Here is a 55487-nt window from a genome sequence, read left to right as displayed (position 1 = left end):
CGAACTGGCCCGGCGCATGGGCCAGGACGGGTACGCGATGCGCCGCCGGCTCCTGAAGGACCCGCGCGCCCGCGCCGTCCTCGACAAGGTCGCCGAGGTGGGGGAGTGGGGCCGCACCATGCCCGCCGGTACCGCCCAGGGCATCGCGGTCCACACCGAGTACCACTCCGTCGTCGCCATGCTCGTCGAGATCGACTGCCGTCCCGGGACCACCGGGCGGAAGATCCCCGGCGCGGTCACCGGGCCCCGGGTGACCAAGGTGGTCTGCGCCGTCGACGTGGGTCTCGCCGTCAACCCGCGCGGCCTGGAGGCCCAGATGATGGGCGGCATCTCGGACGGCATCGCCATCACCCTGACCTCCGGCCTCCACCTGCGCGACGGGCACTTCCTCGAAGGCAGCTGGGACCAGTACTTCTACACCCGGCAGTGGAACACCCCGCCCGAGCTGGAGATCATCGTGATGCCCTCGACCGGCGACAAGCCGGGCGGCGCGGGCGAACTCGCGGTCGCCGGCGCCATGGCCGCCGTCGCCTGCGCCTACGGACGGGCCACCGGCACCATGCCGACGGTCTTCCCCGTCAACCACGCGGATCCGCTCGCGTTCACCCCCCTGCCGACCGTCCCGCCCGTCCCCGCCTCGCCGACCGACGGCCGCGACCGCGCCCTCTGAGACCTGGAGCAGCATCCGTGCCGCAGCACACCTTCATCCTGAACGGCAAGGCCGTCACCGCCGACGTCGAGGGCGACGTCCGGCTGCTCTGGGTCCTCCGGGACGTCCTGGGCGTCACCGGACCCAAGTACGGCTGCGGGGTCGGCGTCTGCCGGGCCTGTACGAGCCACCTCAACGGCAAGGCGTTCACACCGTGCGCCGTGCCCGTCGAGGACCTCGCCCCGGACGACGAGGTCACCACCATCGAGGGACTCCCCGACACCGTCGGAAGCGACCTCCACCCCATGCAGGAGGCATGGCTCGACCTCGACGTCGCCCAGTGCGGCTACTGCCAGCCGGGCCAGATCATGACCGCGGTCGCGGAGGTGCGCCGGGCCCGGGAGGCCGGCCGCGAGATCACCGAGGCGGACCTGGACACGATCCGCAACATCTGCCGGTGCGGGACCTACCACCGCATCCGGCAGGCCGTCCTCGACGGCGCGCGCCGGATGACCTGACCTCCGGTCAGGCGGACGGCTCCAGCTTCTCCCGTACCGCGTCCAGGTACTCCGCCACCGCGTCCCGGTTCCGGGTGAGGCAGCGGATCCGCTCGGTCATCCGGTCCCGCTCGTCCTCCAGGGTCGCCAGCATCTCCGGGGTGGCGTCCGGGAAATGGATGATCCGCGGCTTGTTCAGGCAGGGCAGGATCTGCTTGATGATCCGGGTCGGCAGACCGGCGTCCAGGAGGCCCCGGATCTGCATGACCCGGTCCAGGTTCGACTCGTCGTAGACCCGGTAGCCGTTCGGCAGCCGGTCCGCGACGATGAGACCCTGCTCCTCGTAGTAGCGCAGCAGCCGGCGCGGTGTTCCGGTGCGCTCCGACAGTTCCCCGATCCGCATGGACGCCCCCTCCAGGGACTCGCTTGACCCTCACATCAATGTGAGGGTTCGAGCATAGTTCCATGGCCAACGACACGACAGCGGCGGCCCGTTCCGCCGCGCCCGCCACCCCTGAGAACCCTTCCACCCCTGAGGCTCGTGCGACCCCCGAGCCCCCCGCGCCCTCCGGCCGGCTGCCGCTCCTCGCGCTGCTCGCGCTCGCCACCGCCGTCTTCGTCACCAGCCTCACCGAGACCCTCCCCGCCGGTGTCCTGCCCGGCATGAGCGCCGACCTCGGCGTCGGCGAGGCCGCCATGGGCCAGGCGGTCACCGTCTACGCCCTCGGCACCGCCCTCACCGCCGTCCCCCTGGCCGCCCGCACCGCCGCGTGGCGCCGCAAGCGGCTGCTGCTCACCTCGGTCGCCGGATTCGCCGCCGCCAACACCGTGACGGCCGTGTCCTCCTCGTACGCCCTCACCATGGGCGCCCGGTTCCTCGCCGGGGTCGCCGCGGGCGTCGCCTGGGCCCTGCTCGCCGGATACGCCCGGCGCATCGCCCCGCCCCACCTCCAGGGCCGGGCCGTCGCCGTCGCCATGACCGGCATCCCCCTGGCGCTCTCCCTCGGCGTGCCGGCCGGCACCTTCCTCGGCGAGGCCGTGGGCTGGCGGGCCGCCTTCACCGCCATGACCGTGATCGCCGTCGCGCTCCTCGGCTGGATCGCCCTCGCCGTCCCCGACCTGCCGGGCGAGGCGCACGGCGGGCGCGCCCCGGTCGCCCGGACCCTGAAGGTGCCCGGCGTCCTCCCGGTCCTGGCCGTCACGTTCACCCTCGTCCTTGCCCACACCGTCCTCTACACCTACGTCGCCGCCTACCTCGGCCATCTCGGCCTGGCCGGCTCCACCGGCCTCGTCCTGCTGGTCTTCGGTGCCGCCTCGCTCGCCGGGATCTGGTTCACCGGACGGCACATCGACCGCAGGCTCCGGATCCTGACCCTCGCCGGCACGATCCTCGTCGCCGTGGCCGCCGCCGTGCTCGCCGTCCCGGCCGGCGGCGCCGGGCTCGTCCTGACGGCCGCCGCGCTCTGGGGGTTCGGCTGGGGCGGCGCGCCCACCCTCCTCCAGACGGCCGTCGCCGACGCGGGCGGCGAGCACGCCGACACCGCCCAGACGCTGCTGGTCAGCCTCTGGAACGCCGCCATGGCGGCGGGCGGCATCGCCGGCGGTGTCCTGCTCGACGTCCTCGGCGCGGGCGCCCTGTCGTGGAGCGTGCTCGTCCTCCTCGTCCCGGTGGTGGCGATCGTGGCGGGGGCCCGCGCCCACGGGTTCCCGGCCCGTCCGGTCGCCCGCCGTTGAACCCGCCCGCGACCGTCGGAAACACCCGAAGGCCCCCACCGCATCGACGCGGTGAGGGCCTTCGGGGTGTTCCACGGACCGGTCAGGCGGCCGGTGGGACCCGGGACGGCCGTCCGCCGCCGCGCGTCAGCACATAGCCGCCGATGCCCGCGAGGGCCGCGAGGAAGCCGCCCGCCGCGGTCCAGAGCCAGCGGTCGGACCACCAGCCGGAGGACCAGCCGTCCTCCGGGGCCGCGGCCTCGACGGCGGAGGGCCGGCCGGCCTCCTCGTCGGCCTCCGCCTGGTCGGCCGTGGTCGCGCCGGGGACGAGCGGCGCGGAGAGCGAGCCGTCGGTCGCGTAGGCGCCGCCCTTGTCGACGGTGCTCACCCCGAGCCGGGCCGTGAACGGCTGGCCGAGGTCCTCGTCCGGCAGCGAGGTGGCGGTCAGCCGCACGTAGTAGCTGCCGGGCAGCGGGTCGTTCGACCAGGTGTCGGCCGAGGCGCGGACCGGCCGCAGCACACAGGTGAGCCGCACGGTCGCGGTCTCCTTCGCCGCGGCGCGGGACTGGGTCCCGTACATGCACGGCTGGCGCCGCCGGAGCCCGTCGTACACGTCGACCCGCCAGGTGGCGGGCCCGTGCCGCAGGGCCGCGTCGGGCAGGGTGACGGTGGCGTCCACCGTCGGCCGCTGCCCGGTGTCCGCCGGGAACACCCAGTACAGGTAGTCACCCGTGGCGGCCTGCGCGGTGGCCTCCTGGCCGGGGAGGAACCGGGCGGCCGTACGGAACGTGGTTCCGGCCTCCGTCGGCCCCGCGGTGGAGGCGTCCTTGCCCGGGTCGGTCGAGGGCGAGGGGGAGTCGGCCAGGGCGGCCGGGGCCGCGAGTCCGAGGAGAGCGGCGCCCGTGAGGGCGGCCGCGGCGAGCGTGCGGACGGTACGCATCAGTGGGTCCTCCAGACAGCGACGCGCCAGCGGGACAGCCAGCCCCAGAGCAGACCGGCCACGAATCCGACGAGCACCAGCGCGCCGAGCAGCCACCAGCCGCGGCCGAGACCGAACGAGGCCACGTCCGAGGCGGTCGACGGGCCGTCGACGACGTCCACCGTCAGCTCGATGGGCATGCCCGGCGTCGTCTTGACCGACGGGGGAGCGGAGAACGAGTTGCTGACCTGGAGACAGACCGACTCCGCGGCCGGCTTGCCGTCCTCGGGCTCGTCGTCGAGCTCCGGCTTCGGGTAGCGCAGGCCCGTCGAGATGACGTCGGTGCGTCCGTCACCGGCCTCGGAGCCGCGGACGATCTCCCGGCCGTGGCGGGTGACGGCACGCAGCAGCACGCCGTAGTCGTTGTTGACGGCGCGGTCCGCCGACACGCTGACGGAGGCGCGGAGTTCCTGACCGGGCAGCAGATCCACCCGGTACCAGCGGTGCTGGCCGAAGGCCTCGCGGTCGGTGTACAGGCCGGGCTTGAGCTGCGGCGCGTCGGCGCAGCGCAGCGCGCCCTCGGTGGCCACGGGCGTCACGACCGGGTCGGCGGCGCGGTCGACCAGCTGCCGGACCCGGCGGGAGAGGTCCTCGGTGCGGTGGACGGAGGTGTACGTGCCTCCGGTGGCCTCCGCGATGCAGGTGAGCTGCTGCCGGGTCTTGGCGTCCGGCACCAGGCCCAGGGTGTCGATGACGAGATGGATGCCCTTCGCCGCGATCTCGCGCGCCACCTGGCACGGGTCGAGCGGGGCGCAGGTGTCCTCGCCGTCCGTGATGAGCACGATCCGCCGGGTGGCGTCACCGCCCTCCAGGTCCTCGGCCGCTCCGAGCAGCGCCGGACCGATCGGGGTCCAGCCGGTCGGGGCCAGGGTGGCCACGGCCGTCTTGGCCTCGGTGCGATCGAGCGGGCCCACCGGGTAGAGCTGCCGGGTGTCCTTGCAGCCCCGCTTGCGGTCCTGCCCGGGGTAGTCGGCGCCCAGGGTGCGGATGCCGAGCTGGACCTCCGACGGCACCGCGTCGAGGACCTCGTTGAAAGCCTGCTTGGCCGCGGCCATCCGGGACTTGCCGTCGATGTCCTTGGCCCGCATGGAGCCGCTCACGTCGAGGACCAGCTCGACCTTGGGGGATTCCTTCGCCACCGGCGCGTCCGCGGTCGCGCCCGTCGGCAGGAGCGCGACGCTCAGGGCGGCGAGCAGCGCGCAGGCCCCGGTCGCCAGCCGTTTTCTCGTGATCATCGCCGGATCGTATTGATGATCCTCCGACAATCCAAAACGAGGGTGGGTGCCGGGGCCTGAGACGCGGTCGGAGCCGGGGTCCGGGACGCGGTCGGAACGGGGGAGGCCATGCGGCTCACCGCGTCGGTCCCACGTGTCAGCGGTGCTCGGGGTTCGGGAAGTCCGGCTTGCAGCCCGCGTCCCACGCCGAGCGCTGGTTGCCGTGTGCCGGGACGCCGCCCGCCCTCTTGAGCAGCCCGGCGACATGCATCAGGTTCCAGGCCATGAACGTGGTGTTGCGGTTGGTGAAGTCGTTCTCGGGGCCGCCCGAGCCCGGGTCCAGGTAGGAGGGCCCGGGGCCCGCCGCACCGATCCAGCCCGCGTCCGCCTGCGGCGGCACCGTGTACCCCAGATGCTGGAGGCTGTAGAGGACGTTCATCGCACAGTGCTTCACGCCGTCCTCGTTGCCGGTGATCAGACAGCCGCCGGCCCGGCCGTAGTACGCGTACTGGCCAGCGCTGTTGAGGAGGCTCGAACAGGCGTAGAGCCGCTCGATCACCCGCTTCATCACGGAGCTGTTGTCACCGAGCCAGATCGGTCCGCACAGCACGAGGATGTCGGCGGCCATCACCCGCTCGTACAGCGCGGGCCACGCGTCCGACTCCCAGCCGTGCTCCGTCATGTCCGGCCACACCCCGGTCGCGATGTCCAGGTCGACGGCCCGCACCAGGGAGGTCGCCACGCCCTGCGCCTCCATGACGGACCGGCTGCGCCCGATCAGACCCTCGGTGTTGCTGACCTCGGGGGAGCGCTTGAGCGTGCAGTTGATGTAGAGCGCGCTGAGGTCGTCGTACCGGTACGGGGCGGGATCGGGCACGGTCATCGACGGTCTCCTCACGCGCGGGGGCGGCCCCTCCCGGGACCACCCCCAGCCTGCGCACGGCCCCCGCCCGCGGGCCACTCGGCCGCGACCGAACGCGTGAGCAGGCGTCCGGGACCGCGAGGGCGTCCCTACGCAGACGGGTGCGGCGGCACGGCGGCGACGAGCGCCGCCAGGGCCGCCCCGAGCGCCTGGACCCCCGGTCCCGCCGCGCCGCCCGGCTCACTCATGTAGACATCGCGCCGAATCTCGATCATGAGCGCGCTGACCCGCGGGTCCGTGCCGTAGTACGCCAGCGGTACGTACGTCCCGGCGAAGGGCGTGTCCGTCGCCAGGCCCCCGAACCCGCCGAACGCCTCCCGTGCCGCGTCCAGCAGGGCCGGCGGCGTGTGGAAGGCGTCGGTGCCGAGGCAGACCGGCGGGCGGGGCCCCTCGCCGTGCAGCTCGTACGGCAGACGCTCGGTCGGGTACGAGTGGACGTCGACGACCACCGCGCGCCCCGTCGCCTCGAGGCGCGCCGCCACGGCGGCGGCCATGCCCTCGGCGTACGGCGTGAAGTACCGGTCGATCAGCGGCGCCGGGTCGAATCCGGCGGGGCGGAGCGCGGCCCGGTGCGTGGTCCGCGTGTACACCGCCCCCATCCCGACGGCCAGCATCTCCTCACGCTCGTCGGGGAAGCGCTCGGGGTCGACGACCAGCCGCGACAGCCGGTTGACGAACCGCCAGGGGGTCGCGCCGGCGGCCGCCGCGGCGACGGCCGCGATCTCCGCCGTGTGGGCGTCGGTGATGTGGTCGAGCTCGCGGTCCAGTTCCCCGTCGCCGAGCAGGATGCCGTCGCGCACGTCCGGGGGTATCACCCGGGAGGAGTGCGGGACATGGAGGAGGACGGGGGAGTCCGGGGCCCCGGCGAGGACGTCGTACGAGCGTGAGGTCATCGGCTCAGCCTTCCACAGGTCGGGCCCGCTGCGGCGTGCGCCCGGTGCGCGCCGCACGCCCCGCCGGGCGCGGGCGAGCGGGCGTACGGCTCCACGCCCTCCCGGAACAGCGTCGCCCCGACCGGCCGGCGGACGGGGAACCGGCCCCCGAGGCCTCCTGACGCGGGCCCCAGGCCGCGGCTCACCGGTCGACCGTCACCGCCGCGTGGATGGTCTTGCCGTCCGGACCCGCGTCCACGGTCACCTCACGGCACAGACGGAGCACGATCGGCCAGCCGTAGCCACCGGGACGCAGATCTCCCTGGCGCTCGTACAGCGGCGGCTCCCCGCTGGCGTCGGACACCGACACCGTCACCCGGTCGCGTCCGACCCCGATCCCGAAGCCCGTGACGCCGCCCGCGTGCCGGTGCGCGTTCGTGACCAGTTCCGAAGTCACGAGGAGCAGGTCCTCGACCTGGGCGGTCGGCAGGGGGCCGAGCGCCGCGAGGGCGTGGCGGACGAGCTGCCGGGCGTCGGCCGGGCTACGGACCGGGGGCGCACAGGCGTTCCCGCCACCGCGCGGGTCCGCCCTGAGGGCCGGGCGCCGGGTGTCGCCGAAGGTCTTCATCGCGCATCCCTTTCTTCCTGTTTCTGGCCGGTTCCTCAGCAGGTGATGGGGTTCGTCTGCCCGTTCGAACCGTCGTGATGCGTTCCTTCCGGGCGGAATCGGCCAGGAGCGGACGAAGTGTGCGTCCGGGAAGTGGGGGTACGCGAACCGGGACCGCTGAACGGACCGCGAGCCAGAGGAGGTTGTTCCTGTGCGGACCGACCCGGCCGAGGCGACGAAGGCGTACGCGACGAACCACGTGGGGGAGGAACTGCCCTTTCCCGAGGTGCCGCACGCGATTCCACCCCGGGACGCGCGAGCCCTGTCGAAGGTGTTCCTCCGTGAACTGGCGGCGCGGGAGGAGGGCACCGCGGGGCACCAGTACGTCAGGAACACCCTCATCGAGATGAACATGTCACTGGTGGTGTACGCGGCGGGGCGGTTCCGGTCGCGCGGCGACGAGCGGGAGGACATCCTCCAGGTCGGCATGGTCGGCCTGATCAAGGCGATCGACCGCTTCGACCTGTCGCGCGAGGTGGAGTTCGCCACCTTCGCCGTGCCGTACATCGTGGGCGAGATCAAGCGGTTCTTCCGCGACACCACCTGGGCCGTGCACGTGCCGCGCCGCCTCCAGGAGGCACGGGTGGAGCTGGCCAAGGCGACCGACGAGCTGAGCTCACGGCTCGGCAGGGCCCCGCGCCTCTCCGAACTGGCGCCGGTCATGGACCTGTCCGAGGACGAGGTGGTCGAGGCCCAGGTCGCCGCCAACGGCTACCACTCCACGTCCCTGGACGCCAGGCTCGCCGGCGGCGACAGCGAGGAGGAGGACGCGGCCCTGGCCGATCTCATCGGCCAGGAGGATCCGGCGCTCGCCCTCTTCGAGGAGTTCCACACCCTCGCCCCGCTCGTGGAGGCACTTGCCCCGCGCGACCGGCTGCTGCTGCACCTCCGCTTCGTGGAGGAGCTCACCCAGACGGAGATCGGCGAGCGGATCGGCGTCTCCCAGATGCAGGTCTCACGGCTGCTCACCCGAAGCCTGGACCGCTTGCGGGACGGCATGGTCGACGACGGTGGAGAGGGCTGAGGGCAGAGAGGAACGCGCGGCCCGGCACGGGCCGCGCGTCGGCGGAGTCGACGGACCGAGTGACGGGAACGCCCGGTCCGTCGACTCCGCGCGCGTGCAGGAGCTCGTCGGCACGCTCAGCGCCCGGCGCGGTTCGCGCACCCCGACCGCCGTGAACTCGCGGTCGGGGTGCGCCGGCGCCTCCCCGGCAGGGTCGGCGCCGTCCCGCCGGTCACGCGTGATCGGATGAGGGCGCGGCGATGAAGGAGGGCCGCCGGACCGGGGCGGCGAAGGGCGCCTCCGGCTGGTTCTCGACGCTGTTGAAGACGAGGAACACATTGCTCCGGGGGTACGGGGTGATGTTGTCGCCCGATCCGTGCAGGGCGTTGCAGTCGAACCAGGTGGCGGACCCGGCCGGACCCGTGAAGTGACGGATGCCGCAGGCCTCGGCGAACGTGGTCAGCGCCTCGGGGGACGGCGTACCCGCGTCCTGCATCTGGAGCGACCTCTTGTAGTTGTCCTTCGGAGTGGCACCGGCACAGCCGAGGAACGTGCGGTGCGAACCCGGCATGATCATCAGGCTGCCGTTGGTGGTGTGGTTCGGCGTGAGCGCGATCGACACCGACACGGTCCGCATCCTCGGCAGGCCGTCCTCCGCGTGCCAGGTCTCGAAGTCCGAGTGCCAGTAGAAGCCGCTGGCCCCGAAGCCGGGCTTGACGTTGACCCGCGACTGGTGGACGTAGACGTCGGAGCCGAGGATCTGGCGGGCGCGCCCGACGATCCGCGGATCCTCGGCCAGCCGGCCGAAGACCTCGCTCATCCGGTGCACCTCGAAGACGGAACGTATCTCCTGGGAACGGGGCTCGACGACCGCCCGCTCGTCCGCGCGAACGGCCGGGTCGGAGACGAGCCGGTCCAGCTCCGCCCGGAGCACGTCGACCTCGTCCGGGGTGACGATCTCGTCCACCGTGACGAAGCCGTCGCGGTCGTACTCCTCCAGTTCACGGTCCCAGAAGGGGCCTGCCGTGCCGGGGCCGGACCACACGACAGGGTCCTTGCGGCCGATCAGTTCCTCCTTGGGGCCACGGGTGGGGTAGAGGTCGACGGGGCGGGTGGGTGCGGAGGGCATGGGGGAGCGTGCTTCCTTTCGCGTGGGGATGTCGTCGTCTCGCGTGGGGGCGTCTGCCGGGATCCGGGCTCAGACGTCGTCGGACGCGGGCGCGGGTTCCGTCAGCAGCGGGTAGACGCCGTTCTCGTCGTGGTCCTCGCGCCCGGTCACGGGCGGGTTGAAGACGCACAGGCAGCGGAAGTCGGCCTTGACCTTGAGGGTGTGGCGCTCGTGCCCGTCGAGCAGATACATCGTTCCGGGCACGATCGTGTACGTGCGGCCCGTCTCGTGGTCGGTGAGCTCGGCCTCGCCGGCCGTGCAGACGACGGCCTCGACGTGGTTCGCGTACCACATGGCGGTCTCGGTGCCGGCGTACAGCACCGTCTCGTGGAGGGAGAAGCCGACCCGCTCACGGGCCAGGACGATGCGCTTGCTCTCCCAGGTGCCGGAGGCGGCCCTCACGTGCCGCTCGGTGTTCTCCAGCTCGTCGAAGGTACGGACGATCATGGGGTACAACTGCCTTTCGGGTCATTGGGCCGGCTGGTCGGCCGGCCGTCGGAACGTGGGGTCGGGCGCCGGGTCAGGCGGTGTGGCGCACGGCGCGGGCCAGGATCCCGAGGCCCTCGTCGAGTTCGTCGTCCGTCGCGGTCAGCGGCGGGAGCAGCTTGACCACCTCGCCGATCGGGCCCGAGGTCTCGACCAGGAGGCCGGTCTCGAAGGCGCGCCGGCACACGGCCTCCGCGCGCTCCCCGTCGGCGAACTCCAGGCCCCACACCAGTCCGCGGCCGCGGACGGACACGCCGGTGCGTCCGTCGCCCCCGCACAGGTCGAGGAGGGCGCGCTCCACCCGGTCCGCCCGGCTCAGGGTGCGCGCGCGCAGGGTGCCGTCGCGCCAGTAGGCGTCGAGGGCGGCCGTGGCCGTGACGAAGGCGGGGTTGTTGCCGCGGAAGGTCCCGTTGTGCTCGCCGGGCTGCCAGACGTCGAGCTCCGGCCGGAACAGGCAGAGGGCCATGGGCAGGCCGTAGCCGCTGATGGACTTGGACAGGGTGACGATGTCGGGCGTGATGCCCGCCTCCTCGAAGGAGAAGAAGTCGCCGGTGCGGCCGCAGCCCATCTGGATGTCGTCGACGATGAGGAGCATCTCGTGCCGGCGGCAGAGCTCGGCGAGCGCGCGCAGCCACTCGGCCCGTGCGACGTTGATGCCGCCCTCGCCCTGGACGGTCTCGACGATCACGGCCGCCGGGTGGTCGAGGCCGGAGCCGGCGTCGTTGAGGAGCCGCTCGAACCAGAGGAAGTCGGGGAGCTGCCCGTCGAGGTAGTCGTCGAAGGGCATGCGGATGGCGTGGGGCAGCGGGACGCCGGCTCCGGCGCGCTTGGCGGCGTTCCCCGTGACGGCGAGCGAGCCGAGCGACATGCCGTGGAACGCGTTGGTGAAGGAGACGACGGTCTGGCGCCCGGTGACCTTGCGGGCGAGCTTCAGCGCGGCCTCCACGGCGTTGGTACCGGTGGGGCCCGGGAACATCACCTTGTAGGGCAGGGCCCGGGGTTCCAGGACCGTGGTGTGGAAGGCCTCCAGGAAGTCGCGTTTGGCGGTGGTCGACATGTCGAGGCCGTGGGTGATGCCGTCGTTGCCGAGGTATTCGAGGAGGGCCCGCTTGAGCACGGGGTTGTTGTGGCCGTAGTTCAGCGAGCCGGCGCCGGCGAAGAAGTCGAGGTACGGACGCCCCTGCTCGTCGTACAGCCTGCTGCCACTGGCGCGTTCGAAGACGACGGGCCAGGCGCGGCAGTAGCTGCGGACCTCCGATTCGACGGTCTCGAAGACGGAGGGCGTGGCGATGTCGGTCAGGGTCACGAAGCTCTTCTCCAGGGTGTTGTTCGGGGGTGGGGCGTGCGCGGTCGACGGCTCAGGAGACCGGCGGCCCGAGGGGACCGATGCGGTACAGCACCTCGGACTCGTGTCCCGCCGCGGGGAACGCGGCGGCCGGGAACAGGACCTCCTGCGTCACCTCCGCGTCGTGCCGGCGTGCGAACGACCGGAACAGCCGGTCGGAGGCGAGGTTCCCCGGGGTGACGGTCGCCTCGATCCTGCTGATCCCGTGCTCGGCCGCGACCTGCGCGGACAGGGCGTCGAGCAGGGTCCCGGCTACCCCGCTTCCGCGGTGCGAACCCCCGACGGCGATCTGCCAGACGAAGAGGGTCTCCGGCTCGTCGGGGCGCAGGTAGCCGGTGACGAAGCCGATCGGGCGTCCGGAGGTGTCACGGGCGACCGTGGTCGTGCCGGCGAAGTCGCGGCACCAGAGCAGATAGCTGTACGGCGAGTTGAGGTCGAGCTCGCCCGAGCCGCGTGCGATCCGCCAGAGCTCGGCGCCGTCCGCGAGCGTCGGGGGAGTGGTGCGGGGAGTCGTGGTCGTCAGGCCAGTGGTCAACGGGGTCATGGGCGCCGAAGCTACCGAGTGGATCTCGGAACTTCCTGGTCCGGAGGGGTTGTTGTGGACGCCCGACCGTGATAGATGCGGCGGTGGCCTCCGGGGGTGGAAATGTGCGCCGGGTCACATGGCAAAGGTGCCGAATGCGGGACAAAATCACCGTTTATAACGGATGGGTAACGGCTCTGGGGTGCTTCCTGCCTTCGCGCCAAGAGCGTGAGAACATTCGCCATTTGACGTTTGAAGGTGGCCTCGGCGGTCAGGCGTAGAGCCCTTTCCGTGCACGGCGCACGATGACCCCGCCCGGGACGCGCGGAAGCCGGACCGGGTACGACGACCCCGGCCCGGCTCCGTTCACCGCTGTGGCGCTCGGCCTACCAGATCGCCTCGACCCACTCCGGGTGGTCGATGAACGGGTTCCGGTTGCCCTGGTAGGTGGTGTGGATGACGTCGTTCCGACGCTCCTCGAAGGCGCTCGGCGGGTCCTGCTCGTTCCACTGCTTCAGGACCGAGAGGCGGCCGTGGAAGCGGACGCTGCCGTTGGTGGTCGACTCGTTGGGCTCCAGGTCGGCCCAGGCGTCGTCGCCCTCGTAGCGGACGGCCATGTAGAGGATCATCCGGGCCACGTCGCCCTTGTCGGCGTCGCGCGGCTCGAACGAGTCGCTGTCCGTGTAGCTGCCGGGGGCGCCGCTGACCGCGCTGCCGCCGTTGTCGAAGTCCTTGTTGCCGCGGATGCTGTTGACCTGGACGTCCGCCGCGCGCAGGTGGTGCAGATCGGTGCCGGGCCCGGCGGAGGTGCCGAAGTTGCCGTGGGACTGGGCCCAGGTGTGCTCACGGTTCCAGTCGCCGACGTCGCCGCCGTTGAGGCTCTTGCTCCGCGAGGTCCCGCTGTAGAGCAGGATGACGTTGTTGGTGTTGCCGGGGTCCTGGTCGGTGACCTTCAGCGCGTTCCAGACCGCGTCGTACGAGATCTTGCTCTGGCTGCTGATGATGGTGTGCAGCGAGGACTTGAGGCTCGTGCCGGTCTTGCCGATCGCGTTCTTGTAGTACGTGCTGTCGTACGTGGTGGTGGTGGCGCCGGCGGGGGTAGCGGCGACCGTGGGGAGCGTGACGCCGACGAGGGTGGCGGCGACGGCCGCCGCCCACACCTTCCATCTGCCGATCCGCACAACGGACATGGGGGGCCCTTTCCCGGGGACGGTACGCGCGGGACGGCGGGCGTCGGCTCAACGGTGCCGCTGTCTACGCGTGTTGACTTCGTGTCATCGGGAGAGTGGCACACGGCAGGTACCTGTCATGTAACGAGAAGAAGGCTGTTCCATGACGAGTTCGCATATGGCTGAAACGAGAGGTTCCGCCAGGGCTCGCCGCGGGGCTCGGCCCGGTCGGATCCGGGCGACCCGGGGTGTCCTCAGTTGCCCCGGACGTCGACTGGCATCCCCTTCGGCTCCTTGATGCGCTTCATGATGATCTGCGAGTTCACCTCGGTGACCCCGGTGAGGGTCGTCAGCCGCTCGATCCACAGCCGCTCGTACGCCGCGAGATCGGCGACCGCGATCCGCAGCAGACAGCCGGGACTCCCGAACAGCCGGTACGCCTCGATCACGTCCGGCACGTCCTGGAGCGCCTCCTCGAAGGCCTCCACCGTCTCCCGGTCCCGCCGCACCTCCACCGACACGAGCACCTCGAAGCCACGCCCCACCGCCCCCGGATCGATGATCGCCCGGTATCCCTGGATCACCCCGTCCTGCTCCAGCTGACGGACCCGGCGCAGACAGGGCGAGGGGCTGAGCCCCACCCGCTGGGCCAGCTCCTGGTTGCTCAGTCGGCCGTCGTTCTGAAGCTCGCGCAAGATGTGGAGATCGATTCGGTCCATGGCGCAATTATCTACCACGGCGAAACGATCCAGCGGCTGATTTCGCAATCGCCTTGCGCGCCTTCTGTCCTATCGTTGCGACGCAGGGCGATTTCGGTACGGAGTAAGGACGGCAGGCATGAAGCGGACGAACGACGGGGGAACGCGCCGGATCGTCGTCATCAGCACGGGCGGCACGATCGCCAGCCGCTGGCAGGGCACCGGATACGCCGCCGACGCCTCCGGCGACGACGTGCTGGCCACCGCCCCGCTTCCCGAGGGCGTCACCGTCGAGGTCGTCGACCTCTTCAACGTCAACAGCTCCCGCGTGACCGCGGCGCACCAGCTCGCCCTGCTCCGGACCGTCCACGAGACCCTCGCCGACCCCGGCGTCGACGGCATCGTGATCACCCACGGCACCGACACCCTCGAAGAGACCGCCTTCTTCCTGGACCTCCACCACACCGACGCCCGCCCGGTCGTCCTCACCGGCGCCCAGCGCCCCTTCGGCACCGGCGACGGGGACGGCCCCGGCAACCTGTACGACGCGCTCCAGGTCGCCTCCTCCGTCAGCGACCTCGGTGTCCTCGTCGTCTTCGACGGACGCGTCCACGCCGCCCGCGGCACCGTCAAGACCCAGACGCTCGCCGCCGACGCCTTCTCCGACCCCTCGGCCGAGCGCCTGGGCCGCGTCGGCTTCTCCCGCGTCGACATCGAGCGGCAGCCGGAGCGCCCGACGCCGCTGCCGCTGCCCGACGCCGCGGACAAGGCGGACCCCGACGCTCCCGACGCCGTGCCGCTGCCCCGCGTCGCCATCGTCACGCACCACTCCGACGGCGACCCCTTCCTCCTGAACGCGGCCGTCGCCGCCGGTGCCCGGGGCATCGTCCTCGTCGCCACCGGCGCGGGCAACGCCACCCCCGAGATCGCAGCCGCCGTGGCCGACTCGGTCGCCCAGGGCGTCCTCGTCGCCGTCACCACCCGTGTCCCCGCCGGACCGCTCGCCGAGATCTACACCGGCGGCGGGGCCGTCGACCTCGTCGCCGCCGGAGCTCTGCTCACCGGCACGCTCCGCGCCGCGCAGGCACGGATCGCGGTCCTCGCGACGCTCCTCGCCGAGGGCGGCAACGGCGCGGGCGACCCCGTCCGCAGCACCGCCCTGCTGCGGCGCCTCCTCGACGGGCCCGTCCGCGCGGAACCGGCCCTCGCCACCGGCGGCTCCCGCTCGGCCTCGGCCGTCGCCGCCCGCGCCTGACCAGGCGCCCCCCAGAACCCCGGCTCGCGGGCGGCGCACCCCCCCGCCCGCCCGCGAGCCGGAGCCAACCTTTCCGAGGGCCCGCCCCGTCGTCGAACGGCCATGGCGTCGGCCGGGCCACCTCGCACGCGGGCGGCCGTCCTCTCGGCCCGGCCCCCAAGGGCATCACCCCACCGCAACCCCGGCGCCCCCTGGCGCGCCACGCACCCCAAGGACCCCATGGTTCCCGCACCGGCCCCGCACCCCGTTCCCGTCCGTCGCGAGCACGATCTGCTCGGCGACCGGGACGTTCCCGCCGACGCCTACTGGGGTGTCCACACCCTGCGCGCCACCGAGAACTTCACCGTCACGGGCACGCCCATCTCCGTCTACCCGCTCCTCATCGACGCGCTCGCCGCCGTCAAGGAGGCCGCCGCCCGCGCCAACGAGGAACTGGGGCTGCTGCCCGCCGACAAGGCCGCCGCCATCGCCGGCGCCTGCCGGGAGATCCGTACGGGCCGGCTCCACGACCAGTTCGTCGTGGACGTCGTCCAGGGCGGCGCGGGCACCTCCACCAACATGAACGCCAACGAGGTCGTCGCCAACCGCGCCCTGGAGCTCCTCGGCCACGCCAAGGGCGACTACGACCGACTCCACCCCAACGAGGACGTCAACCTCGGCCAGTCCACCAACGACGTCTACCCGACCGCCATCCGCATCGCTGCGATCAGCGCCGCCCGCGAGCTCCTCCTCGCCATGGCCGTGCTCCAGGACGCCTTCGCCGCCAAGGCCCTGGAGTTCCGCGACGTCGTCAAGATGGGCCGCACCCAGCTCCAGGACGCGGTGCCCATGACCCTGGGCCAGGAGTTCTCCACGTACGCCGTGATGCTGGAGGAGGACCGCAGCCGGCTCGCCGAGGCCGTCGAACTCATCCACGAGATCAACCTCGGGGCCACCGCCATCGGCACCGGCCTCAACGCCGCCCCCGGCTACGCCGAGACCGCCCGCCGCAACCTCGCCGAGCTGACCGGCCTGCCGCTCGTCACCTCCGCCAACCTCATCGAGGCCACCCAGGACTGCGGCGCCTTCGTCCAGCTCTCCGGGGTCCTCAAGCGCATCGCGGTCAAGCTCTCCAAGACCTGCAACGACCTGCGGCTGCTGTCCTCGGGACCGCGCGCCGGGCTCAACGAGATCAACCTGCCGCCGGTCCAGGCCGGTTCCAGCATCATGCCCGGCAAGGTCAACCCGGTGATCCCCGAGGTCGTCAACCAGGTCGCCTTCGAGGTGATCGGCAACGACATCACCATCACCATGGCCGCCGAGGCCGGGCAGCTCCAGCTCAACGCCTTCGAGCCGGTCATCTTCCACGCCCTGTCGAAGAGCCTCCTCTCCCTGCGCGCCGCCTGCCTGACCCTCGCCGACCGCTGCGTCAGCGGCATCACCGCCAACACCGAGGCGCTCCGAGCGGCCGTCGAGAACTCCATCGGCCTCGCCACCGCGCTCAACCCGCACCTCGGCTACACCGCGGCCACGGCCATCGCGCAGGAGGCGCTCGCCACCGGGCGCGGAGTCGTCGAACTCACCCTGGAGAAGGGCCTGCTGCCCGCCGAACGCCTCGCCGAGCTGCTCACCCCCGAGCGTCTCACCGGCGCCCCGGGCCCAGCCCTGGCCTGAGCTCTCCGCCTCCTCGGCCCCGGGTACGTGACGGGCCCACGCCCGACGTATCCGGAGCGCCAGGCCGTGCTCGGCGGACTGCGGCCGGGCGGCGACATCGACGTGCTCGTGACCGCGCGCCGCGCAACCGGCGAGATCCGCTCGAAGGACGCCGCCGCCGACTGGGTCCTGGAGCGGCTTCCAGCCATCCATCGTCCGGCCCTCGCCGAGGCTCGTGCGCTCTATGCGGCGGGGGAATACGGGAGTTGGACGGAAAGACGGCCGGAAGTCCGTGCACCTGCCCGGTATCCGACGGCATCCGTTCGAGAGGTGTACCCGAGCTGAAGTTACCCGTCGGTTTCTCGTGACTTCCCCGATGGCCGACAGTAGAACATGTTCCCATTCGCCCCTGAGTGAGGAACATCACATGAGCGAACACCCCCTGCCCGGAAAGGGAATCGGCGGCGTGAGCCGTCGTCGATTCCTCGCGGGAACAGGTTCTGTTCTCGGTGCTGCCGCCCTCGTCGGCCACGGCACCCCGGCCCACGCCGAAGCCCGCCTCACCGACACCCCCATCCCCACCGGCGCCCACGTGCCCGCCCTCGTCATCGGCACCGGATACGGCGGCTCCGTCGCCGCCCTCCGGCTCGCCCGCGCGGGCGTCGCCGTCCACATGGTCGAGATGGGCATGGCCTGGGACACCCCCGGGCCGGACGGCAAGATCTTCGCCAACACCACCCGGCCCGACTACCGCTCCTTCTGGCTGCGGACCCGCACCAAGCAGCCGCTGAGCAACTTCCTCGGCTTCCCCCTCGACAAGGACGTCCCGCGGCACACGGGCATCCTCGACGCCGAGGACTTCGCCGGCATCACCGTCTACCAGGGCAGGGGCGTCGGCGGCGGCTCCCTCGTCAACGGCGGCATGGCCGTCACCCCGCGCCGCGAGAACTTCGCGGCCATCCTCCCCACCGTCGACGCGGCCGAGATGTACGCGACCTACTACCCGCGCGCCAACGCGGGACTCGGCGTCACCGAGGTGGACAAGTCCTGGTGGGAGAGCGCCGCCTGCTACCAGTACGCCCGCGTCGGCCGCAAGCACGCCCAGCGCTCCGGCTTCCCCTTCGTGTTCGTCCCGAACGTCTACGACTGGGACTACATGAAGCAGGAGGCCGCCGGGGCCGTCCCGAAGTCCGCCCTCGACGGCGAGGTCATCTACGGCAACAACGCCGGAAAGAAGACCCTCCAGAAGACCTACCTGGCCCAGGCCGCCGCCACCGGCCGGGTCACCGTCTCCGCCCTGCACAAGGTCACCTCCGTCACCCCGGCGGCCGGCGGCGGTTACACCGTCGCCATCGACCAGATCGACACCACGGGCGCCACCCTCGCGAGCAAGACCGTCACCGCCGACAAGGTCTTCTTCGCCGCCGGAAGCATCGGCACGAGCAAGCTCCTCACCCGCCTCAAGGCCACCGGAGCCCTCCCCGCCCTCAACAACGAGATCGGCAAGGGCTGGGGCGACAACGGCAACGTCATGTGCGGCCGCGCCAACCACATGTGGGACCCGACCGGCAAGCTCCAGTCCGCCATGCCCACCGCGGGCATCGACAACTGGGACGCGGGCGGCGCCTTCGCCGAGGTCGCCCCGCTGCCCACCGGCATCGAGACCTACGCCTCCTTCTACCTCTCCATCACCAAGACCCCCCACCGGGCCGAGTTCACCTGGAACCCGGCCACCGGCACGGTCGACCTGAGCTGGGACAGGGCCTGGAAGCAGACCTCCATCGACGCCGCGAAGACCATCTTCGACAAGATCAACTCCAAGGAGGGCACGATCTACCGCACCGACCTCTTCGGTGTGTACAAGATCTGGGGCGACCACCTCACCTACCACCCGCTCGGCGGCGCGGTCCTGGGCAAGGCGACCGACAACCACGGACGCCTCCACGGCTACTCCGGGCTGTACGTCATCGACGGATCCCTGATCCCCGGCAACGCCAGCGTCAACCCGTTCGTCACCATCACGGCCCTCGCCGAACGCAACATCGAACGGATCGTCGCCGAGGACTTCTGAGCCCGAGGCGCGGCACCAGCACATCGAACGGCAAGGGCCGGCCGGGATCCACCCGGCCGGCCCTTCCCCACGCGCTCAGTGCGTCGGCAGCACGCACACCTCGTCGAGCCCGAGCACCCGGTTGAGCCGCCCGAACGCCAGCCACGAGCCCAGACTCATCGTCAGCTCGACGATCTCCGCCTGGCTGTACCGGGCCGTCATCCGCTCCCAGAACTCCTCGTCCAGACCGTGATGGTCCAGCGCGTACCGCTCCGCGTACTCGGCCGCGAGCCGCGTCCGCTCGTCGAAGCCCTCCGAGACCTCCGTCTCCCGCCAGGCCGCGACGACCTCGTCGAAGCCCTCCTCGACCTTCACCCCGTCCCGGTCGGTACGCCAGTCAAGACAGAAGCCGCAGCCGTTGATCTGCGCGATCCGCAGCCGCGCCGCCTCGAACTCGCGCAGCCCCAGCGTCGTATGGGCGTACACCGACAGCGAGAAGTTCGCCGCCGCCGTCCCGATCTCCGGGACCATGTCGCCCCACACGTACCCGATCGGCTCCTGGCCCTCGGGAATGTCGATGATCACCGTGGTCTCCTTCCCAGCTTCCCGACCGCCGGCCGCAACGGCACGTCCAGCGCGTCGTACAGTCCCGGCTCCGCCGCCACCAGCCAGTCGATCGCCCCGACCAGCCGGCCCACCGCCGTCGCGTTCCCGCCCGCCGAGCGGTTCTCGCCCTCGGCGGTCGCCGCCACCGTCACCTCGATCCGGGGGCTGCCCTCGACGATCACCCGGTGCGCCCCCGCCCCGTCCGGCGGCACCGGCCAGTCCGGCGCGCACGAGGGATGGATACGGGTCACGTGCTCGATCACGATGCGGGGCTCGCCGCCGACGACGCCCTGCACCTCGAAGCGGATCGCGCCCTGCGTGCCCGCCTCGAAGACGCCCATCGTCCGGGTCTTCACGGTCGACTCCAGCGGACGCCGGTCCACCGTCTCGCGGATCTCGTCGAGCTCGGCGCCGAGCGCGCGGGCCATCAGGCGTATCTGCCCGCCCCACACCATCGTCGGCACCGACGGCAGCAGCATCGGCGGTTCGTAGTCGAGCGGCCGGCCCATCCCGATCAGGTCCCGTACAGACTCCTCCTGCTCGTACGTCGAGTAGTCGAAGATCTCCTGACAGCGGATCACGTCCACCGTGCTGCCGAGCCCGCTCACGAGCAGCGGCAGGACGTCGTTGCCCCAGCCCGGGTCCACGCCCGACACGAACAGCGAACCACCGCCCTCGGCGACCGCCGCGAGTACCGGATCCCGGAACTCGGGCGGTGCGTTCCGCTGGTCGTACAGCGGATACAGCGCGGGGGTGACCACCACCGCACCCGTCCGCACCGCGCGCGCCACGTCGTCGAGCGCCCCGTCGGGCCTGGTGTCGCCGGAAGCCGCGTACACCACCGCCCCCGGCCGCCCGTCGAGCACCGCGCCCACATCGTCGACGGCCACGACCCCGAGGTCGTGGCCGAGCCCCGCGAGCCGCCCCGCGTCCCGTCCGACCTTCGCCGGATCGGAGACCAGCACGGCCGCGAGTTCCAGCCCTGGATGGGCGTCCACGGCGCGGATCGCCGCGCGCCCGACATTTCCGGTACCCCACACCACCGTCCGAATCATGCGCGGAGGGTAGCGCCGGGCCCCGAAGGTTCCCAGACCCGTGACACGACGATCTGACGAATCGTCAGATGGGGGTGAAGGCGGAGGTGGAGGCGGGGGAGCGTCAGGCCAGCCGCAGCGTCACGAACGGCACCGTGTCGCCCGGCAGGACGTACCGCTCCACCTCGACGAAGCCGCGCGCCAGCGCGAACCGCAGCCCGTCCTCGTTCGAGGCCAGCACCACCGTCTCCACGCCCTCGTCGCTCAGCGTCCGCGCGTGCGCGAGCCCCCGCTCGTACAGCGCGGTCCCGACGCCCCGCCCCCGGAACGCGGGCAGCGTCCGCGCGATGACGGTCGCCGCCGGGGTCTCCTCGTCCGGCGGCCGTACCGTCGAACAACCCACCGCCACCTCCCCGAGATACGCGACGTCCAGCCGGTTCCGGCCCGCGCGCTCGCGCACCTCGTCGGCGGAGAGCACGGCCGTCGGGATGATCGTGTTGTGGACGGCCCGCCAGTCCGCGAGCCGGGCCTCGCTCCGGGCGGGCTCTATACGAAGATCGTTCATGCGTGCAGGAAAGCGTGACCCGTCCGGCCCGGTCAACCGGATTCGGGCGCGGAACGGCGGTGAGGCGCGGTGACACCACCGGACGCGGCCGTACGGGTGAGGGCACAGGAACCGCCGCAGCGCCGCCCGCCGAACGGGTACGCATCCACGCATTGCCCCCGGCCAGGAGGATCCTTCCATGCCCGTCCACAAGGGCGCCCCCGCGCTGCTGAGCGCCGGCACGCTGTGCGCGGCCCTGCTGCTCAGCGGCTGCGCGAACACCGCGCCCCCCGCCCCCGCCGCACCCGCAGGGAAGGCCGCCGCCGCGACCGCCGGGGACTCCCGCCCCGCGGGCGCCCCGCCCGGCGCCGCACACGGGGCCGCCGGGCCGGGCGAGCCGGTGAGCACCATCGCCTCCGAGCCCGCACCGGCGCCCAGGCTCCCCGGCGTCGGCCCCGCCACCCAGGCCTTCGTCCCCGACGGCACCACCCAGGCCCTCGTCGTCACCGGCGCCACCGCCGACGACAACTACTCCGTCGCGACCCTCTACGAGAAGGGCCCCGGCGGCCACTGGACCGAGTCGGCGGGGCCGTGGCCCACCCGCAACGCGCTACGGGGCTGGACCACCGACCACACGGCCGGCGACCTGCGCACCCCCATCGGGGTCTTCCGGCTCGGTGACGCGGGCGGCCGGCTGCCCGACCCGGGCTCCCGCCTCCCGTACGACCAGGACGACGAGTTCGCCATCAGCGGCACCGGCTTCCTCGGCGAACCCCTCGAAGGCTCCTTCGACCACGTGGTCGCCATCGACTACAACCGCGTCCCCGGCCGGACACCGCTCGACAAGGAACGCCCGCTCGGCGCCGAGAAGGGCGGCGGAGTGTGGATCCACGTCGACCACGGCGGCCCCACCCAGGCCTGCATCGCCCTCGAACGCGAGTCACTGCGCGAACTCATCCGCGCCCTCGACCCGGGCAGGGAGCCCGTCGTCGTCATGGGTCCGGCGCCCGAACTGACACGCTGAGCGAGGCCGGGAGTCTCCGGACGCGCCCGCCGTGCACGGGCGACGGGGCCGGACGCGCCCGTCATGCACGGCGACGGGGCCGGACGCGCCCGCCGCACACAAGCGACGGGGCCGGACGCGCTCTCGCCGTCCGGCCCCGTCCGCGTTGCCGTCGTCCTCTTCCGGGCGGCGTACGCGCGTGGCTGCCGCTCAGTTCCCTCCGCCGGTCCCGACCGCCCCGCGGAACGCGCCCGTGTGGCTGAGGACCTGCTCCGGGGTCAGATACGCGTCGGTGTACTCGAAGTCCCGCAGCGTGCCGGACTTCGACGCCAGGAACCCGGTCCGTACGAAGTCGTCCCCGGCCACGGCGTTCAGCAGCCAGTTCGTCATCACCCGGGTCTTCGCCACATTGGTCCGCAGCGCCGCCCAGTGATACGCGCGGGCCACGGCCTGCGCCGGCGCCCCGTGCAGCTCCACGCCGAGCGGCTTCGAGACCCCGTCCAATCCGCCGAGGTCCACCACCAGACCCAGATCCTTGTGGGTGTACGGCCGGGTCGGCTCGCCGCGCAGTGTCGAGACCAGGTTGTCGGCGAGCGCCTTCCCCTGCCGCATCGCGTGCTGGGCGGTCGGCGGGCAGATCGCGCCCTCCTCGCCCTTGGCGAGATCCGGCACCGCCGCCGCGTCTCCGAGCGCCCACACCCCGTCCAGCCCCGGCACGGTCATCTCGGCCGTGACCACGAGCCGCCCCCGGAACGTCTCCGCGCCGAGCGTGCCGATCAGCGGGCTCGCCGCCACCCCGGCCGTCCAGATCAGCGTCCGGCTCGGCAGCACCCGCCCGTCCGTGAGCGTCACGGCCTCGTCGTCCACGGAGGCCACCGACACGCCCAGGGACACCTCGATGCCGCGCTTCGTCAGGATGTCCATCGCGGCGGCGCCGAGCTTGTCGCCCAGTTCGGGCATCAGCTTCGGCGCGATGTCGACCAGGTGCCACTTGATGAGCTTCGGGTCGATGCGGGGATACCGCTTGGCCGCGTTGTGGGTGAGCAGCTGGAGACAGGCCGCCGTCTCCGTGCCCGCGTACCCACCGCCGACCACCACGAACCGCAGCCGCGCGGCCCGCTCCTCGTCGTCGTTGCTCGCGTCCGCCAGGTCCAGCTGGGCGATGACGTGGTCGCGGATGTACACGGCCTCGGCGAGGGTCTTCATCCCCCGCGCGTGCTCGGCGAGCCCGGGGATGTCGAAGCTGCGGGTCACGCTGCCGGGCGCGAGCACGAGATGGTCGTACGGTTCGGTCACGTACTCCCCGGCGATCGTGCGCACCACACAGACCTTCGCCGCCGTGTCCACGCCGACCACACCACCCGGCACGATCCGGGTGCGGTGCCGTTCGCTGCGGCGCAGCGACAGCGCGACCGACTGCGGGGTCAGCACCCCCGCCGCCACCTGGGGGAGCAGGGGCAGGTACAGCTGGTACGAGAACGGTGAGAGGAGCGCGAGCTGCGCCTCCCGCTCCGCGAGGCGTCGTTCGAGCCGCCGTACACAGGCCACTCCGGCGAATCCGGCGCCCACCACGAGAATCCTCGGTCGCGTCACGCTGTCCGCCCTTCCGTATGAGCGTGCAAGAAACCAGCGGATATGGCTGAGTAAGCCGCATGTGGCAATTTTTTGCTGACTATCCGTGGTTCACCCTTTTTATCGTCATTGCGGCTGGATCGCTCTTCGGCATGGTCCGCTTCGGTCCGGTGAAGCTCGGCCCCGCCGGCGTCCTCTTCGCCGGCCTGCTGCTCGGCGCGCTCGATCCCGACATCGGCCCGGCCGTGCCCGCCGGACTCTCCGTCCTCGGCCTCGCCCTGTACGTGTACACCGTCGGTCTCGAAGCGGGCCCGGCCTTCTTCCGCGAACTCCGCCCGCAGCTCGCCGTGATGACCGGAGCCGTCGCCGCCCTCGTCATCACCGCCCTCGCGGTGGGCCTCCTCGGCAGCAAGGTCTTCGGCATCGACGGCCCCTACCTCGCGGGCGGCTACGCGGGCATCGGCACCACCACCCCCGGCCTCGCCGCCGCCCAGGCCTCCTCGCCCGACCCCGCCCAGCCCGCCACCGGCTACGCGATCGGCTACCCCCTCGCCGTCGTCCTCACCATCCTCTTCGTCTCGGCCGTCGCCGCCGCCCGCACCTGGCCCGGCCGCCGCGACCCCGGCTCCGGACTCCCCGAGGAACTGATCACCCGCACCGTCGACGTCACCCGGCCCGTCCGCTGGGCCCACGTCCCCGGCGCCACCGACGGACAGCTCCTCGCCAGCGCCCACCGGCCCCAGGGCGGCACGCCCCGCGTCGCCCGCGACCTCGACACCCTCGCCCCCGGGGACCAGGTCGTCCTCGTCGGCGGACCCGAGGCCGTCGCCGCCGGCATCGCCGCCCTCGGCACCCAGGCCCCCACCCACCTCCTCGACCGGCGCGACATCGTCGACTACCGCCGCATCCTGCTCACCAACCCCGACCTCGCCGGACACACCGTGGCCGAACTCGACCTCGGCGGACGCTACGGAGCCAAGGCCACCCGGGTCCGCCGCGGCGACCAGGACCTCCTGGCCCACGACGACCTGCTGCTCCAGCTCGACGACCGGGTCCGCGTCGCCATGCCCCGGGAACGCGCCGCCGAGGTGACCGGCTTCCTCGGCGACACCGAGGCCAAGGTCAGCGAGGTCAGCGCCGTCAGCATGGGCCTCGGCCTCGCCGCCGGCTTCCTCATCGGCATCCCGAAGCTGACCATCGGCTCCACCGTGCTGTCCCTCGGCACCGCCGCCGGACCCCTCGTCATGGCCATGGTCCTCGGCCGGCTGCGCCGCACCGGCCCCCTCGTCTGGGTCCTGCCGACCCGCGCCAACCTCACGCTCCGCCAGATCGGCCTGCTGATCTTCCTCGCCTGCGTCGGCCTGACCTCGGGCTACGCCTTCCGCCGTGAGGCGTTCTCGCTCTTCGGCCTCAGGCTCCTCGCGGTGCTCGTCATCGGCGCGGTGCTCAGCTACGCCCTGATGGTCCTCGTCGCCCGGGTCCTCGGCCAGAGCAGGCCCCGCACCATGGGGCTCCTCGCCGGGTACGTGGGCAACCCGGCCATCACCGCGTACGCCAACAGCCGCGTCTCCGACAGCCGGGTGAACACCGGCTACGCGACCCTGTTCGCCCTCGCGATCCTCGTCAAGATCGTCTGCATCCAGCTGATCGTGGGTCTCTGAGGCCCGGCGGGCTCCGGTCGCAGCGGGGCCACGGGCGGGTTACGTTGCCGAAGGCCCCGCGCGGAGGCCGTACCCCCCTCCCGGAAGGCGGAACAGCACGCATGACCACGTACCAGGTCGGCTACTTCGTCGGCAGCCTGTCGAAGGACTCCATCAACAGGACCCTCTCCCGTGCCCTTCTCCGCGTGGCGCCGCCGGAGCTGGAGTTCCAGGAGATCCCCATCAAGGACCTGCCGCTCTACAACCACGACTTCGACGCGGACTACCCGCCCGAGGGCCGGGCCCTCAAGGACGCCATCGCCGCCGTCGACGCCGTCCTCTTCGTCACCCCCGAGTACAACCGGTCCATCCCCGGCGGCCTCAAGAACGCCATCGACTGGGCCAGCCGCCCCTGGGGAACCAACTCCTTCACCCACAAGCCGTCGGCGGTCATCGGCGCCTCGCCCGGCAAGATCGGCACCGCCGTCGCCCAGCAGAGCCTCCGCTCGGTGCTGAGCTTCTGCAACTCCCCGCAGATGAACGCCCCCGAGGCCTACATCCAGTTCGTCCCGGGGCTCTTCACACCGGACGGCGAGGTCACCGACCCGACGACCCAGCAGTTCCTGACCGATTTCATGGCCGACTTCAAGACCTTCATCGAGCGGGTCACGACCGTCCTGCCCCAGCGCTGAACGGGGTCACAGGACCACGACCCCCAGCGGACGCGAACCCGCCTCAAGACGGTGGACGTCACCCGTGCCGAGGTCGACGATGCTCAGGCCGTCCCAGTACCCGTCGCGGGTGAACCCGCCGGTCACATAGGCGGTGCGCCCGTCCTCGGAGACCGCCACGTCCTCGTGCGGCCCCTCCAGGGGGTAGACCCGCTCGGTGCCGCCGGGGGCCCGGACCGTCAGGGAGGGCCCCTCGTCCTCGTCGGGGTGGATCGGTCCCGTGCCCACCGTGAGGAGCGTGCCGTCGGCGGTCACCGCAGTGCCGTGCTGGTGGGTGTTCGCGGTCATCCGCTCGATGGTCGTCCGGCCGGTCCGCGGGTCGACGACGGCGAGCCGCTCGCCCTCGAAGGGCAGCAGCAGCTTGCCGTCCGAAGGGCGTACGGCCGTGTAGTGCGGCTTCAGCCAGGAACCGATCCCGCCCTCCGTGCCGTACGGGGCGACCTCGATCCGGCGCGGCTCCAGCCTCCCCGTCCCGACGACCGTGACGTCGAAGGAGTCGTGGTTCGTCGCGTACACCTCGGCGCCGTCACGCGAGACATCCACGTCGAACGGGCGCCGGCCGACCGGCACCGTGTCCGTGACCCGCAGGGCCGTCGTGTCGATCACCTCCAGGGTGCCGTTCCCGCCGGGCACATTGACCCCCACGTACACCCGGCGCCCGTCCGGCGCGAGGGCGATACCCATGCCGCCGCCCCGGTACTCGCCCGTGGTCACGGGACCCGCGTCCGTCTCGTACGGGACGATCGCGAGCCGCTGCCGGGTCTTCGTGTCCACGACCGCGACGCCCTCGGCGGTCGCCACCCAGGCCCGCCCGTCCTCGCCGAGGGCCAGACCGTAGGGGGCGGTGCCGACCTCGACCGAGCCGGTGGCACCCCGCGCGGGGTCGACGAAGGTCACCGTGTCGGAGCCGAAGTCGGCGACCAGGAGCGTGCCCGGCGCGGGCTCGCCGCTCGGGGCGGGTGTCAGGGTGACGGAAGAGCCGGCGGTGGGCGGCGCGCCGGTGGGGGACGCTCCGGCCGGAGCCGTCGATCCCGCCGCGGAGGCGGCCCCTCCGGACCCCTGCGCGCACCCGGCGAGCAGGACCACGGCCACGGCTCCGGGCAGGAGGACCCGGGCGGTACGGGACGCACGGCGGTACTTCGTCATGACGGACTCCTCGGTACGGCGGACACGGGCGGCCCCGCCCGAGGACGGGCCGCACCCTGCACCGATCCTCCGCCCGCGCACGGCCGTGTACGGTCCGACAGCCGGCCCCGGCCCGACGGCGGGACGGACGACACCGGGGTCGACCGATCGGCTGACCCCGAAGTGATCCCATGCTGCCCCCCCCGAGCCCCGTCCGCCCTTACCGTGACGGGATGACCGAACCCTGGCAGGAGTCGGCCCCCGGCGTCCTGAGACTTCCCTCCGGACGGCTGGTGCGCGGCCGCGCCCTGCGCCGCCCGATCCCCGGCGGGCCCCCGCCGACCTACGCCGTCCACCTGCTCGGCAAGCGGCCGCCCGAGGTCGCGTGGGAGTCGGTGTGGCTCCGCTGGCCGGACTTCCGCCTCCCCACGGACCGGGACACGGCCCGGGCCGTCCTCACCGACGCCTGGGAACGCGCCGCGGACGAACGGGTCGAGATCGCCTGCGGAGGCGGGCGGGGCCGCACCGGCACCGCCCTGGCCTGCCTCGCCGTCCTCGACGGGATCCCGGCCGACGAGGCCGTCGACCACGTCCGCCGCCACTACGACCGCCGAGCCGTCGAGACCCCCTGGCAGCACCGCTACGTCCGCCGCTTCAGCGCTTGACCGGGTGCGAGGAGTTGCGGCACAGGAAGTGCCGCTGAGATCGATCACGGTCCGGCCGGCGTCGAGATGACGGGCGGCCGGCCGCCGTGCCTGCCCGTGCGGGCCGCCGCGTCAGCAGGCGGCCGGGGCCGCTTGTCGCGCACGCTCCCCGGTCGGGGCTCACACGGTGAGGTGCTGCTTGCCGGAGCCGTCGGCAGCCGTTCCGACGGAGACGCCGTGCTGCTCGTCTTCGGGGCGACCCTTCTTGGGCAGCAGGAAGGTGATCGCGAGGAAGGCCACCAGCAGGCACGCCTGGACGAGCAGCGCGCGGTGGAAGCCGCCGGTGAAGTCGCCGGCCTTCGCCTGGGTGAAGAACACCGACCCGAAGACCGCGACGCCGATGGAACCGCCGACCGCCTGGACCGCCGACAGGACCCCGGAGGCGGATCCGATCTCGTCGTCGTCGACCGCGGCGAGGATGAAGCCGAACAGGGCGGCGATCACCATGCCGGCGCCGATGCCCGCCACCGCCACGCCGGGAGCGATGTCCCAGATCGAGAACGAGGCGGCGTCGAGGCCGTCGAGCTCGAACCACAGCACGGCCGCGCCGACCAGCTGGACCAGCGGTCCGATCTGCAGCACCTTGCGGCCGATCTTGTCCGCGAGGAACGCGCCGCTGACCGCGCCGCCGATCGCGGTTCCCACCGCGAGGGGCAGGTTGCCCAGTCCCGCCTCACCGGCGGTGAAGTGCCGGCCGATCTGGAGGAACAGGGTCAGCACGAGCTGGGTGCCGACGAGACCGCCGAAGAACAGGGCGATGCCGCCGAGGCCGACGGTGAAGGCCGGCTTGCGCAGCAGGCCCGGGGTCACCAGCGGCTCGCGGCCCGCGGCGGCCGTGCGGCGCTGCTGGAGGGCGAAGAGGGCGAACCCGATGGCCGAGGCTGCCATGGACAGCCACGTCCACAGCGGCCAGCCGTTCTCCTGCCCCTGGTTGAGCGGCAGCACCAGCAGAGCGCAGGACGCCACGACCAGGGCGGCGCCGGTCATGTCGACCCGGATCGTGCGGTCGCCCGCCTTCCTGGGCACGAACTTCACGGCGACGATCAGTGCCACGATGCCGATGGGCAGGTTGATCAGGAACACCGAGCGCCAGCCCAGGCCGAAGAAGTCGCCCTCGATGAGGAAGCCGCCCAACACCGGGCCGATGATGCCGCCCAGGCCGAGGACGGGGCCGAAGACGGCGAAGACCTTGGTGAGCTCGGGGCCGGAGAAGTTCTCCCGCAGCAGGCCCAGGCCCTGGGGCAGCAGCATCGCCCCGGCGGTGCCCTGCAGCAGACGGAAGGCGATCAGCGACTCGATGTTCGGCGCGATCGCGCACAGCAGCGAGGTCGCGGTGAACGCCGCGAGTCCGATCAGGAACATCCGGCGCCGGCCGTAGCGGTCGCCGAGCCGGCCGCCGAGCACCAGACCGGCGCCCAGGGTGAGGGCGTAGCCGCCGATCACCCACTGCAGCCCGACCGAGCCTGCACCGAGGGATCTCTCCAGGTCCGGTCCGGCGACGTTGACGATCGAGGCGTCCAGGAGATCCATGATCTCCGCGACGATCATCACCGCCAGGATCAGCCACCGCCACCGGTAGGGCTCGGTCGTCTCCACGGGGGTGGGGGACGGGACACGCATTCCAGATACCTCCATGGTGAAGTAATTCCATCATGAAGGTAAAATGGTGGCAGTAGGTTGTCAAAGCGGGATGAACGTGCGGACCGCGTGACAGGAGAGAAGGGCGCAGGCGTGGAGGAAGCAGTGCGTGACGGTGTCGCGGAGCAGCGCGAGCGGCTGATGGAGTCGCTGAGGATCTACGGCGGCCACTACGCCGAGCTCAGTCGGCGCTTCGCCGCCTGGCTGGGACTGCACTCCACGGACGCGACCGCGGTCCTGGAGATCGCCGCCGCCGAGGAGCGCGGCACCCCCCTGTCACCGGCGCGGCTGAGCGAGCGGATCTCCCTGTCCACGGGCGCCACCACCGCGCTGCTGAACCGCCTCGAAGCGGCGGGACACATCACGCGGGCCCGCGAGCACACCGACCGGCGCATCGTCACACTGCGCAGCGGAGCACACATCCAGGAGAGGGCGGACGAGTTCTTCGGCCCGCTCGCCCACCGCCTCGACGCCGCGATGTCGCCCTACCCGCCCCAGTTCCTGGAACGGGTCGAAGCGTTCATGGCCGACCTGAACACCACCGTGGACAGCCACCTCACGGAACAGGACGCGGTGACACCGCGTTCCCTTCGCAGCCCGGCCGAAGGAAATTCCTGACCGGCTTGCTGCCCGCCGCCCGGTCAGCTCTCCTTCTGCCCACGCCCCTGCGCTGGGCGCCTGGGCGTGGGCGCCTTCGCCCGGGCTGACAGCGCGATCAGGTCCCGGTCGTCGTCATGGAGGAAGAAGAACCTCTCCGGCTCCGGGCGCGTGGGCACCCGGCAGAACGTCCCGTACGCCTCGGCCTGCTCGTCAGTCAGAAACTCCACCGGCACGAGCAGCGTCGAGGAAGCAGACCGTCCGCTCCACGCACATCGCGGCAGCCTCCGGCACGAAGGACGGCGCCCCGCGCTCGGCGAACAGGTGCGAGCTCCCCGGGTACAGGAAAAGCCTCCGGTCCGCCACGTCCGCCACCAGCGCGCGGGCGGCCGCCAGATCGCCCTCGTCGACGAAGAAGGGGTCGGCGTCCATCCCGTGCACCTGCGCGGGGACGCCCTCCGGCCAGGCCGCGCCGAACTCCGACACCGGCACGCAGGCGCTGAACAGCAGGGCGCCGAGCGCCCCGGACCGGGTCTGCGCCAGCTTCTGGGCGGGCAGCACACCGAGCGAGAACCCGGCGTAGACGAGGGCCTCGGGCAGCTCCGACGCCACCCGCTCGCCGCGCGCCACGAGGGTGCCGAAGCCGATCTCCCGGGCGTACCCGACGCCGGCCTCGAGGTCGGTGAAGGTCCGGCCCTCGTACAGGTCGGGCGTGTGGACCGTGTGCCCCGCCCGCCGGAGCTCCTCGGCGAACGCGACCACCCCCTCGGTCAACCCGAGCGAGTGGTGGAAGAGCAGAACCTCGGCCATGTCGTCATCCCCAGTCGTCCGTACGTGGCCCGCCGCCACTGCGGCACGGGCCGATCGGCAGCAGCATGGCCTACGGCTCTGACAACGCCCGGAAACGGGCGGACGAGCCGGGGCGCAGCGCGGGATCGGGAGGGACGAGGGCGGGGGGACGATCGGGAACGGGGTCGACGGGCCGGGGCGCCGATCGGGAACGGGGTCGACGGGCCGGGGCGCCGAGCGGGACCGTGGCCGACGGGCCGGGGCGCCGAGCGGGACCGTGGCCGACGGGCCGGGGCCGGCCGGAAGCGTGACGGACGGCCCCGGAACGGACGGCTAGCGCATCGGCCGGTGCGGCAGGACGGCGCCCGCCTGACCCACGACACCCGAGGGCCCGCCGACACCCATCGGGCCACCCGCGCCCATCGGGCCACCCGCGCCGGAGTGCTGGACAGCGCCCTGGTGCGCGAGGGCGACGACGCCCTGGTGCGCCCCCTGGTGCGCGACCGCTCCCGCGTGCGCGACGACGCCCTGCTGAGGACCCTGGACCCCCTGCGGCGGCACCTGGATGACCCGGCTCAGGTCCCGCAGAACCTCCTCGGCGACCTGGCGGACGTCACCCGGAACATCCCCCCGCTCCCGTATGAGCTCGGCGTAGATCGGTGCCGTGCCGTCCGCGTGGTTCATGGGGCTCGCTTCCTTCGTCTGCGCCGGTGACGTCACCGACGGGGAGACGGCGAGTCTACGGGGCACCACCGACACGCCCCGGAGCGAGCCCCCGCACCCCACCCCCACCACGCCCCCGCCGAGCCGGATATTCGCTGTCCTCCAGGCCTCCGACCACAGAGAATGGATCATCGAACACCCGGGAGGGACCCCATGAGCCAGGCGACCCTGACTCTGCACGACCTGATGCCGTCCGACGAGCTCACCGCCGCACTCACGGACGGGCACGTCACGCGCAAGAGGCACCCTCGGCTGCCGCTGTCGATCTACACGTACACGCGCGCGTGCCAGTACGCCCAGCACTGGAACGAGGCGACCACCCGCTGCCGCGGACTCGTCGCCGACGACGCCACCGGACGGATCGTCGCGCTCCCCCTCCCCAAGTTCTTCAACGTCTCCGAGCACGCCTCCGGCCGCCCCTACGCGCCGCCGCTGCCCGACGAGCCGTTCGAGGTGTACGACAAGGTCGACGGCAGCCTCGGTGTGGTCTTCCACTACGACGGCCGCTGGCACGTCGCCTCCAAGGGCTCCTTCACCAGCGTCCAGGCCACCTGGGCGCAGCGCCGGCTCGACGCGGCCGACACGGCGGGCCTGACGCCCGGCGTCACGTACCTCGCCGAGATCCTCTACCCGGGCAACCGCATCGTCGTGAACTACGGCGAGCGCCGCGACCTCGTCCTGCTCGCCGCCTTCGGCCGGGACGGCACCGAGATCCCGCTCGCCGAGGCCGCCGCCGGCTGGCGGCCCGTCGGCTCCGTCGTCCGCACCTGGCCCGCCATGGGCCTCGCGGAGCTCGTCGCCCTGACCGAGTCCAACACCCTCCCCGGCGGCCATCGGGCCACCGGCACCGACGCCGAGGGCTTCGTCCTGCGCTTCGCCTCCGGCCTGCGCGCCAAGGCCAAGCTCGCCGAGTACGTACGCCTCCACAAGGTGCTCACCGGTGTCACCGAGCGCGACATCTGGCGCGGCCACGGCATCCAGCGCTTCGCCGGTCTCCCGGCCGGCGAACTCGCCAAGGGCCTCGGCTGCTCCGTGACCGAGGTCGAGGCCGACGGCGGCAAGCCGCTGGACGCCCTCCTGGAGCAGGTGCCGGACGAGTTCGACGCCTGGGTACGCGAGGTGATCGGCGGCCTCGAAGCCGCGGCGGCCGAGCGCGAGCGGGCCGTCGACGAGGCGTACGCGCGCCTGGCCCACCTCGCCGACGACCGGGGCGCCTTCGCCCGCGCCGCGGCCGGGGAGTCCGACCGCGGCCTGCGCGCCGCCCTGTTCCTGCGCCTCGACGGGCGCCCCACCGACCTCCTCCTCTGGCGCCAGCTGCGCCCCGAGGCCACCGACCCCTTCGCCCACGACCAGGAGAACTGACCGTGCCAGTCGTCCATGTCATGACCGGCCTGCCGGCCTCCGGGAAGACGACGGCCGCCCGAGCCCTCCAGGCGGCCGCCGAGGGACGCGTGCGGCGCGTCAACCTCGACGACCTCCGCTCCATGCTCGACGTCCCCTCGCCGGACCGCGGCCGCTCCCACAAGCACGAGCAGACCGTGCTCGGCATCCAGGACTCCGCCGTCCGCGCCGCCGTCGACGACGGCTTCGACGTCGTCGTCGACAACACCCATCTGACCCCGCACATCCCGAAGCGGCTGAAGGCCGCCGTGGGAGGCCTCGCCACCTTCGCCGTCCACGACTTCACCGACGTCCCCGTCGACGAGTGCGTGCGCCGCGACGCCGCCCGCGAGCGACCCGTCGGCGAGGAGATCATCCGCATCCTCGCCGAGAAGCACGCCAAGGCCACCCGGGGCGGCTGGCGGCTCACCGCGGACTGGCTCAACGACCGGCCCACCGTCGGAGAGCCCTACGTCCCCGACCCGAGCCTCCCCACCGCCGTCATGTGCGACATCGACGGCACCCTCGCCCTGCGCGTCGACCGGGGCCCGTACGACTTCAGGCACTGCGACCGCGACCTGCTCAACGTCTCGGTGCGGGACGCCCTGCGCGCCTTCCGGCACACCGAGCAGGACCGGATCGTGCTGCTGTCCGGCCGCAGCGAGGACCACCGCGCGCTCACCGAGTCCTGGCTCGCCCACCACGAGGTGCCGTACGACGAACTGTGGATGCGGGCGTCCGGCGACGGCCGCGGCGACGACCTGGTGAAGGCCGAGCTCTTCGACGCCCAGGTACGCCACAGATACAACGTCCGCGTCTCGCTCGACGACCGTGACCGCGTCGTCGCCCTCTGGCGCCGGATGGGCCTGCCCACCTGGCAGGTCAACTACGGCGACTTCTGACCCACGACGGCCGGCGCCGCGGGGGTGGGACCGCCCACCCCCGCCGCCGTGTCAGGATCGTGGGATGGTGGAAAAGATCATCGCGGCGTGCGACGGCGCGTCCAAGGGAAACCCCGGCCCCGCGGCCTGGGCATGGGTCATCGGCCGCGCCGACGGAGCGATCGACCGCTGGGAGGCCGGCCCGCTCGGCCGCGCGACCAACAACGTGGCCGAACTCACGGCCCTGGAACGGCTGCTCGAAACCCTCGACCCGGGGGTGCCGGTCGAGGTCCGGATGGACTCCCAGTACGCCATGAAGGCCGTCACGACCTGGCTCCCCGGCTGGCGTCGCAAGGGCTGGAAGACGTCCTCCGGCAGCCCCGTGGCCAACAAGGACCTGGTCGTCCGGATCGACGCGCTGCTCACCGGCCGGGACGTCGACTTCGTCTACGTGCCCGCGCACCAGGTCGACGGCGACCCCCTCAACGACGCGGCCGACCGCGCGGCCAGCCACACCGCCCGTACGCAGGAGCCCACCGGCTCCGCCGCCGGAGCCCCGCTGCCGCCCCCCGAAGCCCCGACACGCGCCTCCGCGCCCCGCGCGCGCTCCTCAGCGCCGTCGGGCTCCGCGGGCGCCTCGTCGGCCGGTTCCTCCGGCGGTTCCGCCGCCCGCCGCAGTCGCCCGTCCGGCGGCACGCTGAAGGCGAGATTCTCGGGCCGCTGCCGCTGCGGCAAGGCCTACGACAAGGGCGAGACCATCGCGAAGAACCCCGACGGCTGGGGCCATCCCACCTGCGTCTGAGCCCCTCAGGGCCCTCAGGCCGTCCGACTGGCGGGCGGCTCCGTCCGTTGCTTGAGACCGGTCCACCCGGGCGCGCGCCAGCCTTCACCCAGGCGTGTACCCGGGTTCGCCGGGGGTTCTGTTCTCCGAGCGCTTGTGGCTGCATACTGTCCTCCTCGCCACCGGTGACGAACCGTTTTACCTGCTTATTTGTCGCTCTCTTGACGTGGTCGGCACCGGCGAGAACCTCCCCCTAGCTGCCGCCGCGGTGACCCCTCGGCGGAAGCTTTCCCTGCCCGTGAAAGACCCGAGGTTCCGTGCCAGTACCTGTTCTCCTGACCGGGCGCTCCGTGCGCCTGGAGCCGCTGGCGATGCGGCACGCCGAAGCCCTCGCCCGGGCCGGCGGGGCGGACCGATCGGCCTACGCCTTCACCCCCGTACCCGACGGCTTCGAATCGGCCCTCGACTACATCGCGCGTGCCCTGACCGATCAGGCGGCAGGAAGATCCCTGCCCTTCGCCCTGGTCAGTACGGCCGACGAGCGAGTCATCGGCTCGACCCGGTTCCTCGAACTCGACTACTGGCGGGGGCCGCTGGTCTGGCCGCCCGTCCCCGGCATGCCCCACGGAGATCCGCTGACCTCCGTGCCGGACGCCGCCGAGATCGGCAACACCTGGATCGCGGGCGACGCCCGGGGTACCGGCATCAACACCGAGGCCAAGTACCTCATGCTCCGGCATGCCTTCGAAGCCTGGGGCGTGCGCCGCATCACGATGCGCGCGGACGCCCGCAACACCCGCTCCAGAATCGCGATCGAGCGCCTCGGAGCGAGCTGCGAAGGAGTCCGTCGCGCCCACTCCCGCGGCCTCGACGGAGCCGTACGTGACACGGCCTTCTACTCGATCCTCGACGAGGAATGGCCGACCGTCCGCGACATCATCGAACTCCGCCTGTCCACACCCCGCCAGGTGCGCGTTCCGCAGGATCTGCTCCCGGCCTGAACCCCTTCCGGCACCGCTCCGGCGGGCGCTCGCGCCCCCGCCGGAGCGGTGGTTCCATGGAAGGGACGGGAAGGACTCGACATATGAGGACGCGGGGTAGCGGCCGTCACAGGACCGCGCACCGTGCAATCAGGATCCGCGAGAAGCGGATGAGTCCTTCCCGCCCCCCCCGTGATCGTGTCCTCCTGCCCTCGGGCCGCACCCTCCGCCCGCCGCGGGCCCTCCCGTCCTCCCGCTCCCGGCGCCGCCCCGCGCCTACAGTGACCGGCATGATCAACGTCTGCTTCGCCGGAGTCACCGGCTGGACCGCGCCGCCTCTCGTCGCCGCCCTCGACGCGGCCGACGACCTCACCCTCACCGCCGGCGTCTCCCGCTCGGCGGCCGGCCGGACCCTCGCGGACGCCGCCGGATCCCGATCCGACGGCACGGTCCACGCGACGGTCGCCGAAGCCCTCGCCGCGGCCCCCGTCGACCTCCTCATCGACTACACCAGCGCCGCCGCCGTCAAGGAGAACGTCCTCACCGCGATCCGGGCCGGAGTGCACGTCGTCGTCGGCTCCAGCGGCCTCACCGCCGATGACTACACGGAACTCGACGCCCTCGCCCGCACCCACGGCGTCGGTGTCATCGCCGCGGGCAACTTCTCGATCATGGCCGCCCTCCTGCGCCGCTCCGCCGCCCTCGCCGCCGAGCACCTCGACCACTGGGAAATCATCGACTACGCGAGCGCCACCAAGCCCGACGTACCCAGCGGCACCGCCCGGGAGCTCGCCGAGACGCTCGGCGCCGTCCGTACCCCCGCCCCCGCCGTCCCGCTCCAGGACCTCCACGGACCCGTCGAGGCACGCGGTGCCGACATCGCCGGCACCCGCGTCCACTCCGTCCGGCTGCCCAGCTACTCCGTCACCACCGAGGTCGTCTTCGGCGGCCCCGGCGAGCGACTCGTCCTGCGCCACGACCCGGGCACCGACCCCGACCCGTACGTCGCGGGAACCCTCCTCGCGGCCCGCCACGCGCACGACATCCCGGGCGTCCGCCGGGGCATCGACTCCCTCCTCTTCGGCGACTGATCCGGGACCGATCCGGGGACCGGGGCGACCGGGGTGACCGGGACGGCCGTGGCGACCGGGACGACCGCCGGTGGCCGTCCCCGGATCCACCTGGGCCGTGTCCCGGCCCGCCCGGTACGGTGATCGCGACAGTGCCCCGAGCCACCGAAGGGACCGAGCGATCGTGCCGACCGGAACCGCCGACGTACTCCTCCGGACGGAGGGCCGGGCCGGCTTCCTCACCCTGAACCGCCCCCGCGCCATCAACGCGCTCACCCACGGCATGGTCCTCGCCCTCGACGCCGCCCTCACCGACTTTGAGCACGACCCGGCCGTCGCGACCGTCGTCATCGAGGGCGCGGGCGAGCGCGGCCTCTGCGCCGGCGGCGACATCCGCGCCATCCACGACGACGCACGCGCCGACGGCTCCGCCTCCGCGGCCTTCTGGCGCGACGAGTACCGGCTCAACGCCCGTATCGCCCGCTACCCGAAGCCGTACGTCGCCCTCATGGACGGCATCGTCATGGGCGGCGGCGTCGGCGTCTCCGCACACGGCTCCGTCCGCGTCGTCACCGAGCGCTCCCGGGTCGCCATGCCGGAGACCGGCATCGGATTCGTCCCCGACGTCGGCGGCACGTACCTCCTCGGGCGCGCCCCCGGCGAGCTCGGCACCCACCTCGCCCTCACCGGCGGCCACATCGGCGCCGCCGACGCGATCCTCACCGGCCTCGCCGACCACGTCGTCCCCTCCGCCGAACTGCCCGCCCTGGTCCGGGACCTGACTCGGCTCCCGGCCGAGGAGGCCGTCGCCCGGCACACCGCCACGCCCCCGCCCGGCGTCCTCGCCGAGCAGCGGGAGTGGATCGACGCCTGCTACCGGGCCGAGACCGTCGAGGCCGTCGTGGAGCGCCTCTTCGAGACCGGCGTGCCCGCCGCCAAGGAGGCGGCCGCCACCCTGCTCGCGAAGTCCCCGACCGCGCTCAAGGCGACCCTGGCCACCCTGCGCCGCGCGCGGGCGCTCGCGACCCTGGAAGAGGTCCTGGACCTGGAGTTCCGCGTCTCCTGCGCCGCTCTGACCACCCCCGACCTCGTCGAGGGCATCCGTGCCCAGGTCGTCGACAAGGACCGGAACCCCCGCTGGAGCCCGGCCACCCTCCCCGAGGTCACGGACGAGGCCGTCGCCCGCTGCTTCGCCGTACCGGCCGGCGGCGACCTCGGCCTCGCCGCCGCCCGGCAGGACGAGGCGAACCGGCGGACCACCGGGCACGACGAGTCGGCTCCGCAGACCACCGGACAGGCCGCCGGCGACGGGCCCGCCCCGCGGCTGACCGAGGACCGGTCCGCCCCGCGGCCCACCGAGGACCCGTCCGCCCCGCGGCACACCGCCGAGGACCGGGACCCACGGGACCGCACGTGACCACGAACGCCACCACCTCCTTCCAGCCCGTCCTCGACCGCATCGCCGAGGAGATCGCCGAGCTCACCGACCGGGGCACCCCGGCCGACTACATCCCCGCGCTCGCCGCGGGCGACCCCGCCGACTTCGGCATGGCCGTGGCGGAACTCGACGGCACCGTCTACGGGGTGGGGGACTGGCGGCGGCCCTTCTCCACCCAGTCCGTCACCAAGGTCTTCACCCTCGCCCTCGCCCTCGCCGGAGAGGGCGACACGCTCTGGGCCCACGTCGGCAGGGAACCCTCCGGCGACCCGTTCAACTCCCTGGTCCAGCTGGAGTACGAGAACGGCATCCCGCGCAACCCGTTCATCAACGCCGGCGCCCTCGTCGTCACCGACCGCCTGCACCGGCTGACCGGAGACGCCTCGGGCAGCCTGCTCGCCTTCCTGCGCGCCGAGAGCGGCAACCCTGACCTGGCCTTCGACCCCGGCGTGGCCGCGTCGGAGGCCGCCCACGGCGACCGCAACGCGGCCCTCGCCCACTTCATGGCCTCCTACGGCAACATCACGGGACCGGTGCCCGACCTGCTCCGCGAGTACTTCCGCCAGTGCTCCCTCGAAGCGTCCTGCGCCGACCTGGCCCTGGCCACCGGCTTCCTGGCCCGCCACGGCCTGCGCGCCGACGGCTCACGGCTGCTGACCCGCAGCCAGGCCAAGCAGGTCAACGCCGTCATGCTCACCTGCGGCACGTACGACGCGGCCGGCGACTTCGCCTACCGGGTGGGTCTGCCGGGCAAGAGCGGCGTCGGCGGAGCGGTCGTCGCCGTCGTGCCGGGCCGCTGCACCCTCTGCGTATGGAGCCCTGGTCTCGACGACCGGGGCAACTCGGTGGCCGGCGTGACCGCCCTCGACCGCTTCACGACCATCACGGGCCTGTCGGTCTTCTGACCTCCCGGACGGCGTGCCTCCGCCCCTGCGGTCGACGGGGGCGCGGCATGCCGTCCTTCGGGGTGGGCATGCTGCCGGGGTGGCCGACCGCACGGACCGAGGAGACCCCCATGACCGTCCCCACCCGCATCCGCACCTCCGCCAAGGCCGTCGTCCTCCACGAGGGGTCCGTCCTGCTCACCCGGAACCTCTGGAACGGCCGCGAGTGCCACTTCCTCCCCGGAGGGGGCCAGGAGACCGGCGAGCTGCTGCCCGACGCGCTCCGCCGGGAGGTACGCGAGGAGACCGGCCTGACCGTGAGCGTCGGCCCACTGCTCTGGGTCCTGGAGGGCTGGACGGAGGACCCCGGCGTTCTCAGCTCGGAGAACTTCCACCGGGTCGAGGTCGTCTTCCTCTGCACCGTGGACGGCAGCGCCGAACTCGTCGGCGGAACCGAGCAGGACATCGACCAGATCGGCCTCGACTGGATCCCGCTGGAGAAGATCACCTCCCTGGAGACCCTGTCGCCCCGCTACCGCGCGCACATGGCCCCCCTGGTGTCCGGCGCCGTCCCCCGCGCCGCGTACCTGGAGCGCTAAGCGGTCTCCGGCCTGCGTGCCTCGATCAGGGTCCGCGCGGAGTGGGCCACGAACGGACCCTCCGCGCGGATCAGCGCGTCGAGCGCGCGCAGCCGGGGGAGGTGGGACTCCACCGTGAATCCCGGCACGATCCAGATGACCTTGCGCAGGAACCACACGACGGCGCCGACGTCGTGGAACTCCATCCGCAGCCGCTCGGAGCGGAGATCGACGATCTCCAGCCCGGCGCCGCGCGCGGCCGCGCTCTCGTCGTCGGGGTGCCGGTGCCGGGCTGCCTCGGGCTGAGGGCCCAGGAAGTACTCGACCAGTTCCCAGACGCTCGCGGGACCGACGTGCTGGGCGAGATAGGTGCCGCCCGGCCGCAGGACGCGGGCGATCTCCGCCCACCACACCGTGGCGGGGTGGCGGCTGGTGACGAGATCGAACGCGGCGTCGGCGAAGGGCAGGGGAGGCTCGTCGGGATCCGCCACGACGACGGCTCCCCGCGGGTGCAGGAGCGCGGTGGCCCGCGCGAGGTTGGGGGGCCACGACTCGGTGGCCACCATCGTCCGCGGCAGCGTCGGCACACCGGCGAGGACCTCCCCGCCGCCGGTCTGGACGTCGAGAGCGGCCGAGGCACGGGCGAGCCGGTCGCCGAGCATCCGCTGGTAACCCCAGGAGGGCCGCTGCTCCGTCGCGCGTCCGTCGAGCCAGGAGAAGTCCCAGCCGTCGACGGACGCCCCGGAGGCCTCGGAGACGAGTTCTTCGAAGGAGGGTGTCATCCCCTCATCATCTCCCGCCACCCGGTGCGGGGCCGCGTCACCGTCCCGGCGGCCGTGCGGCGGCCGACGCCGGTACCTCCCGGTCCGCGTCCCATCCGTCCACCACGGCCGGGAGTTCGACGCGGGACCGGATCCCCAGCCGGGCGAAGACGCCCCGGAGATGGTGGTCCACGGTGCGGGGGCTGAGGGAGAGATGGTCGGCGACCTCCTGGTTGGTGGCGCCCCGCGCGACGAGGCGGACGATGCGCTGCTGCTGCGGGGTCAGCTCGCGCAGCGCCGCCGGGTCCGCCGCCCCGCCCGACGCGCCTCCCGTGGCACGGAGTTCGGAGCGCGCGTGCTCGGCCCAGCCCTCGGCGGCGGCCCGCTCGAAGGTCACCAGGGCGTCGCGCAGCGGACCGCGCGCGTCGACCGGCCGTCGGCGGCGCCTCAGCCATGTGCCGTACGCGAGGAGGGTGCGGGCCCGTTCGAAGTCGTTCCCGCAGCTGTCGTGGCGGCGCACCGCCTCACGGAACCAGTACGCCGACGCCTCGCCCTCCGCGAGCAGGGCCCGGCAGCGTGCCAACTGCGCCTGCGCGGGACCGTCGACGCCGAGCGCGGCCCAGGCCGCGTACTCCTCGGCCGCGTCCCGGGCCTCCGCGTCCCGGCCGGACGCGACCGCGGTCTCCACGAAGCAGGGGACCACCAGCATGCGCAGCGCGAAGTGACCGCCCCGGGGACCCGGCCGGACCAACGGCAGGAGCCGCGCGGCCGCCTGGGCGGCCAGACCCCGGCCCCGTTCCGCCCGTGCCAGCGCCCACTCCGCGAGCGTCGCGGCCTGCACGAGCCCGTGCGGTCCCGCCGTCGCGAGCGCCCGCCCGGCGTGCTCCGTCACCGCGGTCCCGTCACCCTCCACCGATGCCGCCAGTGCCAGTACGGCGTGCTGATGGGCGGCCACGTTGTGCTGGCCGGTCGCCTCCGCCGTGCGCAACCCCTCCCGCGCCGCAAGCGCGGCCCGGCCGTACCTGCCGGCCCGCAGCTCGGCGTACGCGAGCTGTTCGAGCGCGTGGGGCAGCAGCGCGGTACGGTGCTCCGCCCGTGCCCGGACCAGCGCACGGGCGTGGATCCGGGCCGCCGCCGCGGTGTCGCCGAGGACGAGCGCCGCCGCCCCGGCCCGGAGGAGCAGCCGGGGATCGTCCGCGCCCCCGTCCCCCGCGACCACCCGCACCAGGGGCGTGCGCGCGTCGTCCAGCCGTACGGTCAACGCGGCCCTCAGCCCGTCGGCGAAGTCGCGCTCCAGGCCCCGCACGTCCTCACCGCCGTCCAGGGCGGCCAGGCACGCCTCCACGTCGCCGCCCGCCCACGCCGCCTCCATCGCCAGGAACCGGGCGTCGGAGGCCTCCACCGGTGCCCGCCCCCGCAGCAGTTCCGCCGCCTGGAGCAGCGCCTCATGGGCGTCCATGACCGGGCCCCCGGCCAGCGCCGCAAGCCCCCGGACCAGCTGCGCTCGGCCCCGGGCGACCGGCGAGAGCGCGCGCACGGCGGCGGACGGCCCCAGCCGGTCGGCACGATGACCCTCACCCCGCGCGAGCGCCGCCCCCGCCGGCGGGCGGGCCGCCGTGGGGGCCGCGCCCGTGCCCGGGCCGTCCACCGTGAGCATCTCGGCGACGGCCCGGGACGGGCCGGAGGCACCGCCCGTCCTACCCCGCCGGGGCTGCCGGGCCGAGGCGAGCGCGGCGCGCCCGAGGAACGGGTCCTCGAAGCCGACCGCCCCGCCCCTGCGGCGGCGCAGCAGCCCGTCCGCGACCAGCCCCTCCAGCGGCTCCGCCGAGGCACGTGTCCCGCGCGCCCCGGCGGGCGTCGACCCGCCGACGCCACCGACCCCGTACGCCACCGTGCTCGCACCGTCGGCCCCGGCCCCCCCTCGCCCCGCCAGGGCCACCACGGCGACCGTGGCGAGCAGACGGCGGGAGGCCGCGGGGAGGCGCTCCAGAAGTCCTCCGTACACCTCGACCAGGACCGTGTCGTCGACCGCCGGCCGCGGCGGGGACCCCGCGAGCTGAGGTGCGGTCAGGCGCCGCACCGCCGCGGCCAGGACACCGGGATGCCCGGCCGCCTCGTCGAGCAGCCGCTCCCCGGCCGGCGTCGCGGCGGCAGCCGGGCACAGGTCACCGAGCAGCGCCCGCGCCCCGGACGTCGTCAGTCTGCCCAGCCGTACCGTCTCCGCCGCCGGCACCTCGGGGAACCGGTGATGGCGCGCGGCCGACACCAGCCACCCCACCCGGTCGGGCCTCCGGCCGCCCGTCTCCTGCCAGGCCGCGGCGAGGACGGCCCGTGAGTGCGCGTCCCACAGATGGAGGTCGTCCACACAGATCAGTACGGCTTCCGCCTCGGTGACGAGGTCGGCCACGGCCCGGGCGAACCCGCCCTCGCTCCGCGCGAGCCGCAGGGCCCGGCGCCCGGCCGCCGGGGTGGGGGCGAGCTCCGTGAAGAGTGCCCGCGCCGCGCTCCACGGGCCGCGGTGATGGGGCGCGGCGACCCGGTGGGCCGTGCCGGGAAAGTCGTACGCCGCCCGGGCGAGGAGGGCCGTGCGCCCCTCGCCGGGGTTGCCGGTCACGAACAGGACGCCGCCGCGTCCGGCCGCGGCACGGGCCGACAGGCGGGCCACGGCGGCGAGTTCGGCCGCGCGGTCGTAGAGTCGCGGGCCGCCTGCGGGGTGCGTCGCTCCGCTCACGGCGGTCACGTTACCGACCCGTACGGAACGGCGGAAGGTTCCGGGGTCTGGGCAGTGGCCCAGACCCGGGAACCGGGCTCTGTGACGGTGCACAGAGCGTCAGGAACCGAGCGGGCAGGTGCCCCGGTACTCGTCGATCGTCAGACTCGGCCGCGGCAGCGGGCACAGGAACTGGTCGTAGCGGGTGTCGTCGTCGATGAACCGCTTGAGCCAGGAGAGGCTGTACTTCGCGATCGTCGTGTTCGACGAGTTCGGGGTGAAGTGCGTGGCGCCGTTGAGCTCCAGATACGCCTTGTCGAGGGAGCCGGGCAGACTCTCGTAGAACGGCTCGGAGTGGGTGGCGACGGGGGCGATCGTGTCGCCGTCCGCGCCGATGACGAGCGTGGGCGTGGTGATCTCGGGCCAGGTCTTGTCCGTGTTCCAGCCGGTGAGGGGAACGGCGGCCTTGAGCGACGGCCGGCTCTTGGCCGCTTCGAGGGTGCCGCCGCCGCCCATCGAGTGCCCCATCACACCGAGCCGGCTCGCGTCGACGCGGCCCCGCACGGCACTGCGCTGGGTCAGGTAGTCGAGTGCGGCCAGGAGTTGCCGCCCACGGCTGTCGGGCTGGTCGACCGTGGTCAGCGTGTCGATGGTGAACACCACGAAGCCCTGCGAGGCCAGCCTCGGCCCGAGCCACGCGACCGAGGACTGGTAGGCCGTGAACCCCGGCGAGATCACCACGGCGCCGAACGTGCCGTCGCTCGTGGACGTCGGGTAGTAGATCGTCCCGCCGCCGAAGCCGCTGACGGCGAGCGAGGAGACGGACGTCTCGCCGACGGCGTACGAGCCGCGCAGCGCCTCGATGCTCGACTGGGTGGGCGCGGGGCCGCGCTCGTACGGATTGGCCGCGGTCGCGGCCGCCGCCGTGCTCGCGGGAGCGGAGCCGGCGGCCTGGGCGCCGGGGGCGAGCAGCAGGGTCAGGCAGGCGGCGGCCATGGCCGCGCCGAGGTGTCGTGTCACGACGGAGTCGTCCTCTCGTGTCGTGGGGTGGCCGCCGCCCGGACGTCCGGGCGGCGGCCACGCCGTGAACTGGCCCGGCCACTGTCCGGCCGCCACGTCCCACGGGCATCGGCGGAATCGCCGGTCTTCTACCGAGAGGTACGACTCCTAGGGGGTGTCTTGCCGATCATGCCGGGCTCGCGGCGTCTGGCACCGCCCCTCGCCGCGTTGTCGTCGGTCGTCAACGCTCCGCGTTGACTCCCTCCTCCGCCTTGCGAGGCTCCCCTCGGCCCCAAGGGGCCTGGGGAGACCCCATGCACCAGACGCCGCTCCCTGATCCGGCCTGATCGACACGACACCCCCTAGTCCCGGCGTCCCACCCGGACCGTGACCGTCTTGGGGCGCTGGTACTCCTGGAGTGCCAGCGCGCTCAGGTCGGTGCCGTGGCCGGAGGCGCCGCGGCCGCCGTGGGGGAGTTCCGCCGTCTGGACGAGGTGGCAGTTGACCCAGGTCTCGCCCGCGTCCAGCGCGGCCGTCAGTTCCAGGCCGGTCGTCAGGTCGGTGGTCCACACGCTCGCGGCCAGGGCCTGTGGGACGCCGTTCGCCAGGGCGAGCGCGGCCTCCACTCCTTCGGCCCGCTGCACGGTGAGGAGCGGGCCGAACACCTCCTCGGTGACCGCCGGGTCGTCGTCCGGGAGGTCGGCGAGCACCCGCGCCGGACGCCAGTGCCCCGCCTCCTCGCCCGGCGCGGGGGCGATGTCCGCGACGATGTTCCGCTTGGCGTCGGACGCGGCGACCAGGCGGTCATAACGCTCGGCCTGGTCCAGGTTGTTGAGCGGGCCGAAGTCCCGCCCGGCCACCCGCGCGGCCATCGCCGCCGTCAGTCCGGCGACGGCGGCCTCGTAGTTCTCCGGCAGGGTGATGACCCGCGCCGGAGCCGCGCAGCTCTGCCCCGCGTTGTACGTGACGGCATCGGCGAGCGACTCCCAGGTGTCGGCGGGCGCGTCCGGGAGGACGATCGCCGGAGCGTTGCCGCCCAGCTCCAGGCTCACGCGCCGCGTCCCCGCGCGGGCCGCCACGTCCGCCCCGGCCCGGCCGCTGCCCGTGAACGCCACCATGTCCACCGCCGACTCGACCAGCAGCCGGCCCGTCTCCCGGTCGCCGGGGAGATGCGCGAGGACCCCCGGGCCCAGGGCGAGCGCGGCGTGCTCCGCGAGGAGCTCCAGGCTGTCCGGGGTCGTCTCGGCCGGCTTCGCCACCACCGTGTTCCCGGCCGCCAGGGCGGGCGCGCACCGCCAGGCCGCCATCAGGAGCGGATAGTTCCACGGCACGACCACACCCACCACGCCGACCGGCTCCCAGCGCACCCAGCTCTCGTGTCCCGCCACCAGCAGGCCCGCCGCCGGTGCCGTACGGGTCCTGGCCGCCGTCGCGAAGAACCGGAAGAGGTCCGCGACCTGCTCGACCTCGCCCGCCGTCTCCGCCTCCGGCTTGCCCGTCCCGGCCCCCTCGCGGGCCACGTACTCCGCCGCGTGCTCCTCGACCAGACCCGCGAGCCGGTCGAGCCGCCGACCCCGCTCCTTGGGCGTGAGGGCACTCCAGCCGGGCAGGGCCGCACGCGCGCCGGCCACGGCGGCCCGGACCTCGGGCGGCCGGGACAGCACGGCCGTACCCCGCGGCGCCCCGGTACGGGGGTCGGTCAGTCGGGACACGGTGGGGGAGCCGGTTGCGTCGCTGGTCATGCGGGGGCCTCTCGTCCATCGGGGTGGTGCCGGTTCACACGTCGTACGACCTCAGCCAGAGCTCCAGGGTGAGCACCAGCCACAACTTGCCGCCCTGCCGGGGCAGCAGCGCGCCCTCGCCCCGCAGCCAGGCCCGGACCGTCTCCGGCCGGAAAAGACCGCGCCGCAGAGACCTGGGCCCGAGGAGGAGGTCCTGGCCGAGGTCGCGGAGCGGGCCCGTCAGCCACTGCTGGACCGGCACCCGCATCCCGCTCTTGGGCCGGTCGACCACCGTGCCCGGGAGGAGGTCGCGTACCGCCTCCTTGAGGATCCACTTCTCCGCCGTACCACGGAGCTTGAAGGACGGCGGGGTCGCGAAGGCGTGGTCGACGACCGACCGGTCGAAGAGCGGCGAACGCCCCTCCACCCCCTGCGAGGACGTCAGCCGCTCCACCTTGGTGAGGATGTGGTGGGCGCCCTTGGTCCGCAGGTTGCAGTGGAGCAGCTGGTTGAGGAGGTGCCCCATCCGGTACGGGCTGCCGCCGGCGGCCGTCAGATACGGCGCCACGTGCCGCTCCAGGGGCGAGGCGTCCCGCAGGGCGTCGAGCGCCGGAGCCGTCAGCAGGTCCGGCAGGTCCGTCCAGCACTTGCGGTACGAGCGGAGATACGCGGTCGCCCGGTCCTCGTCCCAGGGCGCGCCCGGGGTCCGGTGCATCTCCTGGACCAGCATGGGCAGGTTCTTCGGCCCGCCGAAGACCGGGTCACCGCCCTCGCCGTTGAGGACCACGGAGGCGCCGTCGGCGGCCACGGCCTCGGCGAGCATCAGGTTCGGCACGGTCAGCGGATCGCCGACGGGGCTGTCGAGCAGCGCGGCCGCCTCGGCGAGACGGGCGGCCACGGCCGCGCCCGAGACGTTCAGGACCCGGTGGCGGGTGTGGCAGTGCGCGGCCACCAGACCCGAGTAGCCCAGCTCGTTCGGCAGGTCGTCGCCGAAGCTGATCGAGTAGGTGTGCACCGGGTGACTGTGGAGCTTCGCCGCGAGGGCCGTGACCAGGGAGCTGTCGATCCCGCCGGAGAGGAGCACGGCCGCCGGCTCGGCGACGGGCAGCCGGCTCGCCGTCGCCCGCTCCAACAGGCCCCGCAGGGCATGGACATGGCCGCTCGGGTCGTCCGGCAGAGAGTCCTCGATCCGCTCACGGGGCTCCCAGTGCACGGTCTCCGTGGACGTCCCGTCCCGGCGCAGCCGGAGCACCCGGCCGGGCAGCACCTCCCGTACACCGGTCAGCAGGGTCTCCTCGCCGGGCAGATAGGCGAAGGTGAGGAAGGAGCGGACCGCGGACAGGTTCATCGACGTGCCGAGCGCGGGCCAGCGGCGCAGCGCGCGCAGCGAGGTGGAGGCCGCCCAGGCGGTGTCGGCCCGCGCGTAGAACAGGGTGCGGGCGCCGACGTGGTCACGGATCAGGACCAGGTCGGGGCCGTCGAGCACGGCGAGCACGAACATTCCCTCGGCCAGCGCCACCCCCGCGTCCCCGAGCGACGCCCAGCAGTGGAGCAGCAGTTCGCCGTCCGGGCAGTCGGACGGCGGGGGAGCGGCCCGCTCCGCGAGGGCGGCGAGGAGCACCGGGCGGTTGTGCAGGGTGACCTCTCCGACGGCGGTCAGCCCGTGCGCGGTGAACGGACCCTCGGCGCGGCCGTGTTCACCGGGGAGCAGCGACAGCTCGGCGCCGGGGACCTCGGCCGGGACATGGCCCGGGCCGAGGGCGCCCATCGCGTCGAGATGGGCGCGGGCCTGCCCGGTGGTGGCGGCCAGACAGGCGCACAGACGTGCCACGAACTGCTCCTTCTCCTGGTGTTGCGGGTCGTGCTGGTCGTACCGGTCGGGATGGGGTGCCGGTGGTGCCGGGGTGGGGATCAGCCGAAGTCGTCGTCGTTCCAGGCGTCCCCTTCGCCGTCCCAGTTCGCGTCCCAGTCGTTCCCGTCCCCGGACCCGTCGGTCCCCTCCGACCCGTCGTCGGCGTACCCCGAGCCACCGCTGTCGCCGCCTCCGCCGCTGGACTGCTGGGCCTGGGCCTGCTGCTGCCGCAGCGCCTCCTCCTGCTCGGGGGACATGCTCAGCGGCGGCAGTTGGGTGGCGGTGATGGCGAGGGTCGCCACGCCGAGGCCCGCGAGCAGGACGCCCATCCGGCCGCCGAAGGAACTCCGGTTGACCAGGACCTTCTCGCCGCGCGCCCACAGGGTGCGGCCGTAGCCGATGTCCCGGGCGTAGGTGACGGTGCCGTCGGCGAGGCTGCGCTTGATGATGCGGTCGCCGAGCAGTTCGTCGGTGCCGGAGGCGCCGCGGTTGTCGTGCCAGTGCACGAGGTGCGGGTGGCCGGAGGTGCGGCGGCGCCACTCCTCCAGGCCGTTCTCGTAGCGGCGGTGGACGGTGCCGTCGGCGAGCAGTTCGTCCGCGTAGCCGATCTCTTCGGGACGGTTCATGGTGTGCGTACCTCGGGTCGGTGGGAGGGAGCGCCGGGACGGGTCACGCGGCGGGCCAGGTCATGAAGCCGCTTCCGCGCAGTCCGCGCAGGCCGCTCCACAGGGAGTCGCGGGGCGGTCGTGGCCCCCGCGTCAGGCGCAGGACCGTGCGCAGCAGCCGGTCCGGGGGCACGGCCGCCACCTCGGCGAACCGTCCCTCCGCCAGCCAGCCGGCCTCCCGCGCCCGCAGGGTGACGGGCAGGGCGGCGAGGTCGGCGGGACCGGGCGCGGGGCCCCGGCCGGTGGGCAGCCGCAGGGCGGCCGCGTGCCGGGGCGCCAGACCGAGGGACACCACCCGCACTCCGGGAACCGGCCCCAGACCGGCCCGCACCAGGGCCGGGAAAGCGAGCCCGGCCGGGCTCGCGTCGTGCAGGACGTACACGGTGGCGCCCTCGGCCCGCTGCAGCGCGGCGAGCAGCCGCGGGTCGAGCGGCAGCGCGTCCCCGGCGGCGAACACCGGGCAGGCCGCCTCCAGATGGACGTGGTTGGCGAGCAGCATCCCGGCGATCGAGCGGTCCTGGCACATCAGCAGCCGGGGCAGCCCGTAGTCGTAGAGGTCAGGCTCCGACGACTCGGCCGGCCCCGACGGCTCGTGCGACGGGAACGGCCGCACCCGCGCGCCCGGCTCGGGCAGCGGTGGAAGCAGTCCCGGTACGGTCTCCCGGCCGCGCGCCTCCAGGGCGCGGGTGAACACGGGCAGCCGAAGGACCGGGGCGGGGGTGCCGGGCACCCGGCCCCTCAGGAGCGCCGAGCCGGGGCTCAGGACGCGGCAGGTCTCGTAGTACAGCTGGCGCTCGGTGAAGCGCAGCCCGCCGGGTGCCGCGGCGCGGGCCGCGGCCGCGGTGATCGCCCGGTCGGCCACCCCGACCGTCGTCCGGGCGGCGAACCCGAGGACGGGGCGACCACCGGTACGGGCGGCCTGACCGGCACTGGCGGCCCGGCTGACCCCGGCGGGCCGACCGGCGGGCTGTCCGGTCACGGCGGTCGGGCCGGTGCGCGGGGGCGGGAGGTGTCGCTGGCTCATCCGGCCGTGGTGCCTTTCGTACGGGACGGTGCGTCGTCGGCCCGCGCCGGCGTCTCGGCCGGCCAGGTCAGGAAGCCGTCGGTGGAGCGGAGTTCGGCGGGGCGGGCGGACAACGCTCGTTCCACGGCTGCCGTGACGACCGCTTCCAGGCGGCGCGGCGGGACGGCGGCGAGCGGGCTCCAGTACCCCTGGGCCAGCCACTCGGCGTCCTCCTCGGGCAGGCCCGCGACGGACCGGAGCGCGGCCGCGTCGACCGTGGAGGCGGGGGACACGCGGTGCACGGCACCCCGCCTCGTACGGACCGCGGAGACCGGCAGGCCGGCGTCCACCACGACCCCGTCCGGGCGGGCGAGGCGCAGCAGCGGGGCGAGGAGCGCCCCCAGGGCGCTCGCGTCGTGGAGGACCACCACCGGGAGCCCGTCGGGCAGGTCGGCCGCCGCCTCGTGCGCGGCGGCCGGTTCGGCCTCGACGAGCCGCGCCGCGAGCTTCCCCGGGATGTCGTTGGCCCGGAGGAACTCCGCGACCGCGTGGTCGGTGCAGAGGATGACGACCGCGGGCCGTTCCACCGGTGACCGGCGGACGGCGGTGCCGCGCGGGCCGTCGTCCACGACGCGCGGCGGCAGCTTCCGGTAGGCGGCCTGCCACGGGCCGTTCATCATGTCGCGGAACGCGGACTCCGAGGGCGTGATGCTCGACCACGCGGGCCGCGCGGGCCTGTGGCGCATGAGCGAGGCGGTCACCACCACGGCGACGGCGGCGGTCACCCCGACCGCCCCCGGCACGCCCGGGGTGAGGCCGCCCACGAGGAGGAGCAGCAGGGCGACGGGCAGGGCGACCAGCCAGCGGACGGAGGGCCGGATCCCACGTCCGGGTGTCGCGCCCCAGGCACTGCTGGAAGTACGCGCGAGGTACCAGAGCTGGGTGACGGTGATGTACAGACGTCCGCCGCCGGAGGCCTCCGCGACGACGCGCTTGATCCGCACGTCGTGCATGCCCCGGCCGTGGATCCTGGGGTCCAGCGCGAACCGCTCGGCGCAGTGCGCGCACCGCTGCCCGGTCCGTTCCTTGCCCGCCAGCCGGCGGAAGCAGTGCGGGCAGGTCACGGGCCACCCACCGGCTCAGGTCCGGCCGGCTCGGGCCAGGTGAGGAACCCCAGGTCCGCGGCGCGCCGCCGCTCGGGGTCGACCCGGCGCGACACCTGCCCGGCGACCCGGTCGACGACCGCGAGCAGCCGGGCCGGCGGCAGTCCGACGAGCGGGAACCGCCAGCCCTGCCCGAGCCACTTCAGCTCCTCGGGGGTGTACGTCCCCAGCGCGGTGAGGATCCGCATGTCCGCGGGGCTCGGCTTCCGCCGCGGGTCCCGGTAGGGAACGGCCTGGGGCAGGGCCCGCACGGTGCGCAGCGGCGGTCCCACGTCGATCACCGTCCGGCCCGGCAGGGCGTCCCGGAGGCCTCGGACGAGCAGTTCGCCGTCCGCGTCGGCGTCGCGGAGCACGAGCACCGGACCCTTCGACGGGACGGCCGCCGCCTCCGCGGCCGACCGGACCACCGCGAGGCCGTGGCGGGCGGGCAGCCCGTCGGCGACGAGGAACGCGACGACGGCGCGGTCGGGGCAGACCAGCACCCCGGTCGTGCCGGCCGCGCCCGCCGGGGCCGACGTGCCGCCGCCGGACCCCGGCGTGTCGAGCACACCGGGCGGCAGCGCCCCGTACACCGACCGCCACGGGGAGAGCACCAGCGCGGGGAAGCCCTCCCGGACGACCGGCGGGACGCCCTTGCCCGCGCCCAGGGCGCGGGCCACGATGACGCCCAGGCCGATGAGCAGCAGAGCGGCGGAACCGAGGAGCAGGACGGGTGTCTCGGCGAAGAAGGCGATGACGGTGACGAAGCCGGCCACCACGAACGCCCCGCCCATGCAGCCCTGCCCGAACTCGCTGTCCCGGAGACGCTTGCGGGAGAGGGCGTACCAGAGCTGGTCGGGGACGATCCCGATCCTGCCCCCGTCGGTGAGGGCGGTGGCGATCCGGCGTACCCGGAGGTCGTTGAGACGGAGCGGGTTGGTCTTGGGGTCCAGCGCGTAGGAGCGCTTGCAGTGGGTGCAGCGGTTGCCGGTGCGCTCCTTGCGGAGCAGGTTGCGTTCGCAGTGCGGACAGATCACCTGGGCACCTCCAGTGCGGCGGCCACCCGGCGCAGCCGGGCGGCGAGCCGCTCGCGGACCGTGGTGGCGGCGATGCCGTGGACCCGCTGGGCGCGCTCGATGTCGCGGAGCTCGGTGGCCAGGGTCCGGTAGTCCGTGAACGGCCCGGCGGCCAGCGCGGTCCGGCCGCCGGCGAGGGAGCCGCCGGGGTACTCGGCCCGCCGCTCGGCCTCGGCCGCGGTGATCGCGTAGTCCTCGTGGTCGATCCCGTAGCCGGTGTTCGCGGCGAGGATCGTCAGCGGGGAGTCGCCGCGGTTGGCGAAGGAGTGCGGCATCATCTCCGGGATCCGGATCAGCATGCCCGGCGCGAGCGGGACGTCGGTGACGCGCCCGCGACCCTCGTCGTACAGCCCGCAGGCGGCATGACCGAGGCTGAGGACGAAGTGCTCGCCGCCGTGCGCGTGCGGGGTGAAGGCGCTGCGCGGGCCCACGACCCCGAGTTTCACGGTGGCGTTCGACGGCCGCTCGGGCGAGGTCGCCGCGTCCCCGACCAGATAGTGGGCGAACTGCCCGTCGTCGATGAACCGCAGGAACTCCCGCTCGGGTCCGAGCTCCCGGCTGCCCTCCCGGTCGGCGAGCAGAATGCCGCCGTCGGGCCTCAGGTGGTACAGCTCCACCCCACCGGGCAGATCCCGCGGGAGCCGGCCCGGCATCTCGTCCGGTATCCGGTCCTGCGCTCGTACCTGTCGTACGGGTCGTACCGCCATCGCGCCTCCCCCTGACGCCCGTTGTGCGTGCTCACGCACAACAACCGCATGGTAGAGCGCTGTTCGGCAACAGCGGGAGTCCTCGGAACCACTCTCGGGGGTCCCGGAGGTGAACGCCGGGTCCTCCGCCGGGCCCTGCGCCCCTTCCGTCCCGGCCCCGCGACCCCGCTCAGGGCCGTCGGTCCGACGTCGCCGCAGCCTCGCCGAGCGCCCCGGCCGCCGTCCGCCACGCCGCCGTGACGGCACCGTGGGCCAGTTCCGTAGCGGCGGTCACATCGGCGGGCAGTCGCAGCGGCGCCCCGATGTGGACATGCAGACACGGCCTCCGGACCGGTGCGGTGAGCACCCCGGCGATCTGCTTCACGCGCCCGCCCGAGGTGATCCGACGGGCACCCGCCTGACCGATCGGCACGACCGGCCGCCCCGTGGCCTCGGCGAGCCGCGCGAGCCCCGTACGGAACGCCTCCGGCGGGTTCTCGGCGGAGTCCGGACGCGTCGGGATGCGGCCCTCCGCGTACAGCATCACGTGCCGCCCCGAGGCGAGCGCCACCGCCGCGTGGTCGAGGGCGGCGGCAGCGTGGGCCGAGCCGCGGTGGACGGGCACATGGCCCTCGCGGGTCAGGGCCCGGCCGAGCAGGGGGATCCGCCACAGACCCGCGGTGGCGAGCAGCACCGGCTCGACGGCGAGCCGCTTGCGGAGCGCGGCGAGGACGAGTGCCGGGTCGGCCGTCGAGGTGTGGTTCACGACCAGGATGCTGCCGGGTTCGAGGCGTGCCTCGGGATCGGCGGTGACGGTCAGTCGCCCGAAGAACGGGACGACGCGGGCGGCGAGACGGCTGAGCACGAAGGGCCCCCTGGCTCCGAGGACGAGCGCTGACCCACTCATCGTGCGAGACCGGGCGTTCCCTCGCCTGAGCACGCGTACTCAGCTCCCGTACCCAAAGGGCCTGAGTGCGGGGCGCGGTGGCGGGTGGCCTCGCGGGGCGGACTACTCTGATGAACCGACGGTCGGGACCGGGGACAGGCTCAGCGGGGGAGGGGGCGACGGTGGGACGTTCGACGCGACAGTTCGTGGCCCTCCTGCCCGCGATGCTCTGCGCGGTCTGGTCCCTCCTCGTCCTGCCCGCCTCGACGGCGCAGCCGGCGGACCACACCGCCGCGGCCGGCCCGGCTCCGACCAGGACCGTGGCGCCCGCCGCGTCCCACGGCGCCGGACCCCGCGCCTCGGCTCCCGAGCCGCACTTCGCGCCCACCGCCGTCGTACGGCTCCCCGCCGCCGTCGAGAATCCCGCACGGATCCCCGTCACGCCCGCGGGCACGGTCACCGTTCCCGCCGACCTCTCGCCGCCGGCGCGCGGAGTGCTCGTCGGCGATCCCCGCCGGGAGCGCGCACCGCCCGGCACGGCCCACGACCCGCGGGCCCCTCGCGGCCCTCCCTCCACCCGGCACAGCTGACGTTCCTCCGCGTCGCCGTCCGGGCCATCGGCATGCCCTCGGACCGGTCCACGACGCGTATCCACCCGTACGTCCGGCACGGCCGGCGCGCGCTTCCACCTTCCGCGTGGACGCGTGCCGTCGCCGTGCGCCGCCCGTGGAGTAACCGTGTCCTCTCGTTCCACGTTCTGGCGTGCGCTGCTCGCGCTCGCCGTCGTCGCACTGTCCCTCTGGATCACCCTGACCACCCCGCCCCGCCTCGGACTCGACCTCCGAGGCGGGACCCGTATCGTCCTCCAGACCGAGGACGGGCCCACCGCCCGCGCCGACGCCTCGGCCACCGACCGCGCCCTTGAGGTGCTCCGCAAGCGCGTCGACGGGCTCGGCGTCGCCGAACCCTCGCTCGCCCGCTCCGGCGAACGCCGCATCGTCGTCGAACTCCCCGGACTCCGCGACCCGCGCCAGGCCGCCGAGGTCATCGGCCGTACCGCCCAGCTCACCTTCCACGCCGTCACCGGCGAGGCGCGGCGCCCGGCCGGTCCCGCCGGGCCGGACACCTCGGGAGGCTCGGGCACTTCGAGCTCCTCGGACGGCTCGGCCGGGTCCGCCGCCGGACCGGCCGCGAAGAGCGGGACGGCGCGCGTCCTCGCCGACCCCGACGCACCCGGCCGCTACCTCGACCTCGCCGCACCCGCCCTCACCGGCGACGGCGTCAAGAGCGCCGAGGCCGTGCTCGACACCACGAGCGGCCGCGGCTGGACCGTCGACCTCTCCTTCCGCGACCGCGCCGCCGACACCTGGGCCCGGCTGACCGGCGACGCCGCCTGCGCGGCGCCGGGAGACCCGGCCCGCAGGGTCGCGATCGTCCTCGACGACCGCGTCGTGTCCGCGCCCGCCATGCAGACCGGCGTCCCGTGCGGCTCGGGCATCGGCGGCGGCTCCGCGCAGATCACCGGCGGATTCTCCGCGCGGGACGCCCGCGACCTCGCCGCCCTCGTCCAGGGCGGCGCCCTGCCGGTCCCCGTCACGATGATCGAGCAGAGCACCGTCGGACCGACGCTCGGCGCCGAGGCGATCCGGGCCAGCGCCTGGGCCGCCGTGATCGGCCTCGCCTGCACCGGGCTCTTCGTGATGGTGGTCTACCGGCTCCTCGGCGTCCTCGCGACCGCCGCGCTCCTCCTCTACGGGCTGATCTCGTACGCCGCGGTGGTCGCCATCGGCGCCACGCTCACCCTCCCCGGCCTCGCCGGATTCGTCCTCGCCATCGGCATCGCCGTCGACGCGAACGTCCTCGTCTTCGAACGCGCGAGGGAGGAGTACGCGGCACTGGGCCGGGCCACGACCGGGCGCGATCTGCGGCGGCCGCTGACGACGGCGTTCGGCAAGGTGTGGAGCGCCGTCGCGGACTCCCATGTCACCACCCTGCTCGCGGCCGGCCTGCTGTTCGTCTTCGCCACCGGCCCCGTCAAGGGCTTCGGCGTGACCCTCGCGATCGGCGTCGTGACCTCCCTCCTCACCGCGATGGTCATCACCCGCCTCCTCGCCGACCTCACCCTGCGCCTGCCCGCCGTCCGCCGACGACCGGCGGTCACCGGCATGGCGGGACTCGGCCGGCTGCGCACCCGGCTGACCCGCCGGGTGCCGCGCCTGATGGCCCACCGGCGCCGCTGGCTGCTCTCCTGCGCCGGGCTCCTGATGGTGGCCCTCGCCGGAATCGGCGTCCGGGGCGTGGAGTTCGGCGTCGAGTTCACCGGCGGCCGGGTCGTCCAGTACACGGCGGAGCGGCCCGTCGACGCGGACGCGGCGCGCGCGGCGATCGCGAAGGCGGGCTTCCCCGACGCCGTCGTCCGGACGACCGGCGACAGCGACGTGTCGGT

At 73.6% G+C, this 55487-nt stretch carries 54 protein-coding genes (2 of these 54 only partly in view); 23 read left to right on the top strand and 31 right to left on the bottom strand.

The annotated features are described in order from the left end of the window. Positions 1–670: the final stretch of a molybdopterin cofactor-binding domain-containing protein gene (locus ACIP8Z_RS01815; RefSeq protein WP_402077437.1), read on the top strand. The gene continues 1730 nt to the left of window position 1, outside the view; only the last 670 of its 2400 coding nucleotides appear in the window; its start codon lies off the left edge, out of view; its stop codon occupies positions 668–670. 17 nt (positions 671–687) lie between these two features. Further along, positions 688–1167: a (2Fe-2S)-binding protein gene (locus tag ACIP8Z_RS01810; RefSeq protein ID WP_319312377.1), complete on the top strand. Its 480-nt coding sequence runs from the start codon at positions 688–690 to the stop codon at positions 1165–1167. Positions 1168–1174: 7 nt separating this feature from the next. Here ACIP8Z_RS01810 and ACIP8Z_RS01805 read toward each other — a convergent pair whose 3' ends face one another. Next, a complete protein-coding gene (locus ACIP8Z_RS01805; protein WP_319312379.1) occupies positions 1175–1549 on the bottom strand; it encodes a MerR family transcriptional regulator in 375 nt (124 codons plus the stop codon). Positions 1550–1611: 62 nt separating this feature from the next. Between ACIP8Z_RS01805 and ACIP8Z_RS01800 the strand changes: the two genes are divergently transcribed. Next, a complete protein-coding gene (locus tag ACIP8Z_RS01800) occupies positions 1612–2880 on the top strand; it encodes an MFS transporter (RefSeq protein WP_402077435.1) in 1269 nt (422 codons plus the stop codon). 82 nt (positions 2881–2962) lie between these two features. On the opposite strand, the gene ACIP8Z_RS01795 is transcribed toward ACIP8Z_RS01800, so the two are convergent. From ACIP8Z_RS01795 to ACIP8Z_RS01775, 5 genes are all read right to left on the bottom strand, one after another. Then, positions 2963–3799: a hypothetical protein gene (locus tag ACIP8Z_RS01795; RefSeq protein WP_402077432.1), complete on the bottom strand. Its 837-nt coding sequence runs from the start codon at positions 3797–3799 to the stop codon at positions 2963–2965. Further along, on the bottom strand, positions 3799–5073 hold the full coding sequence (locus tag ACIP8Z_RS01790; RefSeq protein WP_402077429.1) for a VWA domain-containing protein: 1275 nt from the start codon (positions 5071–5073) through the stop codon (positions 3799–3801). Before ACIP8Z_RS01790 ends, ACIP8Z_RS01795 begins: the two co-directional genes overlap by 1 nt. A 136-nt stretch (positions 5074–5209) precedes the next feature. Continuing rightward, a complete protein-coding gene (locus tag ACIP8Z_RS01785) occupies positions 5210–5935 on the bottom strand; it encodes a flavodoxin family protein (RefSeq protein ID WP_402077427.1) in 726 nt (241 codons plus the stop codon). A gap of 128 nt (positions 5936–6063) precedes the next feature. After that, on the bottom strand, positions 6064–6867 hold the full coding sequence (locus ACIP8Z_RS01780; RefSeq protein ID WP_402077425.1) for an N-formylglutamate amidohydrolase: 804 nt from the start codon (positions 6865–6867) through the stop codon (positions 6064–6066). A 181-nt stretch (positions 6868–7048) separates the two neighbouring features. Further along, complete coding sequence (locus ACIP8Z_RS01775; RefSeq protein WP_402077423.1) at positions 7049–7474, bottom strand: ATP-binding protein; 426 nt, start codon at positions 7472–7474, stop codon at positions 7049–7051. A 190-nt stretch (positions 7475–7664) separates the two neighbouring features. Here ACIP8Z_RS01775 and ACIP8Z_RS01770 point away from each other — a divergent pair, with 190 nt between their 5' ends. Next, entirely contained in the window at positions 7665–8537 is an 873-nt protein-coding gene (locus ACIP8Z_RS01770; protein WP_402077422.1) for an RNA polymerase sigma factor SigF, read from the top strand. Positions 8538–8748: 211 nt separating this feature from the next. Here ACIP8Z_RS01770 and thpD read toward each other — a convergent pair whose 3' ends face one another. The 6 genes from thpD to ACIP8Z_RS01740 all read right to left on the bottom strand — a co-directional run bounded on the left by thpD (position 8749) and on the right by ACIP8Z_RS01740 (position 13926). After that, positions 8749–9645 (bottom strand): ectoine hydroxylase, encoded by an 897-nt coding sequence (gene thpD / locus ACIP8Z_RS01765; RefSeq protein WP_402077420.1) that lies wholly within the window; start codon positions 9643–9645, stop codon positions 8749–8751. A gap of 69 nt (positions 9646–9714) precedes the next feature. Then, positions 9715–10131 (bottom strand): ectoine synthase, encoded by a 417-nt coding sequence (locus ACIP8Z_RS01760; protein ID WP_319312397.1) that lies wholly within the window; start codon positions 10129–10131, stop codon positions 9715–9717. A gap of 73 nt (positions 10132–10204) precedes the next feature. Beyond that, positions 10205–11476, bottom strand: a complete 1272-nt coding sequence (gene ectB, locus ACIP8Z_RS01755) for a diaminobutyrate--2-oxoglutarate transaminase (protein ID WP_402077418.1) — start codon at positions 11474–11476, stop codon at positions 10205–10207. Between the two features lie 52 nt (positions 11477–11528). Then, the gene (gene ectA, locus ACIP8Z_RS01750; RefSeq protein WP_402077415.1) at positions 11529–12059 is read right to left on the bottom strand and encodes a diaminobutyrate acetyltransferase; all 531 of its coding nucleotides are present in this window, start codon (positions 12057–12059) and stop codon (positions 11529–11531) included. A 365-nt stretch (positions 12060–12424) separates the two neighbouring features. Beyond that, on the bottom strand, positions 12425–13228 hold the full coding sequence (locus ACIP8Z_RS01745; protein WP_402077413.1) for an endonuclease I family protein: 804 nt from the start codon (positions 13226–13228) through the stop codon (positions 12425–12427). A gap of 233 nt (positions 13229–13461) precedes the next feature. After that, entirely contained in the window at positions 13462–13926 is a 465-nt protein-coding gene (locus ACIP8Z_RS01740; RefSeq protein WP_402077411.1) for an Lrp/AsnC family transcriptional regulator, read from the bottom strand. A 118-nt stretch (positions 13927–14044) separates the two neighbouring features. Between ACIP8Z_RS01740 and ACIP8Z_RS01735 the strand changes: the two genes are divergently transcribed. The 4 genes from ACIP8Z_RS01735 to ACIP8Z_RS01720 all read left to right on the top strand — a co-directional run bounded on the left by ACIP8Z_RS01735 (position 14045) and on the right by ACIP8Z_RS01720 (position 18863). Then, positions 14045–15160, top strand: coding sequence for an asparaginase (locus ACIP8Z_RS01735; protein WP_402077409.1), 1116 nt, complete (start codon positions 14045–14047; stop codon positions 15158–15160). Between the two features lie 219 nt (positions 15161–15379). Further along, entirely contained in the window at positions 15380–16813 is a 1434-nt protein-coding gene (gene aspA / locus ACIP8Z_RS01730) for an aspartate ammonia-lyase (RefSeq protein ID WP_402077406.1), read from the top strand. 66 nt (positions 16814–16879) lie between these two features. Beyond that, complete coding sequence (locus tag ACIP8Z_RS01725; RefSeq protein WP_402077403.1) at positions 16880–17137, top strand: aminoglycoside adenylyltransferase domain-containing protein; 258 nt, start codon at positions 16880–16882, stop codon at positions 17135–17137. Positions 17138–17219: 82 nt separating this feature from the next. Next, on the top strand, positions 17220–18863 hold the full coding sequence (locus ACIP8Z_RS01720) for a GMC oxidoreductase (RefSeq protein WP_402077402.1): 1644 nt from the start codon (positions 17220–17222) through the stop codon (positions 18861–18863). A 75-nt stretch (positions 18864–18938) separates the two neighbouring features. Here ACIP8Z_RS01720 and ACIP8Z_RS01715 read toward each other — a convergent pair whose 3' ends face one another. The 3 genes from ACIP8Z_RS01715 to ACIP8Z_RS01705 form a co-directional block, all read right to left on the bottom strand. After that, entirely contained in the window at positions 18939–19427 is a 489-nt protein-coding gene (locus ACIP8Z_RS01715) for a carboxymuconolactone decarboxylase family protein (RefSeq protein WP_073902518.1), read from the bottom strand. Further along, positions 19424–20503: a dihydrodipicolinate reductase gene (locus ACIP8Z_RS01710; RefSeq protein WP_073902519.1), complete on the bottom strand. Its 1080-nt coding sequence runs from the start codon at positions 20501–20503 to the stop codon at positions 19424–19426. Before ACIP8Z_RS01710 ends, ACIP8Z_RS01715 begins: the two co-directional genes overlap by 4 nt. 103 nt (positions 20504–20606) lie before the next feature. Next, entirely contained in the window at positions 20607–21047 is a 441-nt protein-coding gene (locus tag ACIP8Z_RS01705; RefSeq protein ID WP_402077399.1) for a GNAT family N-acetyltransferase, read from the bottom strand. Between the two features lie 178 nt (positions 21048–21225). Here ACIP8Z_RS01705 and ACIP8Z_RS01700 point away from each other — a divergent pair, with 178 nt between their 5' ends. Continuing rightward, a complete protein-coding gene (locus tag ACIP8Z_RS01700) occupies positions 21226–22050 on the top strand; it encodes a L,D-transpeptidase family protein (protein ID WP_402077397.1) in 825 nt (274 codons plus the stop codon). Between the two features lie 189 nt (positions 22051–22239). On the opposite strand, the gene ACIP8Z_RS01695 is transcribed toward ACIP8Z_RS01700, so the two are convergent. Further along, positions 22240–23622, bottom strand: a complete 1383-nt coding sequence (locus ACIP8Z_RS01695; protein WP_402077394.1) for an NAD(P)/FAD-dependent oxidoreductase — start codon at positions 23620–23622, stop codon at positions 22240–22242. A 59-nt stretch (positions 23623–23681) separates the two neighbouring features. On the opposite strand from ACIP8Z_RS01695, the gene ACIP8Z_RS01690 reads away from it, so the two are divergent. After that, a complete protein-coding gene (locus ACIP8Z_RS01690) occupies positions 23682–25262 on the top strand; it encodes an aspartate:alanine exchanger family transporter (RefSeq protein WP_402077392.1) in 1581 nt (526 codons plus the stop codon). A gap of 101 nt (positions 25263–25363) precedes the next feature. After that, a complete protein-coding gene (locus tag ACIP8Z_RS01685) occupies positions 25364–25933 on the top strand; it encodes an NADPH-dependent FMN reductase (protein ID WP_402077389.1) in 570 nt (189 codons plus the stop codon). 6 nt (positions 25934–25939) lie between these two features. Here the strand turns inward: ACIP8Z_RS01685 and ACIP8Z_RS01680 are convergent, their stop codons facing one another. Beyond that, complete coding sequence (locus ACIP8Z_RS01680; protein WP_402077386.1) at positions 25940–27118, bottom strand: YncE family protein; 1179 nt, start codon at positions 27116–27118, stop codon at positions 25940–25942. A 212-nt stretch (positions 27119–27330) separates the two neighbouring features. On the opposite strand from ACIP8Z_RS01680, the gene ACIP8Z_RS01675 reads away from it, so the two are divergent. After that, positions 27331–27762 carry a protein phosphatase gene (locus ACIP8Z_RS01675; RefSeq protein ID WP_402077383.1) on the top strand — a complete coding sequence of 144 codons (432 nt, stop codon included), beginning with the start codon at positions 27331–27333 and terminating at the stop codon, positions 27760–27762. A gap of 159 nt (positions 27763–27921) precedes the next feature. Here the strand turns inward: ACIP8Z_RS01675 and ACIP8Z_RS01670 are convergent, their stop codons facing one another. Continuing rightward, positions 27922–29421: an MFS transporter gene (locus ACIP8Z_RS01670; protein ID WP_402077381.1), complete on the bottom strand. Its 1500-nt coding sequence runs from the start codon at positions 29419–29421 to the stop codon at positions 27922–27924. Between the two features lie 159 nt (positions 29422–29580). Here ACIP8Z_RS01670 and ACIP8Z_RS01665 point away from each other — a divergent pair, with 159 nt between their 5' ends. Further along, complete coding sequence (locus tag ACIP8Z_RS01665; protein ID WP_402078864.1) at positions 29581–30057, top strand: MarR family winged helix-turn-helix transcriptional regulator; 477 nt, start codon at positions 29581–29583, stop codon at positions 30055–30057. Positions 30058–30249: 192 nt separating this feature from the next. Here the strand turns inward: ACIP8Z_RS01665 and ACIP8Z_RS01660 are convergent, their stop codons facing one another. Together ACIP8Z_RS01660 and ACIP8Z_RS01655 are read right to left on the bottom strand one after the other, a co-directional pair. After that, complete coding sequence (locus ACIP8Z_RS01660) at positions 30250–30846, bottom strand: dienelactone hydrolase family protein (protein WP_402077378.1); 597 nt, start codon at positions 30844–30846, stop codon at positions 30250–30252. Between the two features lie 312 nt (positions 30847–31158). Next, positions 31159–31509 carry a hypothetical protein gene (locus ACIP8Z_RS01655; protein WP_402077376.1) on the bottom strand — a complete coding sequence of 117 codons (351 nt, stop codon included), beginning with the start codon at positions 31507–31509 and terminating at the stop codon, positions 31159–31161. Positions 31510–31701: 192 nt separating this feature from the next. Between ACIP8Z_RS01655 and ACIP8Z_RS01650 the strand changes: the two genes are divergently transcribed. From ACIP8Z_RS01650 to ACIP8Z_RS01615, 8 genes are all read left to right on the top strand, one after another. Then, a complete protein-coding gene (locus ACIP8Z_RS01650) occupies positions 31702–32910 on the top strand; it encodes an RNA ligase (protein ID WP_402077373.1) in 1209 nt (402 codons plus the stop codon). 2 nt (positions 32911–32912) lie between these two features. Beyond that, a complete protein-coding gene (locus tag ACIP8Z_RS01645) occupies positions 32913–33830 on the top strand; it encodes an AAA family ATPase (RefSeq protein WP_402077370.1) in 918 nt (305 codons plus the stop codon). A gap of 64 nt (positions 33831–33894) precedes the next feature. After that, positions 33895–34611: a ribonuclease H gene (locus ACIP8Z_RS01640; RefSeq protein ID WP_402077368.1), complete on the top strand. Its 717-nt coding sequence runs from the start codon at positions 33895–33897 to the stop codon at positions 34609–34611. Between the two features lie 296 nt (positions 34612–34907). Beyond that, positions 34908–35591 (top strand): GNAT family N-acetyltransferase, encoded by a 684-nt coding sequence (locus tag ACIP8Z_RS01635; RefSeq protein WP_209493217.1) that lies wholly within the window; start codon positions 34908–34910, stop codon positions 35589–35591. Positions 35592–35860: 269 nt separating this feature from the next. Further along, on the top strand, positions 35861–36661 hold the full coding sequence (gene dapB / locus ACIP8Z_RS01630; RefSeq protein ID WP_402077364.1) for a 4-hydroxy-tetrahydrodipicolinate reductase: 801 nt from the start codon (positions 35861–35863) through the stop codon (positions 36659–36661). Positions 36662–36824: 163 nt separating this feature from the next. Next, entirely contained in the window at positions 36825–38057 is a 1233-nt protein-coding gene (locus ACIP8Z_RS01625) for an enoyl-CoA hydratase/isomerase family protein (RefSeq protein WP_402077362.1), read from the top strand. Further along, the gene (locus ACIP8Z_RS01620) at positions 38054–38983 is read left to right on the top strand and encodes a glutaminase (protein WP_402077359.1); all 930 of its coding nucleotides are present in this window, start codon (positions 38054–38056) and stop codon (positions 38981–38983) included. The genes ACIP8Z_RS01625 and ACIP8Z_RS01620 overlap by 4 nt, the downstream gene beginning before the upstream one ends. Before the next feature lie 110 nt (positions 38984–39093). Further along, on the top strand, positions 39094–39561 hold the full coding sequence (locus tag ACIP8Z_RS01615) for an NUDIX domain-containing protein (protein WP_402077357.1): 468 nt from the start codon (positions 39094–39096) through the stop codon (positions 39559–39561). Here the strand turns inward: ACIP8Z_RS01615 and ACIP8Z_RS01610 are convergent. From ACIP8Z_RS01610 to ACIP8Z_RS01560, 11 genes are all read right to left on the bottom strand, one after another. Further along, positions 39558–40322, bottom strand: coding sequence for a methyltransferase domain-containing protein (locus tag ACIP8Z_RS01610; protein WP_402077355.1), 765 nt, complete (start codon positions 40320–40322; stop codon positions 39558–39560). The two genes, ACIP8Z_RS01615 and ACIP8Z_RS01610, sit on opposite strands and share 4 nt — an antisense overlap. A 37-nt stretch (positions 40323–40359) precedes the next feature. Then, a complete protein-coding gene (locus ACIP8Z_RS01605; protein ID WP_402077354.1) occupies positions 40360–43032 on the bottom strand; it encodes a LuxR C-terminal-related transcriptional regulator in 2673 nt (890 codons plus the stop codon). 99 nt (positions 43033–43131) lie between these two features. Then, positions 43132–44007 carry an alpha/beta hydrolase family protein gene (locus ACIP8Z_RS01600; RefSeq protein ID WP_402078862.1) on the bottom strand — a complete coding sequence of 292 codons (876 nt, stop codon included), beginning with the start codon at positions 44005–44007 and terminating at the stop codon, positions 43132–43134. Positions 44008–44372: 365 nt separating this feature from the next. Next, positions 44373–45752 carry an aldehyde dehydrogenase family protein gene (locus tag ACIP8Z_RS01595; RefSeq protein WP_402077352.1) on the bottom strand — a complete coding sequence of 460 codons (1380 nt, stop codon included), beginning with the start codon at positions 45750–45752 and terminating at the stop codon, positions 44373–44375. 34 nt (positions 45753–45786) lie between these two features. Then, positions 45787–47562 carry an asparagine synthetase B family protein gene (locus tag ACIP8Z_RS01590; protein WP_402077350.1) on the bottom strand — a complete coding sequence of 592 codons (1776 nt, stop codon included), beginning with the start codon at positions 47560–47562 and terminating at the stop codon, positions 45787–45789. A gap of 80 nt (positions 47563–47642) precedes the next feature. Then, positions 47643–48209 (bottom strand): hypothetical protein, encoded by a 567-nt coding sequence (locus tag ACIP8Z_RS01585; RefSeq protein WP_402077348.1) that lies wholly within the window; start codon positions 48207–48209, stop codon positions 47643–47645. A 43-nt stretch (positions 48210–48252) separates the two neighbouring features. After that, on the bottom strand, positions 48253–49272 hold the full coding sequence (locus tag ACIP8Z_RS01580) for a hypothetical protein (RefSeq protein ID WP_402077345.1): 1020 nt from the start codon (positions 49270–49272) through the stop codon (positions 48253–48255). Continuing rightward, a complete protein-coding gene (locus ACIP8Z_RS01575) occupies positions 49269–50375 on the bottom strand; it encodes a hypothetical protein (protein WP_402077343.1) in 1107 nt (368 codons plus the stop codon). Before ACIP8Z_RS01575 ends, ACIP8Z_RS01580 begins: the two co-directional genes overlap by 4 nt. Next, the gene (locus ACIP8Z_RS01570; protein WP_402077341.1) at positions 50372–51430 is read right to left on the bottom strand and encodes a hypothetical protein; all 1059 of its coding nucleotides are present in this window, start codon (positions 51428–51430) and stop codon (positions 50372–50374) included. Before ACIP8Z_RS01570 ends, ACIP8Z_RS01575 begins: the two co-directional genes overlap by 4 nt. Next, the gene (locus ACIP8Z_RS01565) at positions 51427–52176 is read right to left on the bottom strand and encodes a cupin domain-containing protein (RefSeq protein WP_402077339.1); all 750 of its coding nucleotides are present in this window, start codon (positions 52174–52176) and stop codon (positions 51427–51429) included. Before ACIP8Z_RS01565 ends, ACIP8Z_RS01570 begins: the two co-directional genes overlap by 4 nt. 169 nt (positions 52177–52345) lie before the next feature. After that, a complete protein-coding gene (locus ACIP8Z_RS01560; RefSeq protein ID WP_402078860.1) occupies positions 52346–53020 on the bottom strand; it encodes a lysophospholipid acyltransferase family protein in 675 nt (224 codons plus the stop codon). 203 nt (positions 53021–53223) lie between these two features. Between ACIP8Z_RS01560 and ACIP8Z_RS01555 the strand changes: the two genes are divergently transcribed. Then, positions 53224–53631, top strand: a complete 408-nt coding sequence (locus ACIP8Z_RS01555) for a hypothetical protein (protein ID WP_402077336.1) — start codon at positions 53224–53226, stop codon at positions 53629–53631. A gap of 147 nt (positions 53632–53778) precedes the next feature. Beyond that, on the top strand, positions 53779–55487 hold the 5' portion of the coding sequence (secD, locus tag ACIP8Z_RS01550) for a protein translocase subunit SecD (protein ID WP_402077333.1). It continues 706 nt past the right edge of the window; the window shows 1709 of its 2415 coding nt (coding positions 1–1709); the start codon lies at positions 53779–53781; its stop codon lies off the right edge, out of view.

It is taken from the genome of Streptomyces sp. NPDC088553 (assembly GCF_044752965.1).
In the GTDB taxonomy this organism is placed as follows: Bacteria; Actinomycetota; Actinomycetes; order Streptomycetales; family Streptomycetaceae; genus Streptomyces.
Note: the sequence above shows the minus strand (reverse complement) of the source record. Positions and strands in the feature narration are given on the sequence as shown.

Bases quoted from the DNA above. Each gene is read 5' to 3' on its own strand.
- ACIP8Z_RS01615 (WP_402077357.1), top strand. From the start codon at position 39,094: ATGACCGTCCCCACCCGCATCCGCACCTCCGCCAAGGCCGTCGTCCTC.
- ACIP8Z_RS01790 (WP_402077429.1), bottom strand. From the start codon at position 5,073: ATGATCACGAGAAAACGGCTGGCGACCGGGGCCTGCGCGCTGCTCGCC.
- ACIP8Z_RS01650 (WP_402077373.1), top strand. From the start codon at position 31,702: ATGAGCCAGGCGACCCTGACTCTGCACGACCTGATGCCGTCCGACGAG.
- ACIP8Z_RS01785 (WP_402077427.1), bottom strand. From the start codon at position 5,935: ATGACCGTGCCCGATCCCGCCCCGTACCGGTACGACGACCTCAGCGCG.
- ACIP8Z_RS01580 (WP_402077345.1), bottom strand. From the start codon at position 49,272: ATGAGCCAGCGACACCTCCCGCCCCCGCGCACCGGCCCGACCGCCGTG.
- ACIP8Z_RS01740 (WP_402077411.1), bottom strand. From the start codon at position 13,926: ATGGACCGAATCGATCTCCACATCTTGCGCGAGCTTCAGAACGACGGC.
- ACIP8Z_RS01735 (WP_402077409.1), top strand. From the start codon at position 14,045: ATGAAGCGGACGAACGACGGGGGAACGCGCCGGATCGTCGTCATCAGC.
- ACIP8Z_RS01640 (WP_402077368.1), top strand. From the start codon at position 33,895: ATGGTGGAAAAGATCATCGCGGCGTGCGACGGCGCGTCCAAGGGAAAC.
- ectA (WP_402077415.1), bottom strand. From the start codon at position 12,059: ATGACCCCGTTGACCACTGGCCTGACGACCACGACTCCCCGCACCACT.
- ACIP8Z_RS01800 (WP_402077435.1), top strand. From the start codon at position 1,612: ATGGCCAACGACACGACAGCGGCGGCCCGTTCCGCCGCGCCCGCCACC.
- thpD (WP_402077420.1), bottom strand. From the start codon at position 9,645: ATGCCCTCCGCACCCACCCGCCCCGTCGACCTCTACCCCACCCGTGGC.
- dapB (WP_402077364.1), top strand. From the start codon at position 35,861: ATGATCAACGTCTGCTTCGCCGGAGTCACCGGCTGGACCGCGCCGCCT.
- ACIP8Z_RS01665 (WP_402078864.1), top strand. From the start codon at position 29,581: ATGGAGTCGCTGAGGATCTACGGCGGCCACTACGCCGAGCTCAGTCGG.
- ACIP8Z_RS01780 (WP_402077425.1), bottom strand. From the start codon at position 6,867: ATGACCTCACGCTCGTACGACGTCCTCGCCGGGGCCCCGGACTCCCCC.
- ACIP8Z_RS01670 (WP_402077381.1), bottom strand. From the start codon at position 29,421: ATGCGTGTCCCGTCCCCCACCCCCGTGGAGACGACCGAGCCCTACCGG.
- aspA (WP_402077406.1), top strand. From the start codon at position 15,380: ATGGTTCCCGCACCGGCCCCGCACCCCGTTCCCGTCCGTCGCGAGCAC.
- ACIP8Z_RS01675 (WP_402077383.1), top strand. From the start codon at position 27,331: ATGACCGAACCCTGGCAGGAGTCGGCCCCCGGCGTCCTGAGACTTCCC.
- ACIP8Z_RS01805 (WP_319312379.1), bottom strand. From the start codon at position 1,549: ATGCGGATCGGGGAACTGTCGGAGCGCACCGGAACACCGCGCCGGCTG.
- ACIP8Z_RS01660 (WP_402077378.1), bottom strand. From the start codon at position 30,846: ATGGCCGAGGTTCTGCTCTTCCACCACTCGCTCGGGTTGACCGAGGGG.
- ACIP8Z_RS01795 (WP_402077432.1), bottom strand. From the start codon at position 3,799: ATGCGTACCGTCCGCACGCTCGCCGCGGCCGCCCTCACGGGCGCCGCT.
- ACIP8Z_RS01745 (WP_402077413.1), bottom strand. From the start codon at position 13,228: ATGTCCGTTGTGCGGATCGGCAGATGGAAGGTGTGGGCGGCGGCCGTC.
- ACIP8Z_RS01760 (WP_319312397.1), bottom strand. From the start codon at position 10,131: ATGATCGTCCGTACCTTCGACGAGCTGGAGAACACCGAGCGGCACGTG.
- ACIP8Z_RS01655 (WP_402077376.1), bottom strand. From the start codon at position 31,509: ATGAACCACGCGGACGGCACGGCACCGATCTACGCCGAGCTCATACGG.
- ACIP8Z_RS01700 (WP_402077397.1), top strand. From the start codon at position 21,226: ATGCCCGTCCACAAGGGCGCCCCCGCGCTGCTGAGCGCCGGCACGCTG.
- ACIP8Z_RS01775 (WP_402077423.1), bottom strand. From the start codon at position 7,474: ATGAAGACCTTCGGCGACACCCGGCGCCCGGCCCTCAGGGCGGACCCG.
- ACIP8Z_RS01685 (WP_402077389.1), top strand. From the start codon at position 25,364: ATGACCACGTACCAGGTCGGCTACTTCGTCGGCAGCCTGTCGAAGGAC.
- ACIP8Z_RS01680 (WP_402077386.1), bottom strand. From the start codon at position 27,118: ATGACGAAGTACCGCCGTGCGTCCCGTACCGCCCGGGTCCTCCTGCCC.
- ACIP8Z_RS01610 (WP_402077355.1), bottom strand. From the start codon at position 40,322: ATGACACCCTCCTTCGAAGAACTCGTCTCCGAGGCCTCCGGGGCGTCC.
- ACIP8Z_RS01710 (WP_073902519.1), bottom strand. From the start codon at position 20,503: ATGATTCGGACGGTGGTGTGGGGTACCGGAAATGTCGGGCGCGCGGCG.
- ACIP8Z_RS01565 (WP_402077339.1), bottom strand. From the start codon at position 52,176: ATGGCGGTACGACCCGTACGACAGGTACGAGCGCAGGACCGGATACCG.
- ACIP8Z_RS01705 (WP_402077399.1), bottom strand. From the start codon at position 21,047: ATGAACGATCTTCGTATAGAGCCCGCCCGGAGCGAGGCCCGGCTCGCG.
- ACIP8Z_RS01690 (WP_402077392.1), top strand. From the start codon at position 23,682: ATGTGGCAATTTTTTGCTGACTATCCGTGGTTCACCCTTTTTATCGTC.
- ACIP8Z_RS01720 (WP_402077402.1), top strand. From the start codon at position 17,220: ATGAGCGAACACCCCCTGCCCGGAAAGGGAATCGGCGGCGTGAGCCGT.
- ACIP8Z_RS01595 (WP_402077352.1), bottom strand. From the start codon at position 45,752: ATGACCAGCGACGCAACCGGCTCCCCCACCGTGTCCCGACTGACCGAC.
- ACIP8Z_RS01600 (WP_402078862.1), bottom strand. From the start codon at position 44,007: ATGGCCGCCGCCTGCCTGACCCTGCTGCTCGCCCCCGGCGCCCAGGCC.
- ACIP8Z_RS01585 (WP_402077348.1), bottom strand. From the start codon at position 48,209: ATGAACCGTCCCGAAGAGATCGGCTACGCGGACGAACTGCTCGCCGAC.